This window comes from Flavobacterium sp. FlaQc-49 (assembly GCF_044005985.1).
Taxonomy (GTDB): Bacteria; Bacteroidota; Bacteroidia; order Flavobacteriales; family Flavobacteriaceae; genus Flavobacterium; species Flavobacterium cupriresistens.
In genome coordinates, this window is sequence record NZ_JBIPCS010000006.1 from 115,343 (window position 1) to 170,479 (window position 55,137).

At 35.9% G+C, this 55,137-nt stretch carries 69 protein-coding genes (2 of these 69 only partly in view); 17 read left to right on the top strand and 52 right to left on the bottom strand.

What is annotated here, in order from left to right:
* The 3 genes from ACHRV3_RS14015 to ACHRV3_RS14025 all read left to right on the top strand — a co-directional run.
* Positions 1–154, top strand: the 3' end of a protein-coding gene (locus ACHRV3_RS14015; RefSeq protein ID WP_395435175.1) for an ATP-dependent nuclease. The gene continues 1,865 nt to the left of window position 1, outside the view; the window shows 154 of its 2,019 coding nt (coding positions 1,866–2,019); the start codon falls outside the window, past its left edge; the stop codon is at positions 152–154.
* Positions 141–1,985: a UvrD-helicase domain-containing protein gene (locus tag ACHRV3_RS14020; RefSeq protein WP_395435174.1), complete on the top strand. Its 1,845-nt coding sequence runs from the start codon at positions 141–143 to the stop codon at positions 1,983–1,985. Before ACHRV3_RS14015 ends, ACHRV3_RS14020 begins: the two co-directional genes overlap by 14 nt.
* A gap of 908 nt (positions 1,986–2,893) precedes the next feature.
* Positions 2,894–4,825, top strand: coding sequence for an NACHT domain-containing protein (locus tag ACHRV3_RS14025; protein WP_395435173.1), 1,932 nt, complete (start codon positions 2,894–2,896; stop codon positions 4,823–4,825).
* Here the strand turns inward: ACHRV3_RS14025 and ACHRV3_RS14030 are convergent.
* From ACHRV3_RS14030 to ACHRV3_RS14145, 24 genes are all read right to left on the bottom strand, one after another.
* Entirely contained in the window at positions 4,777–5,355 is a 579-nt protein-coding gene (locus ACHRV3_RS14030) for a hypothetical protein (RefSeq protein ID WP_395435172.1), read from the bottom strand. The genes ACHRV3_RS14025 and ACHRV3_RS14030 overlap by 49 nt on opposite strands.
* A 65-nt stretch (positions 5,356–5,420) precedes the next feature.
* Positions 5,421–6,059 carry a thymidylate synthase gene (locus ACHRV3_RS14035; protein ID WP_395435171.1) on the bottom strand — a complete coding sequence of 213 codons (639 nt, stop codon included), beginning with the start codon at positions 6,057–6,059 and terminating at the stop codon, positions 5,421–5,423.
* Positions 6,060–6,255: 196 nt separating this feature from the next.
* Positions 6,256–6,465 (bottom strand): hypothetical protein, encoded by a 210-nt coding sequence (locus ACHRV3_RS14040; protein ID WP_395435170.1) that lies wholly within the window; start codon positions 6,463–6,465, stop codon positions 6,256–6,258.
* Positions 6,459–7,949, bottom strand: coding sequence for a hypothetical protein (locus ACHRV3_RS14045; protein ID WP_395435169.1), 1,491 nt, complete (start codon positions 7,947–7,949; stop codon positions 6,459–6,461). The genes ACHRV3_RS14040 and ACHRV3_RS14045 overlap by 7 nt, the downstream gene beginning before the upstream one ends.
* Before the next feature lie 3 nt (positions 7,950–7,952).
* A complete protein-coding gene (locus ACHRV3_RS14050; RefSeq protein WP_395435168.1) occupies positions 7,953–8,153 on the bottom strand; it encodes a hypothetical protein in 201 nt (66 codons plus the stop codon).
* A gap of 18 nt (positions 8,154–8,171) precedes the next feature.
* Entirely contained in the window at positions 8,172–8,558 is a 387-nt protein-coding gene (locus tag ACHRV3_RS14055) for a hypothetical protein (RefSeq protein ID WP_395435167.1), read from the bottom strand.
* 3 nt (positions 8,559–8,561) lie between these two features.
* Positions 8,562–9,353: a hypothetical protein gene (locus ACHRV3_RS14060; protein WP_395435166.1), complete on the bottom strand. Its 792-nt coding sequence runs from the start codon at positions 9,351–9,353 to the stop codon at positions 8,562–8,564.
* Between the two features lies 1 nt (position 9,354).
* On the bottom strand, positions 9,355–9,840 hold the full coding sequence (locus tag ACHRV3_RS14065; RefSeq protein WP_395435165.1) for a hypothetical protein: 486 nt from the start codon (positions 9,838–9,840) through the stop codon (positions 9,355–9,357).
* A complete protein-coding gene (locus ACHRV3_RS14070; RefSeq protein WP_395435164.1) occupies positions 9,830–10,693 on the bottom strand; it encodes a nucleotidyltransferase in 864 nt (287 codons plus the stop codon). The genes ACHRV3_RS14065 and ACHRV3_RS14070 overlap by 11 nt, the downstream gene beginning before the upstream one ends.
* Entirely contained in the window at positions 10,693–10,974 is a 282-nt protein-coding gene (locus ACHRV3_RS14075) for a hypothetical protein (protein ID WP_395435163.1), read from the bottom strand. The genes ACHRV3_RS14070 and ACHRV3_RS14075 overlap by 1 nt, the downstream gene beginning before the upstream one ends.
* A complete protein-coding gene (locus ACHRV3_RS14080) occupies positions 10,956–11,417 on the bottom strand; it encodes a hypothetical protein (RefSeq protein WP_395435162.1) in 462 nt (153 codons plus the stop codon). Before ACHRV3_RS14080 ends, ACHRV3_RS14075 begins: the two co-directional genes overlap by 19 nt.
* Positions 11,404–11,718, bottom strand: a complete 315-nt coding sequence (locus ACHRV3_RS14085) for a hypothetical protein (protein WP_395435161.1) — start codon at positions 11,716–11,718, stop codon at positions 11,404–11,406. The genes ACHRV3_RS14080 and ACHRV3_RS14085 overlap by 14 nt, the downstream gene beginning before the upstream one ends.
* 21 nt (positions 11,719–11,739) lie before the next feature.
* Entirely contained in the window at positions 11,740–12,069 is a 330-nt protein-coding gene (locus tag ACHRV3_RS14090) for a hypothetical protein (RefSeq protein WP_395435160.1), read from the bottom strand.
* Complete coding sequence (locus tag ACHRV3_RS14095; protein ID WP_395435159.1) at positions 12,066–12,383, bottom strand: hypothetical protein; 318 nt, start codon at positions 12,381–12,383, stop codon at positions 12,066–12,068. Before ACHRV3_RS14095 ends, ACHRV3_RS14090 begins: the two co-directional genes overlap by 4 nt.
* Positions 12,380–12,607 (bottom strand): hypothetical protein, encoded by a 228-nt coding sequence (locus ACHRV3_RS14100; RefSeq protein WP_395435158.1) that lies wholly within the window; start codon positions 12,605–12,607, stop codon positions 12,380–12,382. The genes ACHRV3_RS14095 and ACHRV3_RS14100 overlap by 4 nt, the downstream gene beginning before the upstream one ends.
* Positions 12,607–13,059, bottom strand: a complete 453-nt coding sequence (locus ACHRV3_RS14105) for a hypothetical protein (RefSeq protein ID WP_395435157.1) — start codon at positions 13,057–13,059, stop codon at positions 12,607–12,609. Before ACHRV3_RS14105 ends, ACHRV3_RS14100 begins: the two co-directional genes overlap by 1 nt.
* A gap of 17 nt (positions 13,060–13,076) precedes the next feature.
* On the bottom strand, positions 13,077–14,033 hold the full coding sequence (locus ACHRV3_RS14110) for a hypothetical protein (RefSeq protein WP_395435156.1): 957 nt from the start codon (positions 14,031–14,033) through the stop codon (positions 13,077–13,079).
* Between the two features lie 85 nt (positions 14,034–14,118).
* Positions 14,119–14,718, bottom strand: a complete 600-nt coding sequence (locus ACHRV3_RS14115; protein WP_395435155.1) for a DUF6046 domain-containing protein — start codon at positions 14,716–14,718, stop codon at positions 14,119–14,121.
* Positions 14,719–14,912: 194 nt separating this feature from the next.
* Complete coding sequence (locus ACHRV3_RS14120) at positions 14,913–15,248, bottom strand: hypothetical protein (RefSeq protein ID WP_395435154.1); 336 nt, start codon at positions 15,246–15,248, stop codon at positions 14,913–14,915.
* A 1-nt stretch (position 15,249) separates the two neighbouring features.
* Positions 15,250–15,666, bottom strand: coding sequence for a hypothetical protein (locus ACHRV3_RS14125; RefSeq protein WP_395435153.1), 417 nt, complete (start codon positions 15,664–15,666; stop codon positions 15,250–15,252).
* A complete protein-coding gene (locus ACHRV3_RS14130; RefSeq protein ID WP_395435152.1) occupies positions 15,666–16,913 on the bottom strand; it encodes a DUF2586 family protein in 1,248 nt (415 codons plus the stop codon). Before ACHRV3_RS14130 ends, ACHRV3_RS14125 begins: the two co-directional genes overlap by 1 nt.
* 1 nt (position 16,914) lies before the next feature.
* Positions 16,915–17,376, bottom strand: coding sequence for a hypothetical protein (locus tag ACHRV3_RS14135; protein WP_395435151.1), 462 nt, complete (start codon positions 17,374–17,376; stop codon positions 16,915–16,917).
* A 12-nt stretch (positions 17,377–17,388) separates the two neighbouring features.
* The gene (locus ACHRV3_RS14140; protein ID WP_395435150.1) at positions 17,389–18,270 is read right to left on the bottom strand and encodes a hypothetical protein; all 882 of its coding nucleotides are present in this window, start codon (positions 18,268–18,270) and stop codon (positions 17,389–17,391) included.
* A 25-nt stretch (positions 18,271–18,295) separates the two neighbouring features.
* Positions 18,296–19,444, bottom strand: a complete 1,149-nt coding sequence (locus tag ACHRV3_RS14145; RefSeq protein WP_395435149.1) for a Clp protease ClpP — start codon at positions 19,442–19,444, stop codon at positions 18,296–18,298.
* A gap of 112 nt (positions 19,445–19,556) precedes the next feature.
* On the opposite strand from ACHRV3_RS14145, the gene ACHRV3_RS14150 reads away from it, so the two are divergent.
* From ACHRV3_RS14150 to ACHRV3_RS14185, 8 genes are all read left to right on the top strand, one after another.
* Complete coding sequence (locus ACHRV3_RS14150; protein ID WP_395435148.1) at positions 19,557–19,994, top strand: hypothetical protein; 438 nt, start codon at positions 19,557–19,559, stop codon at positions 19,992–19,994.
* Positions 19,994–21,553 carry a hypothetical protein gene (locus ACHRV3_RS14155; protein WP_395435147.1) on the top strand — a complete coding sequence of 520 codons (1,560 nt, stop codon included), beginning with the start codon at positions 19,994–19,996 and terminating at the stop codon, positions 21,551–21,553. The genes ACHRV3_RS14150 and ACHRV3_RS14155 overlap by 1 nt, the downstream gene beginning before the upstream one ends.
* A gap of 12 nt (positions 21,554–21,565) precedes the next feature.
* The gene (locus ACHRV3_RS14160; protein ID WP_395435146.1) at positions 21,566–21,991 is read left to right on the top strand and encodes a phage protein Gp36 family protein; all 426 of its coding nucleotides are present in this window, start codon (positions 21,566–21,568) and stop codon (positions 21,989–21,991) included.
* A gap of 17 nt (positions 21,992–22,008) precedes the next feature.
* A complete protein-coding gene (locus tag ACHRV3_RS14165) occupies positions 22,009–23,259 on the top strand; it encodes a DUF935 family protein (protein ID WP_395435145.1) in 1,251 nt (416 codons plus the stop codon).
* 242 nt (positions 23,260–23,501) lie between these two features.
* A complete protein-coding gene (locus tag ACHRV3_RS14170) occupies positions 23,502–24,596 on the top strand; it encodes a phage minor head protein (RefSeq protein WP_395435144.1) in 1,095 nt (364 codons plus the stop codon).
* A gap of 88 nt (positions 24,597–24,684) precedes the next feature.
* Entirely contained in the window at positions 24,685–26,508 is a 1,824-nt protein-coding gene (locus tag ACHRV3_RS14175; RefSeq protein ID WP_395435143.1) for a phage tail tape measure protein, read from the top strand.
* An 11-nt stretch (positions 26,509–26,519) separates the two neighbouring features.
* The gene (locus tag ACHRV3_RS14180; protein WP_395435142.1) at positions 26,520–27,077 is read left to right on the top strand and encodes a phage virion morphogenesis protein; all 558 of its coding nucleotides are present in this window, start codon (positions 26,520–26,522) and stop codon (positions 27,075–27,077) included.
* A gap of 10 nt (positions 27,078–27,087) precedes the next feature.
* Positions 27,088–27,615 (top strand): hypothetical protein, encoded by a 528-nt coding sequence (locus tag ACHRV3_RS14185; RefSeq protein ID WP_395435141.1) that lies wholly within the window; start codon positions 27,088–27,090, stop codon positions 27,613–27,615.
* An 8-nt stretch (positions 27,616–27,623) separates the two neighbouring features.
* On the opposite strand, the gene ACHRV3_RS14190 is transcribed toward ACHRV3_RS14185, so the two are convergent.
* The 21 genes from ACHRV3_RS14190 to ACHRV3_RS14290 form a co-directional block, all read right to left on the bottom strand.
* Positions 27,624–27,905, bottom strand: coding sequence for a DUF6150 family protein (locus ACHRV3_RS14190; RefSeq protein ID WP_395435140.1), 282 nt, complete (start codon positions 27,903–27,905; stop codon positions 27,624–27,626).
* Positions 27,906–28,133, bottom strand: a complete 228-nt coding sequence (locus ACHRV3_RS14195) for a hypothetical protein (protein ID WP_395435139.1) — start codon at positions 28,131–28,133, stop codon at positions 27,906–27,908.
* A 94-nt stretch (positions 28,134–28,227) separates the two neighbouring features.
* A complete protein-coding gene (locus tag ACHRV3_RS14200) occupies positions 28,228–28,752 on the bottom strand; it encodes a hypothetical protein (protein ID WP_395435138.1) in 525 nt (174 codons plus the stop codon).
* Between the two features lie 235 nt (positions 28,753–28,987).
* Positions 28,988–29,248, bottom strand: coding sequence for a hypothetical protein (locus tag ACHRV3_RS14205; protein ID WP_395435137.1), 261 nt, complete (start codon positions 29,246–29,248; stop codon positions 28,988–28,990).
* Positions 29,245–29,529: a hypothetical protein gene (locus ACHRV3_RS14210; RefSeq protein WP_395435136.1), complete on the bottom strand. Its 285-nt coding sequence runs from the start codon at positions 29,527–29,529 to the stop codon at positions 29,245–29,247. The genes ACHRV3_RS14205 and ACHRV3_RS14210 overlap by 4 nt, the downstream gene beginning before the upstream one ends.
* 5 nt (positions 29,530–29,534) lie before the next feature.
* Positions 29,535–30,041: a hypothetical protein gene (locus tag ACHRV3_RS14215; protein ID WP_395435135.1), complete on the bottom strand. Its 507-nt coding sequence runs from the start codon at positions 30,039–30,041 to the stop codon at positions 29,535–29,537.
* Positions 30,041–30,361, bottom strand: coding sequence for a hypothetical protein (locus ACHRV3_RS14220; protein WP_395435134.1), 321 nt, complete (start codon positions 30,359–30,361; stop codon positions 30,041–30,043). The genes ACHRV3_RS14215 and ACHRV3_RS14220 overlap by 1 nt, the downstream gene beginning before the upstream one ends.
* Before the next feature lie 135 nt (positions 30,362–30,496).
* Positions 30,497–30,703: a hypothetical protein gene (locus tag ACHRV3_RS14225; protein WP_395435133.1), complete on the bottom strand. Its 207-nt coding sequence runs from the start codon at positions 30,701–30,703 to the stop codon at positions 30,497–30,499.
* A complete protein-coding gene (locus ACHRV3_RS14230; protein ID WP_395435132.1) occupies positions 30,704–31,039 on the bottom strand; it encodes a hypothetical protein in 336 nt (111 codons plus the stop codon).
* The gene (locus ACHRV3_RS14235) at positions 31,026–31,571 is read right to left on the bottom strand and encodes a hypothetical protein (RefSeq protein WP_395435131.1); all 546 of its coding nucleotides are present in this window, start codon (positions 31,569–31,571) and stop codon (positions 31,026–31,028) included. The genes ACHRV3_RS14230 and ACHRV3_RS14235 overlap by 14 nt, the downstream gene beginning before the upstream one ends.
* 2 nt (positions 31,572–31,573) lie before the next feature.
* Positions 31,574–31,837, bottom strand: a complete 264-nt coding sequence (locus ACHRV3_RS14240; protein ID WP_395435130.1) for a hypothetical protein — start codon at positions 31,835–31,837, stop codon at positions 31,574–31,576.
* A gap of 97 nt (positions 31,838–31,934) precedes the next feature.
* Positions 31,935–32,348: a hypothetical protein gene (locus tag ACHRV3_RS14245; protein ID WP_395435129.1), complete on the bottom strand. Its 414-nt coding sequence runs from the start codon at positions 32,346–32,348 to the stop codon at positions 31,935–31,937.
* Positions 32,349–32,354: 6 nt separating this feature from the next.
* Positions 32,355–32,759 (bottom strand): hypothetical protein, encoded by a 405-nt coding sequence (locus tag ACHRV3_RS14250; RefSeq protein WP_395435128.1) that lies wholly within the window; start codon positions 32,757–32,759, stop codon positions 32,355–32,357.
* A 19-nt stretch (positions 32,760–32,778) separates the two neighbouring features.
* On the bottom strand, positions 32,779–33,456 hold the full coding sequence (locus ACHRV3_RS14255; RefSeq protein ID WP_395435127.1) for a hypothetical protein: 678 nt from the start codon (positions 33,454–33,456) through the stop codon (positions 32,779–32,781).
* 4 nt (positions 33,457–33,460) lie between these two features.
* Complete coding sequence (locus ACHRV3_RS14260) at positions 33,461–33,745, bottom strand: hypothetical protein (RefSeq protein WP_395435126.1); 285 nt, start codon at positions 33,743–33,745, stop codon at positions 33,461–33,463.
* Between the two features lie 255 nt (positions 33,746–34,000).
* A complete protein-coding gene (locus ACHRV3_RS14265) occupies positions 34,001–34,144 on the bottom strand; it encodes a hypothetical protein (RefSeq protein WP_395435125.1) in 144 nt (47 codons plus the stop codon).
* A 1-nt stretch (position 34,145) separates the two neighbouring features.
* Positions 34,146–34,553, bottom strand: a complete 408-nt coding sequence (locus tag ACHRV3_RS14270) for a hypothetical protein (protein WP_395435124.1) — start codon at positions 34,551–34,553, stop codon at positions 34,146–34,148.
* A 5-nt stretch (positions 34,554–34,558) separates the two neighbouring features.
* Positions 34,559–35,188, bottom strand: coding sequence for a hypothetical protein (locus tag ACHRV3_RS14275; RefSeq protein ID WP_395435123.1), 630 nt, complete (start codon positions 35,186–35,188; stop codon positions 34,559–34,561).
* Positions 35,189–35,190: 2 nt separating this feature from the next.
* Positions 35,191–36,069 carry an AAA family ATPase gene (locus ACHRV3_RS14280; protein WP_395435122.1) on the bottom strand — a complete coding sequence of 293 codons (879 nt, stop codon included), beginning with the start codon at positions 36,067–36,069 and terminating at the stop codon, positions 35,191–35,193.
* An 18-nt stretch (positions 36,070–36,087) separates the two neighbouring features.
* Complete coding sequence (locus ACHRV3_RS14285) at positions 36,088–38,127, bottom strand: hypothetical protein (RefSeq protein WP_395435121.1); 2,040 nt, start codon at positions 38,125–38,127, stop codon at positions 36,088–36,090.
* 144 nt (positions 38,128–38,271) lie between these two features.
* Entirely contained in the window at positions 38,272–38,478 is a 207-nt protein-coding gene (locus ACHRV3_RS14290; RefSeq protein ID WP_395435120.1) for a hypothetical protein, read from the bottom strand.
* 90 nt (positions 38,479–38,568) lie between these two features.
* Here ACHRV3_RS14290 and ACHRV3_RS14295 point away from each other — a divergent pair, with 90 nt between their 5' ends.
* From ACHRV3_RS14295 to ACHRV3_RS14315, 5 genes are all read left to right on the top strand, one after another.
* Positions 38,569–39,231: a helix-turn-helix transcriptional regulator gene (locus ACHRV3_RS14295; RefSeq protein ID WP_395435119.1), complete on the top strand. Its 663-nt coding sequence runs from the start codon at positions 38,569–38,571 to the stop codon at positions 39,229–39,231.
* A 702-nt stretch (positions 39,232–39,933) separates the two neighbouring features.
* Positions 39,934–42,603, top strand: coding sequence for a hypothetical protein (locus ACHRV3_RS14300; protein ID WP_395435118.1), 2,670 nt, complete (start codon positions 39,934–39,936; stop codon positions 42,601–42,603).
* Between the two features lie 238 nt (positions 42,604–42,841).
* Positions 42,842–43,969 (top strand): hypothetical protein, encoded by a 1,128-nt coding sequence (locus ACHRV3_RS14305; protein ID WP_395435117.1) that lies wholly within the window; start codon positions 42,842–42,844, stop codon positions 43,967–43,969.
* 90 nt (positions 43,970–44,059) lie between these two features.
* Positions 44,060–47,332: a dsDNA nuclease domain-containing protein gene (locus tag ACHRV3_RS14310; RefSeq protein WP_395435116.1), complete on the top strand. Its 3,273-nt coding sequence runs from the start codon at positions 44,060–44,062 to the stop codon at positions 47,330–47,332.
* A gap of 973 nt (positions 47,333–48,305) precedes the next feature.
* Positions 48,306–49,025 (top strand): hypothetical protein, encoded by a 720-nt coding sequence (locus ACHRV3_RS14315; RefSeq protein WP_395435115.1) that lies wholly within the window; start codon positions 48,306–48,308, stop codon positions 49,023–49,025.
* 139 nt (positions 49,026–49,164) lie between these two features.
* On the opposite strand, the gene msrA is transcribed toward ACHRV3_RS14315, so the two are convergent.
* The 7 genes from msrA to ACHRV3_RS14350 all read right to left on the bottom strand — a co-directional run bounded on the left by msrA (position 49,165) and on the right by ACHRV3_RS14350 (position 54,045).
* Positions 49,165–49,701 (bottom strand): peptide-methionine (S)-S-oxide reductase MsrA, encoded by a 537-nt coding sequence (gene msrA / locus ACHRV3_RS14320; protein ID WP_395435114.1) that lies wholly within the window; start codon positions 49,699–49,701, stop codon positions 49,165–49,167.
* 48 nt (positions 49,702–49,749) lie between these two features.
* Positions 49,750–50,199, bottom strand: coding sequence for a peptide-methionine (R)-S-oxide reductase MsrB (msrB, locus tag ACHRV3_RS14325; RefSeq protein WP_395435113.1), 450 nt, complete (start codon positions 50,197–50,199; stop codon positions 49,750–49,752).
* A 605-nt stretch (positions 50,200–50,804) separates the two neighbouring features.
* On the bottom strand, positions 50,805–51,014 hold the full coding sequence (locus ACHRV3_RS14330; protein ID WP_395435112.1) for a hypothetical protein: 210 nt from the start codon (positions 51,012–51,014) through the stop codon (positions 50,805–50,807).
* 85 nt (positions 51,015–51,099) lie between these two features.
* Positions 51,100–51,588, bottom strand: coding sequence for a peptide-methionine (S)-S-oxide reductase (locus ACHRV3_RS14335; RefSeq protein WP_395435111.1), 489 nt, complete (start codon positions 51,586–51,588; stop codon positions 51,100–51,102).
* Between the two features lie 69 nt (positions 51,589–51,657).
* A complete protein-coding gene (locus tag ACHRV3_RS14340) occupies positions 51,658–52,149 on the bottom strand; it encodes a peroxiredoxin family protein (RefSeq protein ID WP_395435110.1) in 492 nt (163 codons plus the stop codon).
* Between the two features lie 112 nt (positions 52,150–52,261).
* The gene (locus ACHRV3_RS14345; RefSeq protein ID WP_395435109.1) at positions 52,262–53,188 is read right to left on the bottom strand and encodes an aldo/keto reductase; all 927 of its coding nucleotides are present in this window, start codon (positions 53,186–53,188) and stop codon (positions 52,262–52,264) included.
* A 23-nt stretch (positions 53,189–53,211) separates the two neighbouring features.
* The gene (locus tag ACHRV3_RS14350; protein ID WP_395435108.1) at positions 53,212–54,045 is read right to left on the bottom strand and encodes a helix-turn-helix domain-containing protein; all 834 of its coding nucleotides are present in this window, start codon (positions 54,043–54,045) and stop codon (positions 53,212–53,214) included.
* 427 nt (positions 54,046–54,472) lie between these two features.
* On the opposite strand from ACHRV3_RS14350, the gene ACHRV3_RS14355 reads away from it, so the two are divergent.
* Positions 54,473–55,137, top strand: the 5' portion of a protein-coding gene (locus ACHRV3_RS14355) for an outer membrane beta-barrel protein (protein WP_047773459.1). The gene runs 37 nt beyond the window's last position; the window shows 665 of its 702 coding nt (coding positions 1–665); its start codon is at positions 54,473–54,475; the stop codon falls past the right edge of the window.

A 55,137-nucleotide genomic window follows, 5' to 3' on the forward strand; every position in this document is an offset into this window, starting at 1 on the left:
TTTTTTAGGTCGAGGTAAACCGACAACTCATATTCAGGTTTTATCCTCTATGACAGATAAGGAAATAAAAAATAATCTACCTCAAGTCTTTACAGAAATTTTTGATTGTATTTCTTCTCTTCTAAATCCAGATGAAGCAAATGAAGCCAATTAAAACTGTAGAATGGATTCCGGTTGAAGGAATGATTCTTGAAGAAAATGCACTTAGTGTTGTAAAGAGTGTTGAAAATAATCTTGTTGTGGCTGGTCCTGGTGCTGGAAAAACAGAACTTTTAGCACAAAAAGCTTGCTTTCTTTTACAAACGAATACTTGCAAATTTCCCCATAAGATATTAGCAATAAGTTTTAAAAGAGATGCTGCATACAACCTTAAAGAACGAGTAAAGCTTAGATGTGGAGATGAATTATCTAAACGTTTTGAATCCTTAACCTTTGATTCATTCGCAAAACAGTTATTAGATAGATTCAAACAAGCACTTCCGACGGAATATAAAATCAGTTCAGAGTATGATATAATATTAAGAGATCAATCCATTTTAGATTTATATCTAGATGAAGATATTGATTATTATAATACGACAAATCGCAATAAGATCCTTGAACTTCATAATGCACAATTACCTCACTCGAATAAGAATGTTGGAGAAATTATAAGGTATAAAGTATGGATGAAAATGATTCAACAATCAAAATTATCGTTTATTATGGTAATGCGGTTGGCAGAATACATTATCAATACAAATCCAAAGATTAGAAGATATCTTCAAAAAACATATCATTTTGTTTTTTTAGACGAATTTCAAGATACTACAGAAATTCAATACGATTTCTTTAAAAGTTGTTTTTTAAGTAGTAAAACTGTATATACTGCTGTTGGTGATGATAAACAACGTATAATGATGTGGGCAGGAGCTAAAGAGACAGTATTTGAAGATTTTATTGCCGACATAGGTGCCATTCGTATTCCTTTAAATATGAACTTTCGATGTGCACCTAGATTAGTTAAACTGCTAAACCATCTTACCCAGCACTTATTAGGAAAAAGTGATTTTGCTATACCATCTCTTAAATGGAAACCTGATCAAGGTGAATGTTACGTTTGGATCTTTGAAAATCCCCAATCTGAAATGCAAATATTGCTTCAAGAAGTTCAAAAATGGATAAACACAGATGGAATTAATCCAAGAGACATATGTATTTTGGTTAAGCAACAGTTGGAGCAATATGCTGGGGAGCTGATTAACTATTTTAATAAAAACGGTATCAAAGCTAGAGATGAAAATAGGTTGCAAGATATTTTGACGCAAGAGGTCTGTCTATATATTATTGATATTTTATATGCCGTTTTTCAAAAAAAATCTGTCGATGCCAAACAATCGGCATTCATTTTTTTGAGTAATCTTCATACAGAATTAGAAGATGAACAATTATTAAAACTAGAAGGTTTACTTTTTAGTTTCATCAAGAAAGTGAAAGATAATTATAAAAACACTAATCTTACAGAAGAACAAATTAATACTCTGATTGATGAGATAATTGATTTTACAGACAAAGATCGTATCAGAGCCAGTTTTCCTTCATATAAAAACCTTAATGAACTTAATAGAATAATAACTTCACTAAAAGATGAACTCTTTGAAGATTATCTTGTAGTTAATGATATGACTTTAGCTTTAGATATGTTGATAGGTAAAGATACAATCCCTGTAATGACAATACATAAAAGTAAGGGCCTGGAATATCATACGGTGATTTTTATTGGTTTAGAAGATGGAGCTTTCTGGTCGTTTGAACGCCAACCAGATGAGGATAAATGTGCCTTTTTTGTTGCATTATCAAGAGCAAAAGAGAGAGTCGTATTCACATTTAGTAAGCAAAGAGTTGGACGTTTTGGATTACAGAATCAATCTATCACTAAAATTAAAGTAATACTTGAGGAATTGCAGAAATCAGGTGAAGTAACAATGATTGAAAGGAAAAATTAGCAAAACAATGATCAAGGATACAAATATTAACAGGTGTTAAAAAAAAAATATTAAAAACGAGCGAAATCATTATTTGCCATTAAAGAAATCGATCTCTATTCCGAGGCGAAACCACGCTATTATCAGCTAATACCTAACAAAGAAGATGGGCTGATTATTCTTCCGTTATACCAAAAATATCAAAAGCAAGAATTTACGGAAGACCAGATCATACAGATTATTAATAAAGTTTTTTCTGATCTGGGTGGTTCACAGCGGGAAGAGAACAATAGAAACAATACAATTATTCTTCGTTTACAAGAATTCTTTCTGTGGCGAGACAGGAAAAGAAAAGTGTATAGATTTAAAAATTATGGAGAAGAATTTTGTCAAAAAGTATTCAAACGTCTTTCAGAAAGCTATCATCCTGCCAAAATTGAACGTCTGTTTAACATTTATTGGATACATTAAGAATAAGCCTGGAAAAAAATCCACCAGAACTACTCATCCCCCTTAAGTTGAGTAATAGCAATTAGTTTGAAATCATTCATAGTTGGGTTTAAGTACGATTTGTAAATATATAAATAAATACAAATTTAAAAGCTTAAAAAAATTGAATTAAAATCAAGCTGCAATTACTTCTAATTAGAATAAATAGAATGTAAATAGTTCCAATCTTTTAAACTCTGTTTTTTAAAATATTATTCCATACCAGATCATACAATTCTAATCTTGTAAAAATGATCGTTTTCATAAGTAGTATATAAAACCTAAATAACTGTTTCTCTTCAATTTTAGTTATTAAATGACTCCAAAAAAAGCGCAAATAATATCTATATTTGAGTTTCTTTTACATTCATCTTTTTGTTTTGTAAATATATCATTAGAAATAGCCCTCAATTACAATTATTGAACTCTGATTACTGCATATGGATTTAATTCAATATCATACTGTATTACCTTTTGACGATCCGCAAGAAATCAAGCCTATCGCAATTGAAAATAAATCATTTCCTTATAACCAAATTTCTGATGACCGCAGGTATGAAGAATTGGTTTATAGCCTATATGATATTTTGATTAAAGAGAATAAATTCGAGTCTTTTGAAAGCATTTCACCTATGTCAGGAGTTCATGATAAAGGACGTGACTGTGCTTTATTTAATAACGGTAAAAGTACTGGAATTATTCAATGTAAAAGGTACAAGAAGAATCTCTCAAAACAACAGTTTGGAGAGGAAATTACCAAATTCGTGCTTTACAGCCTGCTGGACTCAAGATTGATTCCGGATAAAAAAAAATTCACATATTATATAGCTGTTTCAACAGGATTTGTAATGGAATGCAGCGATTTTATTGACGATTTTAATGCAAATATTGTAAAGGAAAATGATCTGGAGAAATGGGTCAATAAAAATCTACAGCATCCTACAATAAAACCCCTTTCCCTTCAGCCCTCAACTTTTGATGATGTCTTAGAAATTTTAGCTGCAATAAAAGTAAAAAAAATCTATCCTCAGGATCTTGATGCACTACTTGTTCATCCTTCTTGTCAGCATCTTCAGCCATTATTTTTTCAGGTTCGTACTGTAGTTTCAGATGTTCCTATTAAAAATCTTGAAAAAACATTGTTAGAGCAATTTAACAATGTGTTGACCGAACCTCGAATAAAACAGGAATTACATAAAGGTTCAGCTAGTCTGCATATCGAAAAGAATCATTTTGATGACATATCAGATTCACACATTCCAAGAAAAGAAACACAGGAACTTTTTGAATGGATAAACACAGCACATGATCTGGACGAGTTAGATCGCCCATTAAATATTTGTCTTCTTGCAGCGAATGCAGGTATGGGTAAAACTGTTATACTAAAAGATCTTTACGACCAGTTAACTCATAATAACATTCCTGTTTTAGGTTTGAAAGCCGACAAATTACATTCTTCTAATATACAGGAGCTGCAGTTTAAAACGGGACTTAAAGTTCCTGTTCTGGACCTGATAGAACAATGTAAAGAAAAATACAATAAAACGGTAATTATTATTGATCAGATTGATGCTTTATCTCAGTCAATGTCCAGCAATAGAAGCTATCTTGATGTTTTTAAACTTATAATTGATCAATTTACATACGACCCAAATATACGCCTTATTGTCTCTGTTCGAATCTTCGATCTTCATTATGACCCGTCCTTAAAAGTTTATAAAAACTTAAAAAAGGTCAAAGTTGGTCTGCTGAGTGAATCGGAAGTATTAGAAATAATTAAAAAAAAGAGAATTAATGAAAATGATATCTCTAAGAAGCTGCTGCAGCTGTTGAGAACGCCTAGTCATCTCAATATTTACACTCGTGTAAGTTCTTCTATTAATTCAAATTCATCAATAAGCTCCTTGCATGAACTGTATACAGAACTTTATAAATCTAAAATTAGATCAATAAATCATCAAACACCAGTAGATCCATCGAAAGTAAAAAAGCTTCTCTTTAAGATTGCCAATAAGATGTTTACAGACCAGACTATTACTGTAAATGAATTTCATTTTGATAATTACTTATACGAGTTGAATTATCTGGAAAGTGAACGTTTGATAAAAAAGGACGCAAGACAGCTCCAGTTCTTTCATCAGACATTTTACGATTATATTTTCGCTAAACGATTTGTCGAAAAAAAGAGCAGTATCATTGAATACATAAAGCAGCAGCACCAGTCGATACTGATAAGGTCCGCGATAAAGATGATCATTAATTATATAATCGAAAAATTAAAATGTGCGAAACTTGAAATTAAAATGTGCAAAAAAAACAGACATCATTTTAGTTTATTCTTGAAATTATCGACGTCAATAGCTCTCGAATAATGTGCAATAGCACCACTCTGTACATTTAAATCACTAAATGTATTTTTCATTCTTTCATATACCTCAAATGCTGATATTTCGGGATTGGAGTTCTTGATATCAATCAATAGCTCTAATTGTTGGTCTGTTATTTTTCTTGCATTCTTACTAACCCTATTGGAAGACTTTTTATATACTAAATATGATAATCCTTCATAAATTCCCTTCTGCCTTTCTTTCTTATACCATCTCATTTTTCTAATGAGAGAACGAATGTTAGCTATCTTATCGAATCCAATCCATCCATTTTCAGGACTTAAAGATAGAATAACTTCAAGCAATGTGGCTTTGTTATCGAAACCTATTAATCTGCATTCTCTAGAGCCTTTTATTTCGATATACAAATCTGCTACTGCTGCAGATTTAATTACACCATCGGCATGAGATTGACTGATTTTAAAATCATTCATCAATCTATCTCTAAATTGAAGGTTAATATATTTTTCTAGGATTTTGATTATGTTTTCTTCTTGAAAATTTCTACTATCCATGACTAAAGTTTTTGCAAATATATAAAAGCCAAACTGCAATTCGCAGTTTGGCTTTTAAATACGATTTAACCAACGTTTAAATTAAATTTAACTGATTCCCCTACTATCAATTGTTTTGTAGCTTCAATATTGTTGTCGTAAATATGAACGTTACCGAGATACAAAGTAATGCTTTTCAATTTAAGGTCAATTTTCTTGCTTATTAGATACAAATGATAAATATCTGAGGGCAAACCTAGGTTACTGTCGGAACTTCGCTGATATGCGCTTAAAATTAGTTTTTCATTTTCAATTTGAAATTGAATCAAGCTCAAGCATGGCTGTTGATTGCTTTCAGTATCGTTAGAACCAAGAAACAAAACATAATTCTTTGAGCTTCTTTTCTCCTTATTGATTTTTTCTATAAGTTTTGGCAGTTTCTCAAAATAAGTCGGGTAACTATTTACTAATATTGGCCCGCAGTAGTCCCACCACGACACACCAATTTCGCGATAAGCTTCGGTTGATCTTTCGCCGGCCATAAATAGCGTCAATTCATCCTTTAGTTTCTTTTTAGCAACTGAATGCCCTTCGAATAGTTCTAATAAATCAATTGGTTTTAATTCTAGCTTTTGATTCAAGAGATATGATATTGAACCTTTTTTATTGTCCTGGCTTTTGCCTTTAATTATGATCTTATTTAGTATTTGATGATACTTATTCATTTTATACTGTTCTTTCTTTGATTGATGATTGATGATGATTATATTTGCACCTCTCACGGAATTTATAAAACATACCAAAGCCACAGCATAGAAGACTTATGTCCTCCAACGCTGTGGCTTTATGCTTAATTAAATTACCGTGAGAAGTTTTTAATTGTTGGAGGACTTTTTTAATTCCCGCTCCTGAGAATCTTTTTTACTTTTCTTCTTTCGAAAATAATGGTGTAATACTTGGAAGTACTGCCGACAGAACCAAGCCGATTAATTTGATTCTATTGATTGTTACCAGGGAAAACCCCGCTTCTTGTAAAAGTTCGAATTTAGTATCGATCATTCCTGTTAGAACGATTAAAATACTAACGATAACTGCAATTTTTGATTTATTCATATATATTAAATTTACCATGTTGCTAAAGATGATCTTACCCACGTGTTTGTTGCTGTACAAATGTAGATATAGGTTGCTGTGATTCTGATTTCTCCCAGTGTTCCAGATGCTGTGGCAGATGCCGGCGCTGTATTTAAAGCCGATATTTTAAATTGAGTAGCTAAAATAGAACCGTCAACTTTTAGTTTATCAATAAGATTATTTACAAATGTCCCTCCATGTTGAATAACTACAGCCCCATTACTGGCAAAAACTCTAAAGTTTTCAGTCAATCCCGTTCCCGTATTTGTGGGATTAGTAGCTATCACCGCATCTGATGTAGTGCCTTGGGTTGCAAAGCTTGCAGTTCTTACTCCGTCCCTCCCTAAATACAAACCAGCTGCTGCATTATTACCAACCACATTAAGTCTTGCAGCGCTATTACTTAGAGGGTTTTTAAATGTAAACTGATTAGGAGTAGCAATTCCAAAGGGATCAATAACATCGGTTCCTACAGATACAGCTCCTTTAAAAGGATTTATATTGATAGAATCATCAGTATTAAAATCTATCAGCGACGAATTGGTTAAGAATTGTGAGCCGGTGTAATCGCCAGCTATTCTCATTTTCATTCTGTTGCCCCCTAACGCTCCTCGATTGGGACCAATATTTATTGTATTGTTTACATTTTCCAAAAAAACATTGAAACCTGTGTATTGTGTGTAATTAACTGAATAATCCATATTGAACATTTCAAACTTACTAGTTGTTCCAACTGGTGTCAAATCTGTTGTGCCGTTCGGCATTATATAGAAGCGTGAAGGCGTATCATTAATACTTGGTCTAAAAGAGTAATACCCATAATCCGAAGCGAAGAAAGGCGAATTGTAAAAACCTCCTAAATTATTTCTTATTGGTGACAGATATTGTTTGTAGTTATAAGTATTGTCAGTTAATGCGATTCTATTTGATGTAAAACCTCCCTTTAGGTAACCTTGACCACCTTGAGTAATTGAAAATGTTTTATTCCAAGTTAAACCATCGTCCTGACTTGCGCTCAGTCCAAAAACATCACTGTCTATTGTAGAATCGGCATCTGCGTACAATAGACATTGTCTTGAATGCCCCTCATCATTAAGCCAAAAGAAACTATCAGCCCCTAATGTCGTTATATTAAAATCATATTGATTTACTTGAGTATTATTGTATTTAATTGAAGAGCTAGCAGGTAATTTCAATAATTCTTGTGGCGAGCCACTTTGTTCACCTAATATTAATTGATCTGATAATGTAAGTTTTCCGGTTTTAGTTTCATCCCCGCTTTTTTTCATGACATCTGTTAATAATTGCGTTTTTGGAACAGTTTTTAAAATTTTATCAGTTCCACGCACTAAAACGCTGTCTGCTTTTGAAGTACTCACCGGTACTTTATCTAATTCTAATGGCTTGCTAAACCATGTTGTTGCTTGTGCTGATACATTAATTGTAACTATCAGGACTAAAAATAAGAGTAACTTTTTCATATATTATTGATTGTCTTTTAGGATTATTTCAGGGGTTGATGTTGTGGTTATTTTTTGAATCGTAAATGCGCCATCATTTAAACTGATAACTGCTTTTAAATTCGGATTACAGCCATAAGTGATTGTAATACTGCTGTTTTGAACTTGTTTTTTAAGCTCGGAGATTTCGGTCTCTAAAACTTTTATTCTTTTTTTTAGTTTCATATAATTAGTTGATTAGTATTATTCGTAAGAAGATTTCAATTGATCGTTTGCGCCATTCCAATTGCCATTTACAAAACGATCTTCAACAATTCCCATGCAATAATCACCTGGCTGTTTTTCGGCTTCATTCTCGTTTGGTGCGACTTTAAAAACCAGTAATCCTCCAATTGGAATTATCCTGGCTTTTAAAATTAAGTTGGGGTGTGCATTTGGATCGGTTTTATGAGCATCGAACTGGCTTTTTTCTGCTTTCGCATTTAAAACAGTGGTAAGGTTAGAAATTGCACTTTGAGGTATTATCTCGTCTTTATGCCAAAAACTTGACCACGAAGCCCAAAATTGCGCTTGAGTTGGCTTTAAACCGGTTTTAAACCAGCTTAAAATTGTATTTATATTTGTTGCCATAGATTATCCGATATATTCAATAAAATATACTACTCGATATGGGTTCAAAATAGAAAAAGACTGTCCGCCCCCAAAAGGTTTAATTAGCTGTCCGGGCGCAAAATCTCCTGTAGCCGTATCACCTACAGTTAATCCGGTAGAACCTCCAAATGTGCCGCCTTTTTGAAATCCGGTTCCATTTATTGGCGATATCACCGGAAGCTCAGATTCAGACAAGGTTTTATTTTTACTTCCGGAAGCAAAGCCTAATGGCTTAAATTCTACCTGCGAATCATCAAAACCTACTGGCATTTTTCCACGCCAGTTTACAACTTCCTGCCAGCCTGCAGGAATATCTGCTGCAGGTTTATTCCACAACACCATACCGCCTCCGGCTTGAAATACTGCAGCCTTTTTTTCTAAAATTGCCATTCTGGTCATTATTACTGCAATAGGGTCAAGTCTTGTAAAATCTGACCACAGCCATGAAGTTTCTGCAGTTCCAATGGATGCGTAACGAATTGCATAAATGTCTTTAACCGTTCCATTTTTAAAAGGTTTAGAAACAATTTCTTCATAAATAATCACAGTTGAATCAGGAGAAAATGCAGCCTCACGAAATTCTAATAATTCACCATTAATCATAACAGAACCATTTTCAATTGTTGTTCCTTCAATTTTGCAACCTGAAACAATTGTCAAATCACCAGCAAGGCTTCCAAATGAGTTAAAGATTTGAAAAGTAGTCTGCAGTTCCTGCAGCCTATCAGCTGTTAGCGGGTATCCTTCTGTTTTTACAAATTTTGAGTTGTTCATTTTATGGAATTATTAGTATGGTGTAGTGTTTGCCACCTGTTTTATAAAAATCTATGTGAGCCATAAGGCCAAATATTTGAGTGTTGTATAGTTCCTCGGGCACCCAGACGATAAAATCGAAACCGCTGTCCGATGTTTCAGCGTCAGTATAAAGCCAGATGATCTCTTCTTCCGCTTCTGTATGAAGCCAAACTTCCTGATTCTCTGCTTCAGTAAAAATATAGAAGGGTTCACGCTCCAAGCCGTTACCTATGTAAATCCTGCGAAGCTGTGGGTCGAACTTATCGTTTAAAGAACCTCTGAGTGAACAAACCTGCCCAGTATGCTCCACTTTATAAATGTTTTCAATACGCCAGTTGTACCAGAAATAGTATAAAGAATCAATAGGTTTAATTAAAGCCTGCAGCAAAGCGACTAAGTCTTCTTTCCTTAAGAATGTCGACAGGTAGAGCGCAACCAGTTTATTGTAATCTATTTTATACCACATAGCTGATATCATTAAATCCCTGAACTTCAAAATAACCGCTCACCGGAATGGTTTTAATATTGATTGGCTGCGGTGGTCCATAACCTCCCAAATCTGCATCAATCCACGAACTCTGGGCACTTACTATTGTCGGTATTTTAACGCCTGATACCTTTTGGAGTTTATCGGTCAAGTGAGCAAGAGCAAGCTGACCGTCAAACGGTAATTCTTTCATATATTCCTGAATGGCGTCATTGACAGGATAATTTCCGTTTAAAATACTCATGCCGTTTTCATCCAGTACCAGGGCATCACGTTCAATTTGAATAACCAAGTACAGACGGTCAGGCAAAAAGTTGATCACATCAACATCAACACCGCCCCACTTAATTTCCTCAACATACTCTATGAAAGAAACCAGACCTGCAGCAGGAATGGGAGATAGTGCATTGTTACTTTCACCGGCAATCTTAATAACAAGCCTGCCCGGAGGCTGGGTAACAGCAGCATATTTTACAATCTTTGAAGTTTCGATCTGTTCTTCTGTGGCATTGGTATTATCGAAATAGTCTTTATCCGGCACCAGGGAAAAGCCATATTGAAACTGAAGAGCCATGTACCTGTACCAGCTTGGTCTGCCGGATTTCTGATTTGTGAGTTTATCATCAATTTCCGCCTTATGAATATCAAAAAGCGTTTCATGAGTGTAAACACAAAAAGCCATGATGTCAAATATTATACTCTCAACTGCGGTATTCGAAAAAGTTTCTTCAAAAGATGCCCCGATCTGAAAGCCGTATAAGAAACTCAGAACCCCATTATTCATAAATGCGGTTGTAATCTCTCTTTTTATTTCTGCTGTTGTTCTTGCCATTATCGTACAATAAATGTGTTTTCAATGCTCATGGCGCCGATACCATCATCAGGTGTTATGATTGATGTATCTGAATCGCTTAATGCGGTAGCCGGTTCAATTTTGTTTCTCTGGTAGTAGTTAGAAATTTGTGCGTTTTCAATCGCTACATTATAATTACTACCGATTACAGGTTCATCTGTAATACTGATATTGGGATTTATCTTGAGTATATTTTCGAGCGAACCGCCCTGAATTGCAATATCAAGATAACTTTGACCTTCTAGCGCAATAATTTCCATCTCGACAATAGTTTTACTATGATAACTAAAAGAATTAAACAGATAAAAAGCTTCCCGGCGCCAATCCAAAACTTCTGCATAAATGTGAGTTCTACGGTCTCTTTTCTATTGCTAGCTTTAAGCAATTCTGTTAACCGATAAATATCCCGATCTTTGCTGATTACGAGTTTTTCAATGCTATCACAACTAGCCGTAACAATGTACCCGTTTCCTTTTGGTTCTGCTTTTACGTTTGCTCTGCCCTGGGCAGAGCTCTGCGGTTTTAATTCATCGCAGGGAAGTTCAATTTGCACTTTTTCTCCAGGGATTCTTAGTGTATCGATTTTAACTCGTTCAACGTAGCTTATGCTGTCTTTACGCTTTTCCTGTGATTGTTCAACCGTCTTAACGGTTTTGCATCCCAAAAAGAGGATTACTAATAGAAGTAGGCTAATTTTTTTCATTGTTGATTTCTTTATTTATTTGCTCAGCGAGCTCAGTGTCGAACTTCTGCAATGCTTTAGTGAATTTGGCTACGGCAACATGCAAGCGCCTGTTTTCGTTTCTCATTTTCATTACATCCTCGCGTAATTCTCTTGTTTCAGCCTGCAGATCAGTGGCCGTTTTCTGCCAGATTTCAATTGCCTTTTGAACTGAGTCTAACTCGCTTTTTTGATTTTCAATTTTATTTTTTTTCCATCCTGTGATATAAGCAACTATTGCAATTATAACCGTAGGTACTATTTGGCGTAGAATGTCTCCCATTTATTTACTGTTTTAGCAACGTTATTTCATTTCGAAGTGGTTTGCATCCCAGCCCCAGTCATAACCTGCAGCATTATCCGGATGAAGGGATTTCCATTTAACAGCTAAAGGCTTGTAAGGCTCTCTGGTTGTCTGGTATACTCCTTTTACGAATAGATTCAAATCGCCTGCAAGCCTGTCCTGGTGCTTGCTTCTTACGGCCTTTGTTAATCCCTTTTTTTTATTTAATGCGTGTTGTTCTTCTGTTCTGAACAATTCGCCTGCAGTTACCTCATAGCCGTTTTCATTAGCCCAAATGATTAGTAATGCAAAATTTTTAAGGAATATTACTTGTTTGTCTTTTAAACTCATTTTTGATTGATTTTAAATTCCGTACCGTCTGCAGAAACTATTACTTCTGCATTGATACCATCAGCTTTTAACTCTTTTTGAAGTTCTGTTTTAAACTTCTGATTATTATCTATTACAACTCCCCGCATATAGTTCTCTATACCAAAACCAAGAGTTGGTGCGCCTTTTATATCGCCTTTTTGGGCAATCGTAATCATGTGGCATCTTTGATAATCAATGTTGTCCAGGACAAACCCGCTTGTAATTCTGCCGGCACTGTCTCTTACAACATCGAGCACTAAATTGAATTCCTGATCTAATTTTATTCCGATCATATAATAATACCTTTAGTTGTTGTCTGTCCGGTTTGAGCAGCTGCGGTTCCGGTAGTGCTTACACTCTGTCCCACTTCCACCTCTGCAGTTTTTACAAAATCAAAAATTACTGTAGACAACCTGTCTGCCAGTACTTCTATTGAGTTTTCCTGACTATTGTTTGTACTCATTTGCTGAAAAAGAGTTTGAAGATTGTTTTTTAAAGTTTCTTTATTGAGTGCCATTATTTGAATATTTTTTTAAAATCTTCTTCAACTGCAGTGAGTTTTTGAACTGTCACCGGACTTATAGTTCCGGCTCCTGCAGGTGTGTTGATAATTGCATTTTTAACTTCTGTAATTAAGCTGCTCAAAACATCGATAAATGAGACACCGCCGCATTTAATTCGCATAATTTCAACCTCCGAACATCTGAGTACTACCGCTTCAGTTTTCAGGCCATCCATTATCCCAACTACAACATGACTGTTATCTTTTGGATAAATCGTAACCTGATTTTCAATTGTATCATCGATAGCATCTAACCTCACTCCGGTGAGATCGGGTGAACCTTCTCGTTTAACAGTGCAGGTTGTTTCTGTCACATCAGTTGCGATTCCTGAAACAATCTGAATAAAACGCGTGGCCTGTATCTGCCTTTTCATCACCCGGCTGAATAATTCTTCAACTTCTGCCATCTTTGATTATTTAAGGATTAGTAAACTTTGTAACTCAGGGTGTTTTTCCTTGAAAAGCCGTTATCATCATACGATATCTCGACTGTCTCAATCATATAAGTTCCTTCACGTTCCGGGTTTTGCTGATCAATAAGCTTCAGACAGTCCCCGCACCTGGTTAAAGGCGTTCCTAATCCTGTAACAGAGCCGGTATAACCATCAAAAACAGCTTTAGCCAGCACAGCTTCCGCCTTTTCTTTTAATTCTGCCTCAGTGAAATTGCCAGCAAAGTTCAATGTCTTTTCACTTGCGTTAGGTAATTTGGAGCCTACCATCACGGTTTTCTTTTTGCCGTTGGGCAGGTTGGCCACTGCTTTAAAACGCACCTGCATGTCTTCTTTACGTTTATACTTGAGATCATTGGCTTTCACATCTTTTCGGATATCGTAAGTATGAACTTGACTCAGGTCGGCAAAATCGTATGCTAAACCAACCTTTAAAGTGTTTCCGGTAATGCGAGAATAAAGACCGTGATCGCTTTGTAAATCTTGAATGACTTTATACGAGCTCGCATTGTCTATTTCGAATTTTCCTAAATTGACCTGAGGGCAGTCTATAATAAGTCCCGGAAACAGTTCCTGCAGTACCGGTTTTAATTCAGCCTTGCCGTAATTTTTCACCCAGTTGTTCTGCTTATACGGCCACATCTTATCATCGCAATTGATTACCAAGGGCGCGTCGGCTTCAATCTCGCTTATATACCCTTCGAACTCCTGATGGTACACTCCATTATATCCAAGATCTATTTTAACAGGGTCACCGACTTTCATTAAATCCAAAATTGGTTTCTGGCCAATTTTGCCGTAAGCTTTCGGTACCACTAACTTTGCTGTAGAACTTAGTTCCTGTACCGTCTGGGTAATGTTGAAACTAGTAATATTGTTTAACTGAATGTTGCCTAATACGGCTTTTGAATTCATGTTCAAATACAGCATAGTATTTTCTTTTAAGGGTTCAGCCTGGACTGAAAAAAGGCATAAAGCTGAGACCAGGCAAATCGAAATCAATTTTTTCATTTCTTTATTTTTGGGTTAGTAATTGGTATTCTAAATCTTTTATTGCTCGCATCTTGAAACTGTAAGCAATGGTATCCTCGAAGCCTTCAACAAAATCGATCTGCACTTCCTGAATGTAAATCGCGGTAATTTCCAATGCGTCAAAGATTTCACTTGAGACATTCCAGATTCCGTTGAACTTGAATATTTCATTTAGCTTCTTGAGTTTATCTGCAGGAAACGTATGGTTATCCATATCGATCAAAAGACCTTTCCAGTCGATATCATAAGGCGATGTGTTGTAGCGCTCCACCACCTCGATATCATCAACATTGTCAATACTGGTAACAATCAGTTTTTTCTGCCTGCTGAAACTCAGCATAGGCGGTGTCGCAAAAACAGTATCGTATTCTTCGGCAATCTCTCGGAAGGCAAAATCAAATTCTATCTTGTCCCGGTAAAGTTTTACTTCGTCAAATTTGGTTTTATCATCCCAAAGAAGTACCTGCGAATTTTTAGGTTGTTCTACCTCGGCTTCAAAACCTTTCGCCGTTAGTTGAGTGCTCATTTTAGCTGCTACAAAACCAAATGCCATTTTAAATCGATCTCCTAAGTTTCCTTTCATCTATAGTGATTTTAGTAAGCCCTGCTCAGATAAAAATTTCAATTCTTTGATTCTCCTGGCAAATTCGTCATCACTAAGATCGTCGGGGTTTTCTTTGAAGTAGAGTCGAATCATGGCATCATACTGAAAACAGAGCTGGTCAATATCAAGTGAATCGTCTGATGACGCAATTAGAGGTATATCCTCTAATTGCGTTAGACATTTTTTATGATACCCTTTCTAATAACAATGAGTTCAGAAATAGTAGACATCACTCCAGAGAAAAGATTATCATCTGCCAGCACTTCTGCTTTATGTGACAACAAGCAAGCTTTTACCAAAAGATCATCTGCCTTTTTAGGGTCTGAATCCATAAATCTTCTGAACTGTCCTAAAACTGTTCTTGTGGGTACACATACTAAAAAGTCACGGGTGTTACCCTCATCGTCGATAGGCACCTCTGCAAGTCTTACATCTAAACCTTTTGCTCTAGCTGCATCGATCATTTCTTGCGTAATACCTTCCGGTAATTGTTTTTTTTGTTCTTTCATTTTAAACGTTGAATTTTATTTCCGTTGGAAATAGTTCGTATTCTTTTTCGATTTCGCCGTCATTAGTTACTGCTCGGCCATTACCTTTGAATTTTGCGGTAACGATGTCTTTTATCATTTCATTTTCAGAATTCAAAAATGTAATGATGATTGGAAAAGGCCTAATTAAGGCGATATCTCCATTTGGTGCGGTTCTCTCAATCCAGGCGACTGCATCAAGAGGCAGTGTGATTTTGGCATCCATTTCTTTGGCTCCCATTCTCCAGCCTCTCGCATCTCGTCTTAAGCCTCTTTGGTATTCGTGCGCATAATTAGAGTTGTATTCAATTGCCGATGGGTTAATATCATAGTTCCCAGCAAGGGTTACCGTCACATCACCGGATGAATACACCTCATGCATTCTTTTTACTTTTGCCATTAGATACTGGTTTTAAGATTTATAGTTCCTACAAGCTCGTTTATAGTTCCAGTTGGAACTACTGTAAACTGTACGTCTAATATTTTGTTACCAATCAAATCACTGTTAGGATCAACAATGGTTTTACCCTCGCTGATAAGTCCTGCGGATGCCATTCTATTAAAAACATCATTACCAATAGCATTGTAGTATTCTACCATATCTACTGGAAGCAGACCACTTTCAAGCGGTACCGGCTTTTTGATTTCCGGCAAATAAATCAAACGAAGTGCTCTTACACACTGGTCAATAGTATGCGAAAAGTAAATCGTGTGCTGATTCATATTTCCCTGAGCATCGATAACAATCGGCGCCATAGTGGGACCATCATTAAACCAGTATCCTGCCAATCCCTGATATTTAACAGGAACTATGTATCCTTTATCGTTTAAGGTCTCCAGGGATTCGAATACGTCTTTGTATCTTTTGTGATTAGACAGTCCTCCGATCATCCAAGAGTTTAAAGGCACATTTTGAATGTTTTTGGTTTCAACTTCGCCAGGGTTTCTGTTCCAGGCATGAGAGGCTATTACTCCTAAAAATGTTCCAACATCAGCAAACTTTTTTGCATTGCCGGTGAAAGATTCTGCGTGGTTCCAGTCCTGAGCGATAACCATACTTACCTTTGTTGCAGATATTTTTACAGCTTCCTCAGCGACAATAATTTCAAAATCTCGAAGATCAGCAAGCGTGCTTAAAGTGTCTGAAATACCGTAACCCTCAACTATGGTATGCAAAGGCATATCGTTTTGCCCTGCCCAGGCTGCCAAATTCTGCAGTTCTGGAATTGATTCATTAACCGTTGTTGGAAGACCATTAATTAATGTGATCACGGCATCTGAATTTACAAAAAAGGCTAAATCTGAGATCATACCCTCAGCACTTACAATAAGTGTTTTTGCAGGCGAAATCATATTTTTTAATGCTACAGTGTCAGCAAGCAGCATAATATTAAGAATTCTTCCTGGTCCATTCATACGATAGAATTCGGAGATATGACGATATACATGCATATTATTCTCCAGATCGTAAGCCGCTGTAATTCCCAGCGCTTCGGCATCTTCGATACGGCGTAGAACGTACGCCGTATCGAGTGCTAATTTTCCAACTACTGCAGCACCGTTTCCAATAAGTCCAAACTGACGGTTGTCGCCGGCTTGGTTGGCTCCGATGTTGCCTTCGCTAATTGATACACCTCTTAAACTCATTTTAAAGCTTGTTTAAAGTTTCTTTAAACTGAGTTAGGGCGACGATCAAAGTATCTGCAGAGTTATTTTCGGTTTTGATATCGAAAAATTTAACCAGGGCTTTCATTGTCTGATAGTTCTCTTTTTTAAGTTCCGTATCTGTTAAAAGCTTTAAGTTTTTTTCTTTAAGTTCTGCATCATCAGTACCTCCAGTTTGAGTGTTTGTATCAGATCTTCCTGCATCTGGTTTCTGATCTGTTTTTGGCTTCTGGTCGACTTTTGGCTTCTGGTCTACTTTTGGTTTCTGATCTGCTTTTTGCTTCTGATCAGGTTTTTGCTTTTTTATAAACTCGGCTTCTTCGTCACTTGCTTTTGCAAGACCTTCGTCAAAAAACAATTCTCCTTCAGAATTTACCCAGATTCCTTTGATTACTTTATCTGCCAAATACTCCTGAGCAATGGCTTTTTCTTTCTCTGTTATCATACTTTTTTAGTATTAAGCTACATCAGACATAATTGCCCCCATACCTTTAGTTTTCTTAGGCATAGCAATGTATCGGTGATTGAAGTTGATTTTGTTTCTTTGATATTCTGTATCATTCTCAGCAGGCGACCAGTACATCTTAGTGCTTCCAGTACATTTGAACACAAATGGCTTGTAGTATGACACAGATGCATTGAAGTTTGTTGAAGTAGGAAGCGAACCCAAAGAACCTTTCGCACCTGCACTTGTAAATACAGGACATGAAATATGCTCATAGATTGCAAAACCATACATATTTGCAAGCGCACCTGTCGTATAGTTGTAATACTGATCTTTGAATTTTTGGTCTGCTGCCAAAAGATCATTTACGTGATCTGTACATAAAACCAATACTAGGTCTCCAGCAATTCCCATGTCATTGTATGCTTTTTTAAGCCTTACAACATCTGCAGGGATAAGCGTTTTTCTTCCATTTACAACCGGTCCTGTAGTTTTAATTACAGGTGTTTCTGCAGTATTTCCTGCAGGCGCAATTGAGTGAAGCGCTTTTGCAAATTTCGATTTTGAGATAGCTGATGCGTGTTTATCTTTTACCGTTGCTACTTTATCATAAGACAATGCATACAACTCATCGTCTGATATCGGGGTAGTTTTAGTTGTGAACTTATCGAGTTTAATCGCGATATCGTCATCATCTAAACTTTGAATTGGAATAGGATAAGTCGTATTATTGATAATAACGTCCGGTTCCACACCAACATCAACCAAGTGAATTACATCATTTTCCGCATACTGCGAACTGTCCGGGATTGTTTCTAAAAACGTTCCTGATTCTGCTGAACTGACTGTTTTTACTAATTCGCCAGTCCAGACTTCTTTATACACATCTGCCATTTTTTAGGTATTTGTTTTTAATTAATTATACTTTTGGTTCTACACCGTATTTAGCCTTGTAAAGGGCTTGGAATACTTCGGGTCTACTGTTTTTTACTGCCTCGAGCTCACCTGATTTTTTAGCAAGTGCATCCCATGTTTCGGCTGAAATTGTCAAGGCGCTCTCTGCTGTAATGTTTAAAGTTCCTGCAGCTGCAGCAACTCCGGTTGGTGCAGTTTTAATAAGTGTGGCCAATGGAACAGGTGTTTGTGCAGGTTTTTTCAATGCTGGAAGCATAGCCTTCATCTTGTCAGCTCCAAGTGCTTTACCTACTTCTTTGTAAGTGGCTTGCTGCTCTTTTGTGATAGCCTCTCCGGTCACATATTCCTCCAACAGATCATCGATGTTTTTCTCTTTGTCTGCCTCTGCTTTTAGCTGCAATTCTTTAATTGTAGCATCCTGCTCAACTCGTTGTTTTTTAATTGCTTCAATGATCTCAACATCACTCGAAGCTTCTGTTACACCTTCTAATTTTAAAGATGCGATAAGGTCTTTTTTCATACTTGTTTCGTTTAAATTGTTAGGTTGCGAGACGGCCAGACGTGCAGTGAATTTTTCAAATACATTTTTAGTGTTGGCCAGTACTTCCGTTTTAGATATCGGTGCTCTGCCTGTGACTATAATTTCATGGATAAGTCCGGCTTCCAAAGCTTCGGCAGCATCCATCCAGTTATCTTTACCATTGAGCCAAAGCGCATTTACTTCGTCAATGGTTTTCCCTGAAATTTCAGAATAGCGTTTAGCCATTGTACCTCTCATTGAGGTCAAGATTTTAGCCGTTTCGAGCATAGCATCTTCGTCGCCTTCGACGTAAGAGGTTGGACGGTGCAGCATTATAAAGCTGTCATCGTTCATTCTTATTTTGTCTACAGCAAGCATTATGATCGTGGCCATACTTGCAGCGATTCCGGTAATGTCAAGCAGTCTTTTGACTCTGGCATTCGAAAGTGTGTTGTAGATTAAATTGCCTTCTATTACGGAACCTCCGAAAGAGTGGAGATCAATAAAAAGACTGCACTTTTTTTCGGTTGCCATTGCCACAGCTCTTGTGAAGTCTGAATTCGAAATATCAAAGGGATTTATGTCACCGTGTGCCCGTACTTCGACTTGTTTGTTAATGAATTGAAATTGCATGTTTGTCTCATTTGAACGGCAAACCTACAAGCGTAAACTCGGAATCAAAAAACACTGAGACAGAGTGTCCTAACTAATTTTTAAAGGGTCTTTTTAGTGACACATTTGCATCATGAAAAAGACAGAATTAGTAGAAAAGAGCGCGGAAATAAGCGTTGCGGAAATGCTTTATATCGAGAAAAACTTTACGATAAAAGCTATCGCGGAGAAACTCGGGAAGCATCCTAAAACGATTGCTGCCTGGCGTGATAAATACAATTGGGATGAAGCTAAAGAACTACTGCAGGGAAGCCCTTTAGAGCTAAATAAGTTACTTCTTAAAGAAGCAATTAACATAAGTAAAGGAGGACAAGCCTCATTTGATTCGGTTGCACTTGGAAGAGTAATGAAAGCCTTTGACTACATGGCCAAAAAATCAAATCCAACTGTCATTATGGAGGTGCTGATGGAACTTGACACATTTCATTCGCAGATTGACCCAAAAGAAGCGGCCAAACAAACTGCCATTCATAAGCAGTTCCTGCTGCATAAAATTCAAATGCAGGGATAATGGCAGCACCTATAAATTATGACAAGTTAACCAGGTTCTACGATGCGCATGTCAAGCGCATCGAAAAAGCATGTACCATAAACATACATGAGACACCTGAGGAAAAATTGAAGCGAATCAAAGACTTGGAAGCAGATTATATTCCATGGTTTGAATACTACTTCAAAGATTATGCAACCTGCAGATCAGCACCGTTTCATAAAACGATATCAAACATCATTATCAAAAATCAGGTTTGCAAACTTCTGAATGATGCTTTTAGGGGTTCTGCAAAGTCGGTTCATACTATGTTAGGGGTGCCTTTATATCTGGGATTTGTAAAAAAGGAAATGAACTTCATGCTTCTGATCGGAGAGAACGAAGAAAAAGCCAAACGTTTGATTTCTGACGTACAGGCGCACCTTAAACACAATACCCGATTTATAAACGACTATGGCGAGCAGTTTAACCAGGGCGATTGGGCAGAAGGAAATTTCACTACTAAAAGCGGCATTCACTTCCATGCTTTAGGATTTGGACAAGACCCAAGGGGATTAAGGTTTGGAGAATTCAGACCCGACTATATTGGGTGCGACGATATCGACACGCTGAAACGATGCAACAATGACAGACTTATTCGTGAGGCAATCGACTATATCACCGGTACACTATGGGGTTGTTTTGATAAGGGAAAAGAGCGCTTTGTTTTTAATAACAACCTGATTCACAAAAATTCAATCATGGCCAAACTTATTGAGCTTTCCAAAGTAGCCAATAAAGAGAGTAAAAAACAGGGATTCAAAAACCCGTATCACCATATCAAAACCAAGGCGGTTCTGGACGATCAGTTTACACCAAGCTGGCCGGCTAAATATACCGCTCAGTATTGGCTTGAAAAACGACTGGCTACACCATATCGAAGCTGGATGCGTGAGTACATGTGTACTCCGCTTATGGATGGCGCCATTTTTAAACCCGAATGGATGCAGCACTGTAAGATGGCGAAGCTCGACCAATATGATGCTTTAGAGTTTTACGGGGATTTGAGTTACAAAGACAAGGGAGATTACAAGGCCATGTTCCTGATGGGTAAAAAAGGACGTGACTTTCATATCATTTTTTCATTCTGCAGACAGACATCAAGAAGTGTCTGCGCATCCTGGCTTTATGATCTGTACGAAAAAAAGAAACTCGAACGCTACCCGATTGTCTATAAAATCGAAGGGCTTTTTGCAATGGACGAGTTTGTAAGTGATTTTGATGTCGAAGGGGATTACAGAGGATATCACATACCGGTTATAGCGGACAAAAGGCCAAAAGACGGGAAATATGAACGTATAGAGGCTAATTCAGGCCATTTCGAGCGCCTTCGTGTGTTTTGGAATGAAGAAGAAAAGGAAACTTTAGATCAAACTACAGCCATAGACCAACATCTGGCATTTGAAAAAGGATCAGGAGCCAATGATGATGCACCCGATGCTGTCCAGGGAAACATGGCCGATCTGAACAAAGCCACATTTGTGAGCAGCTTCGATGTACATACCACATCGAGAGCAAGCATGAAAACCAGACATTATTAATACGCTATCAGCATGAGATATATACTAGAAGAAGACTACGAAATGCAGATTAAACAGGAGATTGTAAGGCTCCTGACTGCTCAGGATTTTTATAATTCCACCAAATTGGTAAGAGCCGAAAAAACGGCCACTGACCAGCTGCGACAATACGTTGGTAAACGTTACGATCTGCCGGCTTTTTATAATCTGCCGGTCCGTGATGAGTTTATAGTCACCCTGCTGATTGATGTGGCCCTTTATCATCTGTATTCACAAACAGGGATGAAAGATATTCCTAAACACAGGGATGACCGATATCAGGACGCACTGGACTGGATGCGTGGTGTGGGTAAAGGAGAAATTCCCGCTGATCTACCGGAGATAACTGACGATTCCGGGGAAACCTATTCAGAGGTTAAAATATGGAGCGCCCGACCTCCGCAAGATCACAAGTATTAAGATAAAAGCATTTCAAAATGACTATAAAAAGAAGAAAATACACTTCAGCACCGGCATTTCAGGCAAAGGCACCTGCAGCAAAAAAAAGTGATGAAGCAATCATAAAAGCGATAGTGGCCGAGTTTCAGGACATGACCCGAAAAGACATACAGAAATGGCGTAAGGCAATGACTGCAGCTTCAAACCCGAATGAACCCCGTTGGGCTGCCATGCAGGATTTAATTGACGAAATGATCATAGACGGTCATGTGGAAAGTGTTTTGGTTATCCGCAACGCTGCAACGATGAATCACCGATTTTATGTTAAAGATTCATCCACCGGAAAGCCATTAGAGGAACAAACTAAATTCCTGAAAAAACAATGGTTTTATCAGTTTTTAGAAGCCTGCTGCGATGCTCTTGTACATAAGTACAATGTAGTGCAGATAATTTCTGCAGAGGAAAAATTGAAAGTGGTTCCAGTGCCATTCCGTAATATTTCCATAACCGAGCAGCGCATGTATCTGGAAGCTTTTGGGACGAAGTATGTTGATTACATGGAGGTACCCGGAATTATTGAAATAAACCACAGATCGAAGTATGGAATTATAAATAGTATAATTCCAAATATTATCTGGAAACGTAACGCTATGCAGGCATGGGCAGAATTTTCAGAAAAGTTTGGAATGCCCCTGATTACCGCTACTACTACCAATCGAAATGATATTAAACGTATCGAAACGATGTTGCGAGCACTTGGTGAAGCTTCACAGGCTGTTATGCCTCACGGAACCGATGTAAAAATACATGATCTTGCAAATGCCGGCAATCCTGTTAACACCTACGAAAAGCAGATCAGACTGCATGACGAGCAGATCAGTAAGCCGATTGTAGGAAGCGCAACGATGACCGACACTGCTGGGAACCGAAGCCAGACCGAAGTGCATGAGAGAACACTTGACGATAAGATTGCCACTAATGACAAACGTTTCTTTGGTTTTATTGTAAACGATCAGCTTTTCCCAGTACTGCAGCAAATGGGTTTCCCTTTTGACAATACTAAAATGGAATTTGTTTTCGATGAAACAGAAACTATGAGTATGTCTGAGCATTGGAAAATGGTGTGGGAAGCGATAAGCGAATTTGAGATTGATACCGAATGGATAGCAACCACTTTTAATATTCCGATCACCGGGGTGAAAACCACTGCTGCGGTTCCTCCTGAAAAAGACGATAAAAAGAAGACACCAAAAGCAAAAGGAAAAGGGCTTTTTGAAAATTTTCAGTAGGCCCCTTAGACGGTGAGGGGCATAAGCCAAAACTTTATGATGCCGGGTGTCCAAAATGTGCAGGTACATTATTTACTGCAGAAGCAGAGAACGAACCGTCAGAAGCCTATAAAAAGGCAGTTGAAGAAGCCGTAAATCGTGTTTTAAAGGATGCTTACAATTCAGATTACAATGCAGAGCTCGCAAGTATAACCGCTCAGGAACTGGCAAGAATAACAGCAAAACAATACAACAGTATTAACGTGGATTGGAATGCTCCGGACACGGAAATGATGCAGCGCTTAACCCGTGATGTATGGCAGTTTTCAAGTGCTAAAAATTATCAGGAAATGAGGGATTTAACCAATCTTCTCAAAGATGAAAATGGAGAACTGCGCTCATTTTCTGATTTTAAAAATGAAGCTTCAAAAGTAACGGACCGTTACAATGAAAACTGGATGGAAACCGAATATAACACAGCGGTGTCCAGTAGCCAAAATGCAGCAAGATGGACAGAGTTTCAAAAAGATAAGGATGTAATCCCAAATCTCGAATACCAGACTGTTGGAGACTCAGCAGTGCGTGCTGAGCACCAGGTACTCGATGGTATTGTAAAACATATAGATGATGTGTTCTGGGCTTCGCACTATCCTCCTAATGGTTGGGGCTGTAGATGTGAAGCTGTACAGACTTTAGAAACAAGTACAACCCCGGCAAACAAAACCCCGGATATTGTAATTCCAAAAATGTTCAGAACAAATTTAGCTTCGGACAGTTTGGTATTTCCAAAAGGGCATCCGTATTACGTTGAAATTCCAGAGCATGTTTTGGTGAAAACCTTAAAGCTGATTCCTGTCGAAAGTGCTTTTCGTGTCGATTATTACAAAGACAAGCCATTGCTTACACATATCAATCACCACGCGCATGAGCTGCACAATAACAGCATTATCAGCAGGACATTGATTGATAAGTATAAATCTATAAGTAAAGTGGAACTGCTGCCAGATATCAGCGGTAAGGAAATGGAACTAAAAAAGAGGTTTTATCCTAAGCGCTGGTACGAACACCTTGATGCTAAAAATGCAGATGCCCTGATACAGATCAAAGGGAAAGATACCATTGTCGAGTTTAAATATTTGACCGGAAACGGAAAACATATTAAACGTCATTTGGAAAATGCTGCAGGCAAAAGTGAGTATGCTGTCATAATGCTTACTGAGGAAAGTACACTAAAAAAAGAGTGGCTAAAACAAAAACTGGACACTTGGTTTTTAAACACCGATAAAACACACTTTAAAGGGGTTTTAATCCTGGATGCAGAAGGAAAAGAACTGTATAAAAAAAGCAGCCTATTGTAAAACAGGCTGCTTAATATCAGGAACCGCGGTCCGCAAACCTCGATGTTCAAGCCTGATAGTGCAAATATAACAAATTATTTATATATAAATGGCAACAGCAAGAATGGAACTGCACATATCCCTGAGAGATAAACTCAACATGGGATTAAATAGTGCAAAAAACAAAGTTAACAAGGCCGTTAACCAAATGCAGGGGAAACTTAATTCCCTACGATCAAGCGGTTCTAAAATGCTTAGTTCTTTAGGAGGTGAAATACCACAGCTGGGACAAGCGTTATCCTTATTGGCCAATCCGCTTGCCTTAACGGTAGCCGGCATTGGTGCAGTAGGCGCTGCAATAGGTTACGCAACAAAACAGGCCAATGCCTGGTGGGAAAGCATGGCCCAAATTAACGTCACGGCAGAGCTCTCGCGGGATAAACTCAAAAAGTTATCAGATAAGCTGCTCGAGATCGGAAGCCGGAACGTTGCACCTCTCGAGGAAATCCCGAAGGCTTTTAACAGAATTATTTCTGCAGGTTTATCGGTCAATAAGTCAATGGAAGCTTTAGAGCCAACACTTAGAGCAGCAAAAGCTGGATTCACAGATATTGAAACTGTAGCCGGTTCTGCAGTTGCAGTAATGTCATCCAGTGGGGAGAATGTGAACAGGGTATATGATATCTTATTTGCTACTGTAAAGTCAGGTAATGCTGAATTTAAAGACATTGCCAACTATCTGCCAAAAATCATTCCCCTGGCAAAGAATGTGGGTTTTGCACTTGATGAAACTGCAGGGGCTTACGCTGCACTTACAACCAAACTTTCCACTGAGCAATCCTCTACGGCTTTAGAAGGTATTATGAGATCACTATCAAATACCAAAATCGTAGGGCAGTTTAAGAAAATAGGTATCGACGTTTTTGATGTTAAAACCGGAAAAGTGAAACCTATACTGGATATCATGAAACAGCTGGATAAACAAATGGCAGGTTTGACTGATAACCAGAGAATGAAAAAAATGGCTTCTTTAGGACTAGACCAGAGTTCATCAGTGGGTTTTGGAACACTTATTCAGGATATTAAGGGACTGGAAAGTGCTATTGATGCATCGATAAATAGTCAGGGCGCATTAAGCAAAGCTTATCAAGACTCTTTGACCCCAATGGAATCATGGAAAATTGTTTGGAATCAAATACAGGTTTACATAATCAAATTTGGTGAATTGTTCCTGCCGATTATGTCTGCTGCCGGTAATAAAGTTTTGGATATGATCAACTATTTCAAAAATCTCTGGAATGAGTCCGTAATTTTTAGAGATGTCATTGCAGCTTTAGGAATTTACTTTGAATGGGCTTTCAAAATTGCAACGTTCGGTATCAGAACCGTATGGAACTATGTAAAAATTCTAATTGGTGTATTCGTCACTGTATTTACAACAATATGGAACGGTATTAAAGCAATAACGGGTTTTAAAGGGTCTTTTACTGACTTATATCTAAAAGTCAAACCCATATTAATATGGATGAAAGAACTCCTAGGGCAAATTGCTGATATCATGTACGACATTTTTACACTGAATTTCACCGGAGCAATTGATAAGGTTAAGAACTTCAAATTTCCGAACCTGGAAGAAATCACTGCAAAAGTAATGCTTGATGCTAAAAATCCATCCGATACTGATTTGGTAGATGAACCGGACGACGCACCAGGGGGAGGAATGCCACCAGTAGCACCTGCGAGCCCGGTTGATGATGCCAATAAGATTTCAGGGGGAGGACAGGCGAAGAACCTGACTATTAATATAGGTAGTCTGGTTGAGAATCTATCCACTAAATCTGAGGAATTCAACAAAATGAACCCGCAGCAATTTGAAAAAGCGATGATAGAAATATTAATGCGTGTAATTCGAAGCGGAGAGCTTGCATTTTAAAACTCACAGCAATGAACGAGTTTATAAAAATGGTAGATAACCTGATAAAAGCTAGGAAAGCACTACCAAATGAAGTGGCTGTATTGGCTGTAAGGTTTAGTAAAGACCGCTTTAGAGATCAGGCGTGGTATGACGAAAATAAAGAAGCCTGGAAAGCAAGAAAGCAAAGACGTCAGGGAGGTAAACGAAAAAGCCAGACAATACTAGTAAACACCGGAAGGTTAAAGCGAAGTATCCGAAAAATAAAGGCAGATCAAAATGAGGTGAAGATCGGAACCGATGTTCCCTACGCAGAAATACATAACAACGGCGGTAAAATTACCGCCTCTGCCAATGTAAAGTCGTACACCAAAAAAGCGCACACCAGAAAAGCGCACACCAGATCGAGAAAAGGGAATGTAGAAGCTGTGCCGGCTCAAAACGTATCATCACATCGAATCAAAGCACATCGCAGGAAAATGAATACTACAATTCCACAGCGCCAATTTATAGGTAATAGTGCTAAACTGGCCAGAGACATAGAAAAACTAATTGTTGACCGCTTTGAAAAAGCGATGAGAACCACTTAAAAACAAAAAAATGAAAATTCCTTTTTTAAATCTGTATAGTATTATTGAAGCTGAAAAACAAAAGTTTGAAGACCGGGGATTGAATGGAAACTTCTTTATTGACATATACCGAGGTCAGCCCGAGGACCCGGAACAATACGAATTTTTTTCGCTTCCGGCTCTTTTTATCGACTATACCGTAACCGGTCAGGGAAAAGATAGGCCAAGGCTGATTCAGATCACCCTACATCTGCTAATTGATGAAGAAAACGACATGAGTAATGTAGCTCCAAATAATCTAGTCGGGATGAATCGTTTTGTTTATTGCGGCATACTGCAGGAGATTTTGGAAGGTAGAAAACTTGTTATGAATTCTGCTTTGAAGTTTATTTCAGAAGTACCAATCGATAACGCGGTGGCGGATTACCATAGTCTGATTTTTGAATTTGAATCTTTTCCAAAAGACCTTATTTCAAATCCTGTTTTTGAAACTGGGGAATTCGATAAACCCAATGTTGATGGACAGATCAAAGAACAAAAAAAGAAGGAGGCTATTTAGCCTCCTTTTTAATTTTCTAATTGTTCTTTTGTCCGAACCCTGTAAATTTTGACATCTGCCTGTTGTGGAAAACTTACATATCTGATCGGTTTGCTTGTTGGTGTTTTTCGATCAACATACCAGCATCCTTTTTTTGTGATCTGATTTTTGTTGTTGACAAAATAAACCAAAATATCTGCCTGCTCCCTGGCGTTTACTTCATACACTTTTAAGGCATTTATATCCTTATTGTCGATATGATATTCCTGAGAAAAACAAACCATGCTGAAAAGTAAGAAGATGTATTTCATTTAAAATAATGTTAGTTGATTTGCTGTTTTTTCTGTGTGTTTTTTTGCAATTTTAAGGTATCGCTGCAAAGTTCTGTATGACATTGGGTAAACCTTACTTATCTTAGTTCTCAAAATCCCTGCCATCATTTTAGATTGGTTCCCTGCCTCGTAATGCTCATCCAGCATCTGTTTTACCAGCAATGCTTTCTTTATGGTATTGGTATGAGATTGTTGGGAGGCTGACATGTGACAAAAATATATAGTATTTTAATACGTGTCAACCCAACTTTAGAGCAAAAAAAAACCATGCCCGGAAGCATGGTTTTGAATTAATAAATACTTATAATTTTAAAAAATCTTCCTTAGTCATTGAGCCTATTAATTCATTTTTAAAGAAGTCATCAACAAATGAATAATTGGTTTGTTTTACAGTTAGATAATCGGTGTATCTTAAATTTTGTCCCTCAGGCAAATAAACTCTGATTTCTTGTGATTTATTATTTTTAAAAAACACTACTATTACAGTACTTGGATTACCATACCCTGCCACGCCAGGCACATCGTTTTTATCATGTCTGTGATCACCAACGTAGATATTAAAAAATTGATAGTTATTGCCTTCGTCTAAGCATTTTTTTATTTCGGTTTTCAAAATATTAGCTGCGTTCGCACTGCCATAACCATTATAATGAGATTTCAACCAATTTTCGGTTTTTACTAATGTATTTGGAGCTGTATTATCAACTATAACAGGAACTTCTTTTATAACCTCTACTGGAACTTCTTTTACAACTTCTTTTATTGTTTCGTCATTACTGCAGGCAGTTAAAATTGTTAGGGCTAAAAATAAGGTAATTTTTCTCATTGTATTTGTATTGAATAGTTAATAAATTTTATGTTTAATAAAAGAGATAAAAAAAGCAAATTAAGACAAATATTACAAAACCAGCAATATAAACTAGCAGTAATTTTCGTTTTAAATCTCTGCTTAACTCATAAATTCTGTTATCTCTTTCCAGATAGTACTTGTTTCTTATTTCGTCGTCTGTCAATCTTATTTCGTTCTGATTTTCCATGAGCACAAATCTAAATCATTCTTTTTAATTCATTTTACGGAAATCCGTACTTATCGTTTCATCAAGCCAAAAAATTGCAAGTTGATCATCAATATCATTAAAAACAGCGTCGCAGTTTTCTTCTTCCATATCTCCAATTTCAACAAACATTTTCCACATCTGCGCTACACCGGCATAAAAAGCCCTTTTTGTTTCCTGCAGTTGTATTTCAGACATGTTTTCTTTCTTAAGGTTAACCTTGTCCAAATAAAATTCAAACTGTTTTTCTAAATGAAATTTTTTCATGATAGGTCATTTTCTACGTTATAAATTGAAATATGGATAACACCATCGATGTAATAGGAACTTCCGCTTTTGCTATTCTTATGGCTATCCAATTTTGGAACTGCAGCTTTCCCTTTGTAACTCTGTAAGGCTTCGCTGTAACGCCTTTTTACATCTTGATCTGCTTTTTCCTTGTTTGTAAATAAGCAGTGATCAATGCTTTCAAAATAATCTATAATTGCAGTACAAAGCCTGTTTTTTGCTGCATAAGTTTGCGTAATTTTTACAAATTGTTTTGCCATAATTTTTAATATTCGTCGTTAAATCTTTCTTGATAAAGCCAGGTACTTAAGAGCGCCTGTGCTATAGTTCCTTTTGCAAGCTTCTTTTTGTATTTTGGAACTTGAATAAAGCATTTGATTTTTTGTTCTTCCGTTAATCTCTTAAATAAACCTTCTGCTTTTTTCTTGCTCTCTTTGTAATCATACAAAAGCCACAACGCTTCAAAACTTAAATCTGCAGGCGAAACTTCGATCTCAAAAACCTTAAGATATTTTTTAAGTTTCATCCAAACTGTTTTCATAGTCTTTTCTTCATATGGGAATCTTGGTTCTAGCTGTGCTAGCAGTTCCTTCCCGTTCTCAAATTTGGCATTTTCCGGAAGATATCCGGTTAAAAGCCATTGGCGCTGGTCGTGGTTCAGAACGCCCTCACATACTTCAAATAGTCTAAAATTCCCCATTAAATCGTATTTAAACAGAAATACCAAGCCTATTTCTTTTCCTTTCGCTCGATAGGTTGTAAGCGGTTCCATTACACTATTTTTTGATTAATTATGGCAAGTATTTCACGTGTTACTCTTTTTTGTTCTCTTGTAGTCCCCTGGTCGATAAAAATTAAAAGAAACTGATGAACAGCTACTGCTTCATAGAATTTTAAAGTCAGTTTAAAAGCTTTTTTAACACCTCTTTTTTCGATTGCTTTTTTAAGCAATTTATTTGCAATGTCAAACATTAGATAAATGAAACTCTTATTCTCTTTCGATGTAGCCTGAACCGGATCGACTAAATGATATGCAATCGCTTCATTTAAAAATGACAGTTGATTGTTTGTTATTTCAAATTCTATTTTCATTTTAACATTCAGTTTTAGGTTTAGATAATTGTTTTTTACATTCTGTGCAGAACTCTGCTGTTGTTTCGCAAGTTGCTGTGCTGTCGATAACTCTTAAAAGTGTTTGATCGTGTGGACAATCTATTGTGTTTTCCATCACTCAACTTTAAAATCAGGGTCAATTTGTGAAAGTGCTGTATGAACATCATTTAGTTCAGTTTCAAGTTGCGTTTTTTTATCCTCGAAAGATTTCCATGAAACCATTTCTGGATTGCTAAATTCTTCCAGGACATTCATGGGATTAGCTAGTATCTGTTTTAGTCTAAATACTTCGTCTTTTAGTAATTTTATAGGTACTTTCATTTATTTGCTCCATTTATGATTAACGACTCCGCTCATTGCTATGATAATTTTTGATACCTCCTGTGGTGTCATGTCCATTAAAGGTTTTTTCACCGGTGAACGTTCAGATTTTAAGAATTCACTAAAGGCTCCATCCATGTCTGCGACTTCTCCTGATGGGTGTTTATCATCTGGCTTTACCCATTGCCGGTTTCTGCAGAGGGCCATGATAGTAAGATGCTGTTTGTTGTTTTTATCAAATGCTCCCCAGCTTTCATTTTTTACAGGTTTTGGGGCATTGTAATTGTCTATTGCGCTTCCTGAGCCCGAATAAACAAATGGTTTATTTTTGATCATTTTGCAATTTTTTTAAGTGTTTTTCTAGTCTTTTTTTAGTCATATCTGCATTCCATATTCTCCAGCCTAGTACCATTTTTTCAAATAGTGTAAAATCATAATCTATTAAATCTTCTTCGTTTGAAAAAAAGGTTTCTCCCGTATTTATCGCATTACAAATCCAGTAACCAATCTTACCAAATCCAGCTACAAAAACAACCTTTGGTTCTTGGTTTTTGTTTCCTTTTCTAATCTTGATACTTCCTTTAATAGGATGAGTTTCGATTGACGGAATGATCATAAAGTGAGTTGGTGAACTTTCAGTATCTTCTATATAGCAATCCTGATGATCTACGTACCGTGCAGATGTCCATCCTAAATCTCCATTAATAAAGCATTCCCTAGTTCCATCAGGGTTAAAATCAGGATGAATCCAGTCCTCTGAGTGACCCAAAACTTTTAAAAAATCTTGTTGCTGCAGAGGAAACTTTTCTAGTTCGTACCACACACCTGATTTAAATTGACTTCTATAATTATCATTGCTTCGTGCCATATTTATATTAAGATTGGAATTTTAGATGATTTAATAATTGTCTTAATGTCTTCAAACATCAAATCCGATGTTATTTCATCAAATGTTAGGTCTCTAGCATTTTCATTTGGGAACTCTATATCATAACTGAATTCTAAATGATCGTATCCAGGTGTATAACCGTAAACACTAACCTTGATACAATCATTTTCCTTTTCGTTGACAGTCTTTAAAAGGACTGCTTGTACTAAATCTGTAAACTGAAATAATTTGACTCTGTTTTTCATATTGCTATTTTTAAAATTTGCTCCGGAGGCGGGATTCGAACCTGCAAAAACCGTATTCTCCGGATACCGAATTAACTAACCTATCAGGAAGTTTTTTTTAATATCTAAATCGTGGTTTCGGAAATCCACGAGGTTGGTCAACATGATTACTTTCCTTTCCAAAACCTTCTATCATTTTGTGTATATGTTCGACCGTATGATTTTCAAATTTGAAAGATTTTACTATTTCCTGGCTTCCTCTATAGAAAATCAATACAACTGTAGGTTCATATTTACCGAATCCAATATCTGACGCAACAAAAAAATGTGAATTAATGAACTTTATGTGTCTAAGAATAACCCTATTGTCTTGTGTTACTTCAGAGGCCATTCTAAAAAGCTCGTCATGCTTATCAATAACTTTTTCAAGTCTTTTTTCAAGCCTCAAAACTTTAATTTCTAGTTCAGAAATCCCTAGAATCCTTTTTAAATAGTCTTTTACTTTTTTTAATATTAATATCCTTTTCCCCATTGATTATTATTTTATTTTTGAATTAAATTTTGGAAGCTTTTGCTTTACTTTCTCGTACAGCTCATTAACTGGTACTATGTCTCTGCCCGAATAATCTTGTCTGCTGCAAGCATCTTTTAACAATGACTCAGCAAACAATCCCATTTGTGTAGCCCTTAAAACAGCAATCATTTTCACTATGTCTTTATCACAGATATCGCTGTACAAAACATATATATCGGTTCCGTAAATCTGCCACGTATCTAAAGTCAGTATTACTCCAAGTCCTCCAAAGTAATTATCAGGGTCAACATGATCAGATGCTAACAATTTCATTAGAGCATCTACTGCTCCAAAATTCCCATCAGACATTTTTGCTAATACATCTGGCATCGTATCTTTGGACTGAATTCTATTTTTACTCGTATTCATTGCTTTTATGTTTAAATTGTTATACTGAAAAGTTAAAAGTTAGTTTTTTACGTTGGCCGTTTTCATCGGTGATGTAACTCCATCCACGTACATACTGCGTAGTTCTGGTGAAAATCTGCGCTTTTTCGATTATTTCGATACCATCGTCAAAGCCTTCATCGTCGTATTCGTCTCTTAGTGCTTTAAGCTGCAGAACAACATTGGGTTTTAGCATTCCCGTTTTACCATTAGGTTTTAGAAGTAAATTAAGACTTGCTGCAAGCTTTCTGGCATTGTTGTTATCTCCCCCGGATAGCGTTGCCAGGTACTGCTTAATTTTTGTTATACCTGCAGGTTCTGTTCCATCGAAACTGATCGCCACATTAAAGCCAATTGTGATACTTTTAGAACCGTCCGGGAGTGTCGTTGTATAGCTGTCCTGGTTGCTTTCTCCATAGAGCTCTTTTCTAATAGCCAGTGTCGGTTCAAAATCTCTAAACACTTTTAAAATGGCTGCTTCGTTAACACCTCTCAGATTAGCTAGTGAATTGATGTTTCTCTCTAAAAATTCAGCACCTAGTTCTTTAAATGCTTTATAGTTTTCCTGCTTTTTCTTTCGTTCAGCCTTTGCACTTTCTTTTGCCTCGATTGTCAATTCTTTAATCTGTTCAGGTGACAAATCCGAAAGTTTTATTATAGGCTTGTTTTGATTTTCCATATTTTCAATTATTTACTATTGTTGGTTCTATTACTTCTATTTTGTTGGTGTCAAACATTTCTGATTGAATGTTGTAATGAAATTTCGTCTGCAGTTCGATGATGAACTTATTTGAAATCTCAGCTGCGTAATGCACAATGATGGTGCGCTGTTTTGATTGGAGCTCGCAGATATCTTTTACTTTTTGATGCAGTTTGTACCTGCGGTTATCAAAAGAAGATCTCTTTTTCCTGATCACCGGAACTGGCTCCGATCTGGCTATTGGTTGTATGTCAAAAAACTTTTCCATATTCTATTGGTTTAAGAGGTTTCCAGTTATTCTTATCGATCTCCAGTAGAATCTGATATATCTTAGTTTCTAGTGAAGTTTCCTGCCTGTAAGAATCATCTTTTGCCATAATTCGGGCACGTTCGCGGTTAATAAGTAATCTGTCATTCCATGTTAAGAAGCTTTCTTCTTTTAGTTCACATTTAAAGACTTCCTTGTCGTACTGCAGTACTAAACCGAGGTTGACAAGACGGGGCGGGGGTGAATAAAATTTCATCATTTATATTCTGCTAGTTCTTGTTTTGCTTTTCTTAATTTTTCTTCCATCAGGCCACGGGCTTCATGCTCTTTTGCATTATCGAACATCCATTGCTCAATCTCTTCGATAACATTTTCAAGACGTTGTTTGGTTCGTTTCATCTTAGTTCAATCTTAAGGTTATACTGTCAAGTTTTACACCTCTTACGGCTACACACAGTACACTTACATTTAGTTCCCTGTTTGCCGCCTGTGAGCTGATTGCTGCGTTTATTAATGGAATGGGGCGGCACGTTTGGTGTACTATCTCTGTGCATCGCTCATAAAGCCTTTTTCGGTCTTTTACAGTGACTGTTTCACTGTGTTGGTAGTTCTTGATCCTTAAGCGAAATTCTTCTTCGCATTTATCGATCTCAGCGTTGTAATACCTGCTTAAAGGGGGATAGGCTAGTATTTTTTGTGTGTCTCTGACATTAGCAGTTAATTTTTCGCACCATTTCCAATAAGCATTGAAACGATCTAGTTCAAATTCTTCTGCAGTTATTCCCAATATTTCGTTTATTGTATTCATAGCTTCTAATTATTAATTTGACTTCCGTGACACAGCTGGGCTGAATGTTCATCTATTACTATCGTTCCTCCTGGACAGCTTCCAGATACAAAAGCCGCCATTCCTTTAACTCTCAATATGTACCTTGCTAATCTTTTACAGAGCTTGGCAGTTGCGGTATAGGGTTCGCCTCGTTCTTCGTGGGCAATAAAAACCATCGTTGTTTTAGGGTACTTCATTATAAATTTTTTAAACCTTCCATAGGCCAGTTCATCATTGTAAACTGTCATATTATCAAAAAATAGAACTTTTGGAGGCTTGCGTCTGGACAGGATTTTTTCAACTTCGTCAAGTTCCGTGTACTCCAGAAACTTGATATTTGTTTTTTTTACATCCATTTTAGCCCTGTTTTTTGCGTTCTGTTGAAACGACTTTCCTGTGCCTTCCTCTGCTGATATATAATAAACAGGGTCAAATTGACTGAGATATTCAGCTAGCTTTAATGCAAACAAGGTTTTACCATTTTTTTCATTGCCATAAATCAGCCATACTTTACCTTTTTCAGGTTGACCTAGAACATCCAGCCAAACACCCGTAAATTCGTATTCATCGAAGCTCTTTCCGTATAATGTCTTTAAGGATATTGCTCTTGCCATATTTATGCTCCTATTTTGATTAATGTCTCCAGGTATCTAAGGGTTGATTCTTTTTGCAGACACTTATTAATTAATGGTTTTACCTTGCTTTTATCTTGCAGGTTAGCTGAGGCTACGTCTCCAATCAGTTGACTATAAAAGGCCTGTCTGTCAACTTTTCCACTTGGTGTAAGCTTGATAAATTCGTCTGAAAAACGGCTGAATATCTCAGCATATCCCACTTTTTGGTTTTTAATTCCTCTGTTTATTTTATCTCTCAGACCGTCAGCGCCCATCATATACCATCCGCATACCCCATCGGTTCCATTCCAGATGCCTTTTAGTTCTAAGAATGCAGTATATTCTAAATCCCCAGCCTCGTCACAGATAATAAGAGGTTTCTCAAGGGTTGTGATGTAATATTTCAAATTTGCCAAAACATCATAATATTTACCCTTGTTATCTATACCGATTGTTTTAGCCAGCAGACGGATAAAAAGCTGTTTGGATTTTGCCTGAGAACAGTCTACATAAAAAGTATTTTTCATTCTTTTGATGATGTGTTTCGTGCAGAAGGTTTTACCGATACCACAATCATCAACAAGTACCATCGAGCGGCTTAATTCTTTGCAGAAATTAAGGTTATCCTCAATTTCAGTGTAAACTGATGTTCGGGCAACCTTCCAGTTATCTTCAAACACCTTTACTTGCAATTCACGCCCGATTGTAATCCAAACAGTGTCACTAATTATTCTTTCGATCTCACCATTCTTTAGACGGCTGTATATGGAGTGTTTTAATCCTAAACTTTTAGAAAAATCAGCATCTGAGCCTCCGTAATTTTCTCTTTTGTCAAGTATTGCTTGTCTTACTTTTGTTCTGAATTCGTTAGTTAAGTTCATTTCTTTATATTTTTTGGGTTACATAAAATTTCTTTTCCAGCTTGGTACCGCATTTTGTTGCGGTATGTATGGGAGTTGATCGTCGTTTTCATCATCGTCAGCAAATACTTCTGCAGGTTCCTCGCGCGCTTCGTAACGCTTGACATTTTTAAATTTGAAATTCGAATTAACTGTTTTAGGCGTGTTATCGATTATTTGTACGTTTTCGATCTTGTTTCTCTGCCTTTTTTCGAAAAGATCAACTGAGGCAACATAACTGCTTTGTAACTGCAGAGCTGCATTGTCTTTCTCTGTTCTTTCAATAGTTGCTCTGTTGTACTTTGGCATTTCCATGATCTCACATACAAATCTTTCGTTGTAATAAACCATGGCTTTTAAAACCTGTCCTTCGTTCCCGTCAATCCAGTAAACATCAAACTCTTTTCCTTCTATAACTCGCATCTGCTGAATTAAAGCCTCACCGGTTAATATTTTCCCATTCTCTGCAATCGCTCTTTTCTTTCCCTGTAACATTATATATCCGGCATTGCATGATGTTTTTGTAGTGAAGCCTAAATGTGGCAGTATTAGTTGCCAATTAGTGGGCTTTAAATCTGCGTGCTGGTTCTGTTCGAAGTAATCCCAGCGGCTTATTGATGCATTTTCCGGATGCGCACTATTGTTAAACTGTTCTATCTCCAGCATTCTTTCATTAATCAAAATATCAAAAGGAATGATCTGTTTTTTAGCACTACTTAATTGGTTCGCTTCGCTTTTTGCCTTTGGTCTGGCAATCCAGCCCATTGCAGTTTTCTCTATTTCATATCGCAGCTTACCGTTAATCCTTTCAATGTATTTTCCACGGGCGTTGTTCGCTTCGATTTTAACTTTTTGAAACATCGTTCCTGGTCTTAGTAGTGTATCTTTATAACTACTATTCAATGAGCTTTCACATTCTAACTCGTTAGGCAAACAGTAACCCCATTCGGTATAATTTCGAACCATCTGGCGGTAAAAATCTAAAAGAATCGATTCTTTACTTTTTCCGTAAACTACTGTTGTAATCGCTTGTGAGGCTATATCGACACCTAGATAGAACCAAGCTCTGTCACCTTGTTTGTTATAAACAAACGGGGGCTGTCTATCGTCAATTGAAATTATTGAGCCAGCCATTGTCGGCATTTCCATTTGATGGTGTGGTTTAAATTTGCCCATGTAAACCTGACGATCTCCGCTTCTTGCTTTGTACGTTGCAAGAGTGTTTTCCCATTTATTGATGTAATTTATGATCGTAGCCTGGGAGAGTGTTTTAAATTCTTTAGGATTATACATCTCGCCTGTATCTTCGTTGTATACCTCTGCATACCCGTTTAAAAAAGCGTCATAATTACGTGCGATATCGGTAGGTGTAGGCTTGTGTAGTTGATTTTTGAATAGACCGTTTAAGATCATTTCTGTTTTTTCGTCTACTTTACGAGCGTTCTGCTTTCCAGTTCCGGCAGGATCCTTTATCAAAGAGAGAAACTTGTTTTCTTTAAAGTCTTTTAAAAGCTCTTTAAATCGTATTGAAACCGGAAGTGTGTGCTCAACCTCATGTTTCGATCTTAAGTAACTTTGAAAACTTTCAACATCATATCTTAAAGTTTCCACCAGGCCCACTAAAGTGAGTTTCATTTTTAATCTTTCCTGTATGCGTGCCTGCTCTAATTTTACAACTGCCTGCATTACGCTAGCATTTATAATATATCTTTCCTGTTCTTCACTTTTTAAAATCGTAGTGCCACCCCTTTTAAATTTTGAATAGTATTCCGGGGCCTCAGAGTCCCATTCGAAAAACGGCTGTAATGGATGCTCAGCTTTTCGAGGGTCACCCAGGGCATCTTGAATTTCACTTGAAAGGCTGTCAAAATCTACTAAAAGCTTTCTTCCGTTGCCTCCTACTAGTAATCGCTTAATACCGAATCGTTTTCCCTCATATCTTTTTAACTCCTTTTGCAAGGTTCCTAACTTGTTCCAAAATCTTGGTACAAGTTCTATGGCTTCAACAGCTACGGTTTTATTTGAATATATATAAGGCATGATTTTTATTTTGGAAATTCAACAAATTTTAGATTGGCACTATTGAGCTGCAAACGGTAGAAACAATTTTACCACAGCACAAAAACTGAGTTTCGACATACATGTGAGTGAACAGATCATTTACATGATAAATAGTTTTAGTTTTCATAACTCGTTGATTTGTTTTCTGATCGCTTGAGTTGAAGCAGACAAAAGTGTCTTATACTCTTCCTGAATTTTTATAGGAATTGTTCCTGAGCGTTCGCCTCTAATAGATTTTAAAATATAATCTCTTCCGAAACCATATTTATTTTGCAGCTCAGTAAGGATTTCCGTATTGTAGAGTGATTTCTTTTTTCTAGATTTGTCCATTGTCTTAAGTGTATTTATATAAATACAAATATATAGACTTATTTCAATATCAAACAATATAATGTAGAAATTTTTCAATATTTTTTCTTTATGGGTAAATCAACGACCGAGAGACTGGCTGAATACATGGCTTACAAGGGTATAAACAACAACGCACTAACGGTGGCTGCTGATCTATCTGTAGGGCAAATCGGAAAAGCTATAACTAAGAATTCTGGCATCAATAGTAGTTCTATTGAAAAAATTCTACATGCTTACCCAGAAATAAGTGCTGAATGGCTATTAACCGGTATAGGACAAATGATAAAAGAAAGTACTGAACATGTCACTAGTAAAACAGAAGAAAGAAAAGGTTTTCCATTGATACCAATTGAAGCTATGGCTGGCTATGGCCAAGGAGATAGTCAAGTTATGCAATATGATATTAGTAGCGGGTACAAGATACCCGAACTTGAAGGTAAAGGAGTTGAGTACTTAATCCGGGTTTCAGGGTCATCAATGTATCCAAAATACAGTAATGGTGATTTGTTAGCTTGCAAACCACTAAAAGATTTGTCTTTTTTTCAATGGGGAAAGCCGTATGTGTTAGATACTGAGCAAGGAGCAATTGTTAAACGTTTGTTTCAGTGCGATGACAACAACGAATACCTAGAATGTGTTTCAGACAACAAAACGCACTATCCACCTTTTAAGATTCCTAAAACTTCAGTGCGGGCGGTTGCGATTGTAGTAGGAGTTATACGATTAGAATAATACTGTTGTGTATTTGGAATGTGTGTACCTTTATGCAACACACATAACTTTTTTCAAATCAAAATCTTATACATTCTTTTAATTAATTAATAAACAACGCTTTAACTATTTGTTTGTATTTTGCTATATGTTTTTATCTATGACGAATATGCTTAAAAATACGCATTTATATGTATTTTTATACACATATACCCCCTTAGTAGGGTACTAAAAAAACATACAACTGTCCATCCAACTGTCCACCCAACTGTCCACCCAACTTTTTTATGGTGAAAAAATCAATTTTATTTGGCGTTCAAAAGATGGCATAAAAAAAGACTAAATTAATAGTCTTTGTCATAGTGTAGTTTTTAGATTATAATCGCTTACATCTTGTTTTTATAGGCTTTACGGCTAAAAGTTATAGTTAAGTAGTATTAATTAACTGCTTATGTCAATAACTGGAACTAAAATTTTTTGAAAGGCACATGTAGAGCTAGTAAAAAGTGGTATAAATGCACATTTTAATTTATGGCATTTTTGGACATTTTTCGGTGTTAAGCCCTTGTTTTATTGGGTTTTTTGGACATTTTTGGGATGTAGTGTATTGTTACATTTTAATTTATTATTTATAATTACCTGCGTGAATACAATCCGAAAATATATTTTACTCAAATAGAAAATATTTTTAAAGACGATGAAATTTTTTTTCATATCAAGCACATGTGCTATTGCTGGATCTTATTCCAAGATTCTCCTTTTGACCAAGAAATAGAACTGTTATCAGATCTGGCTTATAGTAGTATCGAATATAGAATATTATATTTTGAGAATGCTCAGGACAATGCATGGTTTCACTCAGCCAATAAAAAGGGCTTACTAACTAAAACCTGTCTTGAAACTCCAGACCCGAAGATTAAGGATGATGCAGAAGATTTTGGCAAATATCAAATCAATAGCATCGTAAGTTTTTTACATAGGTATATAAATAAAAATACAAAAGGTGCATGGGATTTACTATTGAAATTAAATGACACGGATGTAAAGCAGTCACTTCTATTTTATTTAAACGATTGTCCTGCAGATAAATACTTAAAACTTTTCGAGCAATGCCCTAACCTTTTAGATGATGATCCTCATACTTATTACGCAGCCCTATATAAAATAGCACAGACAAATCCTGATTATTGTTTCAATCTACTTGAAAACAAACTGCTCAACAATACATTACAAGAGACCGTAAGAAATACAGTTTATCAGGAAAATAAGCTGCTTACCACTTTGTCCACTGTAATTCCGTGGAAATTAGCGCAGCCTTTGCTTAAGAATCTAATCGAAGAATTAAAATCAAATGATCATAACTATTTGAATTTTTATGACGATCATATTTATACAGGTGTAAATCTAAAGACTAAAAAACCTTCCGATAAAGACGGATATTATTATTGGCTTTTAGCTACTTGTCTACGTGAAATGACATTATTAGAAAGTCCAGAGTTTAAACAATTTCTTGATAATTATCTTACTTCAAGATATGAGGCAGTTCTGAGGCTTATTGTTCATGCCATAAGCGGTTCTCTTAACACTTATCCAGACTACACTTACAAACTGTTCATGCATTTTTACAATAGTAAATGTTTTTTAACTGCAAGTGACCTTGGAGTGGAGTTCCGTGATTTATTTCAAAACAGTTTTACGTTTTTCAATCTCAAACAGCAAAACAAAATTGTACAACTCGTCTTAAGTCTTAGAATTCCCACTGAAACGGTAGTTCGTAAATACAATGAAAAAAGTTACTTACACTTGAAATGGGGTTTTACACAGCATGTCCTTTTAAGGAGGTTCCCCGAAAATACATTTAAAGAAAATATCGAATTAAAAAAACGAAGAGATGAATTAGATCGAAAATTTGAAAATTTTAAAGAGACTTACAGCTCAGGCAATCCCCTTGCAGGTATAGTGCGAAAACCGCTGAATGACCAGGCATACAATAAAATGACCACAGCTCAGTGGCTGAGTTCATTTCGTATCTATAACGTTGAAAGAGATGGTTTTGCAGAGGACTTCCTTAAAGGAGGGCTAAGGGAACACTCGTGGGCTTTTAAAGAACACATAAGAAACTATCCTGAAAGATCTGTTGAAATTATAGAGCAAGCAATAGAAGACATTACAATCAACCATAACTACCCCTTATTAGGAATGTTGGGATTGATTGAAATAAAGTATGATCCGGAAATAATTTACAAGCTGTTTAAAAAACTTAAACCTTCTGTAAATAGCATTGAACATGATGATATTAACTTCTTTGTCAGAATTGCCGGATACATTATTGCATCTAATATTGAAGATAATGGAGTCTTAAACTATATTATTGACTCCGCTCTTAATTGGAGTAAAGCAAAAAAAACAGATTTTTTAGTTAATTCTGAAACTTCTGAAGATGATTTAGTGAGAGCTGCTATTGGTACTGATTATGGAATCGCGGCTAAAGCTTTACTGGAGATAACTAACAAAAAATTTAAAGGGGTCACTTTTGATACAATTGAAAAAATCTTAAAGGACGGTCCTGCTGAGGCAAAAGCCATTGTGCTGAATCGCTTTGTATATCTAAACAATTTAGATCGCGAAAAATCCTTTGAAATTTTTAGTAATTACCTTCTCCATGAAAACAATATTTATATTACCGTATCAGCTCTTTGGTCACTTCAATATATGGTTAATATTAATTTTGAAAAATTTATCCCGGTTTTTACTAAAATGATTGAAAGCAAGAAGTTAGGAAAAGATGATACTAATGCTTTGTTTTTAATTTTATATAGTTCTTATCTTTATGGAGAAGATGCTGCCGAAAAACTTCTTAAGGATCTCATATTAAGAAATCATTACACAAGATCATGGACATTGCAAGTTATTTTTAAGAACTATTATCATAACGAACAAAGTCATTTAAAAGCAAATACCGTCTTAGACTATTTACTGGAGGCTGAAAATATAAATCCGTCGAAAGAACTGGTTTTTCAATATATGGATCTTGATCACATTGAATTAATTGATATAGAAAAATTCCTGATACTTTTTATTGGCTCTTCTCATTTTTATCTTTCTGGACAGTTAATTAGATATTTAACTCAGCAATGCAGTAAGTATGTCCATACTTCAATCAATATATTTAATCAGGCAGTTTTGCTTGACAATAAGAGAAAAAACAAAGAACAAGGATTTGGCAGGGATCAGGAAACTATAAAATTTATCGTTGGTGCATTCAATGCTTTAAAATCAAATGATGAGCAAAGTATTTTGCAGAGAAAAAATCTTTTAAAATCTTTCGATTCTATTTTGAAAGATTATCGATATCAGAGAATTACTGAGAAAATTTTGGAGGAATTAGTGTAAAGCACAACTCCTACATTTAAAATTATCAAATAATGTAATTAAGGGCTTAATCATTTAATATAAAATCAATAAAATAGAGACTTAAAAAATGCATATATGGCTCAATATCTTCTTTTAATTAAGGCAAAATATTGGCTAAATAACTAAAAAAATTTCATATTACATTCCTCTTAATATGTTTATAATTAGTAGTTTTAATCAAGCACTCCGAATAACTTATAATACGTAAAATTTTCATATGAATGTTTTAATACTAACAAGGCTGGAACTATATGAAAAAATATGGTCAACACCAATGGTTGTTTTAGCCAAAGAATTCAATTTATCGGATAATGGCCTAAGGAAAATATGTAAAAAGCACAATATACCTACACCATTGATGGGACACTGGCAGAAAATTCAATACGGGAAAAAAACTACCGTAATTAAACTGCCAAATAAAAATAAAGAAGAGCAAATCAAAATTAATATTGATGAATCAAAGTCAAGCCATTATCAGCAGGATCCAAAAATTGATTTGATTTCTGAAAGTATAAAAAGCAACAAGCATCTTATACTAATAGTTTCAGACAGGCTAAGCAAACCCGATATTATAATACTTAATACTCAGAAGTATTTAAAAGAGATAAAACCAGATGCATACAGTCGAATTAAAGGGACTGTAGAGACCGGCAGAGGAATGCCAAGCATTATTGTTACTCCCAAAAATATTTCACGATCTTTAAGAATACTCGATAATCTTATTAAAAACTTCCGAGCGTTAAACTATAAAGTAGTTTTAAAAGAAGAAGGGTTAACTATCATCGCCTATGAAGACGACGAGATGAAAATTTCTATTAGAGAAATCTGTAATTCTGTACAGGTAGAAACTGATTTTAGATGGAAAACCAGGGAGCTGATCCCTAACGGAAAACTTGCGCTGAAAGCGGGACGATTTGGAACTTATGAATTTGTCGATTCTAACAAAAGCCTCATTGAGGATCAAATTGCAAAAATTCTTATCAAAATTGAAAGTGATTTTTTGGCAATGCATGAACTGAGAGCGCAAAGAAAACTTGAAGAAATAAAAAGAAAAGAATTAGAAAAAATAGAACTTGAAAAACAACTTGAAAAAGAGAATGAATTAAATAAGTTCAAACAGTTCTATAACGATGCACACCGGTGGAAAAATTATAATGTCTTAAAAGAGTATTTTGATTTTATAAACACTCAGCCGGAGAAATCATTACCAACTGAGCAATGGCTTGACTGGGCATCAAAGAAATTAGATTGGTATAATCCATTGACTAATGCAAAAGAAGAGTTCCTAGATGATGTGGATAAAGATACCTTAAGTTTTAAAAAGAAAGCATGGTATTTACCATAATTTGAATAACTCAAAAGAAATATTAATTTTCAAAGTTTGCCAATAGATAATATTAGCTCATTTTCAATTATAAAAAAAAGCTACGTTCGTATGAGTTTAACCAAGCTTCATTTATTTACAAAAGATACCGATGCCACCGCTACAGAGCAGGGCTTTTACTTTCAAAAACTTATAACCCTGCGAACATGGCTTCAGAACAGGCTTGAGCAGAACGATACTGACATCTATTGTGACTACGAAGAGGATATTTTCGAACGCAGTGTAGACGCTGGAACTTCCACTTTTAGGCAGGTAAAATTATATTCTGAGAATTTTTCTTTTTCTAAGGAAGAAATAGTAAAAAGCATAGCTCATTTTTTTATGCTCTATTGTAAAGGTGATTATATATTGGATGATGTGATCTTTATTTTTGAAACTAATTCTCGGCCAGCACGACAGTATAAAACCGAGGACCCAAAACTTTTGAAGGAGTGGTGGCAGAATCAGGATGAACTCTCACCGCAAATGCTCGAAAGATGCAGGATAAAAGTAAAATCTATAATTGATGAATATATAACCAGTGTTATGAGCGCAAAGCTTTCTCCAGAAATGGATAAAGCAATGAAAGAAGCCAAGGAAATATATGACCGACTGCCTGATGATGTCTGGAATGATTTCGTAAGATCTATCAGATGGAAATTTGATGCAGTACCTCAAGAAAATGCCATCACGCAGCTTGTTAAGGAACTAGAGGAATTAGTAATACAGCTTCCTTTTTCTTTAAATCCAGATCAGGCTACTACTTATATATCGGTTCTTTTGTCTGAAATAGCTGCTCGGACCGCGGAAAAAGATACACAGAAAAAAATTCTCACAAATCTGTCGCTTGATATCCTGCTTCTTAATATGGGATCAGAAAAAGACAGATGGTATGCCGCCTTTTACGAAAAATGGAAAGAAGAAGAAATGATTAATGATTTCAGAGTCGGAGAATTTTATGAAATCATTGCTGCGACAAGGCACTGCAGATGGGAGCTCATCGAAACCGATCATGATGACCTTTGGTGTAGCCTTTTAAAACAGTACATAGAACTGGAGGAAACATTAACATCCTGCCGTCGAAAAGCAATCTATGAGTATATTTTTATTCTTTTATCTCCCGATTCAAAAACCTTCACAATAAAAAATACAATTGAAGGTACAGAACACTTAATCAGATATTATTTTGAAAATCTTGACGATAGAAATTCCTTTTCTGATATAGAAGATGATATAATACTGCTGGAAATAGCGGCTAAGTATTCTGAGAGTTTTCCAGAACTTATTACGTTCCAAGAGATAGAAAATTGGCGAAATTCAATACACATAACCATTGATAATAAAATATCAAATCATAACAATGTCGATGAGCTTTGCCTGGCTTTACAGCTAATGGGAAACTTTCATTTTCATAACGATCCATCCATCTCTATTCTGGATAAGACGATTCAGTCAGTAGAATTCTACAGTAAAATCCCTGAAATTCTCCCGCAGGCTCGTACCTACAGTATAACGACGCTTAATAATCAAACCTCCGCCATATTAGATCTGCTTATAAGACTCGATGCAGAGATTGCCGCCATACAAGTATTGGAAGAATATTTGGATAGCATCGAAGTTTTGGCAATGAAAACAGGACAAAACCTTGAAACGGCAAAAACGCTGGTTCAAAGAAGTTCGAGTTATCTTAGCAGACCTTCAGTTGCAAACTATCTTAAAGCCCTAGGCTGCCTGCATAAAGCTAAAGATTACTGTAATAATGATGATGCCCGCCCCCAATTAATAATGGTACTTAACAACATTGCAAAAGTATATTGGGCTTTGGGAATGAATATTGCCTCTAAATACTATGGTCTGACTGCTCTCTGGGGGTCTGTCCATTTTGGCGATCATACTATATTGAAGCTTATTGGTGACAGCTATGCTTCCGTTTTTCACGCCGACTACCAGCAGGGCAGCTGGGTCAGTGCATTAGATGATTTTCAAAATTACATCCACGCAAGAATTGAATTTAATGCTGATGATCTTGATTTAGAAAGAGATCATGTTTTGGCAAATGTTTTAGTGGAACTTGGCTTTATTCTAAGTACTGCGGCTATAATTCATCCAGAATTGCAGGCATTTATTCAACATCAGAAGCAAAAAATCGGTTGGATCTATACCGAATTTCTACAGGAAATTGGTCAGCATACTGAAGCAAAATTTCGAGATCAAAACAAATTAAAAGAATTACTCAAAAGAAAACTTACCATGATTCCTTTCAGCGATATAGGACCGTCAAGGAAAATAGAATTTGACACCCATGGAATAAAATGGAATATTGTATTCTCAAATGAAGTAAAGATGAATGCAATTGCAGAAGAATTTACTGCCCTTTTTCAAATTATACTCTGTGAGATTGGTTTAATGAGTGTCGATCTGCATCTTCTAAAAATGCCGGTAACAATTCACTTAAGCCAAGACAATGAATACACCCACGATTTCAAACAGCGAATTTCTCATGATGAAGCAGTCTGGGATTTAGCAATCCCTGCCTTAGAGGTAACAGATCAGCTAAAGATTCAATACCACTATGTTTTTTTAACGAGTCGTATTAGAACTCTTTTAAGTAATTTAAGCCTGCTGCCGAGTAAAGAATTCTACGAAGCTTTTGATTCACTTTACAGAAAACAAAATTTAGGACATAAGGGATTAATTATAAATACCTATCAGAAAGTATATTTCAATCATTTAACAGAGGAACAGTTTAGTGAATCGCATCGTTCAGCTTTTAACCCTGTCAGCTTTGATGATTTTAATTCCGAAGGATCCAGACTTGATATAGATTTTAAAGGAGTCAGCGCGAAATATGATCAGGCTGCGTCATTAGAAAAAATTGCCGGCAGATATAAACGTAATTATAAAAGTTTATCCGTCAGTCTTGAAATCTGGAAACGGGATCCCAATTTTAAAATACTTATAAATTCATTGCGTAGTACAGGTTTTCTTGACTGGCAGATCCTTTCAGCTCTGAGAAACTTTGTGATTGCAAAAAAAGTCAATATCCTATTACAGAGAAATCCTCCTTCAACTGATCAAGAGGCTGCAGCTTTAGCAGCAAAACTATCGACAGAAATGAGAAGACAGCTCGAAGATCAAAATTATATTCCAATACCACTGGAGTGGCTGACATCCCCTGAATTTTCATTTTACATGAATAAAGTGCCCGTTGATGTCCTTGATTCTTACGGGTTACAAAATGGCATGAAATATCCAAACTTCAGTGCTGTGCACAGCTATCTCTCTATACGTTTTGGATTTTCCTCGGATGATAATTCCGAAGAAAGCCCTTTAAAAGATTTATAATTTTTTCAAGATAATACAGAGCTGTCAAAACGTTTTTCGCTTTGCGCTTTATGTCAATCTTAAGTCTGGTTTCCTAAAGAAATGTTGTTATTTTCTCAGTACTTAGGAAATGAAAAAATCTTGGAAGAATGAAAAATATAGCTTTAGCTATTTAAATGTAGCTTTAAAAGCTGAAAGATTTCTTTAAAATATATTTTCCTCATAATCACAGTAAATATCTCATCAGCATCTTTATTTTTATTGGACAGTCAGGTCTTAAGAGTTTTCAATTCCTGAAGCTTGAAGCCCTTACAGTTTCAATAGCATCAGTTTCTTTAGATAAATACATAATCGATTTTATTGAGACTAAATTTGATTTCCTTAATTTGGTAAAACAAAATGCTTTTCTTTTCAAACCTCTGTTAGCTCGCTTAAAATCTGGAAATCTTCCAATAAAAGGTTCGAATTTTGTACCAAGGAGTTCACCAAAAGCCACTCCATCGAGTGGCTTTTTTGTTTTTTATACGTTTCGGTAGAACTGGAATTTTCGTATTGAATTAAAGGATCAAAAGTTTTGGAAAAACAAAAATCTCGCAAAGTCGCGAAGCCGTAAAGTTTAAAAAGGGTAGATGCTCCGTTTGTTCTTTTAACGGAGGAGATCTGATTGAAAGCGAATAGATGAAGTAAATCACACAAAAAGTTTCGTATTGAATTAAAGCTGACAGGTTTTTGAAACCTGTCAGCTTTGGGTTTTTGGGTATTTAATTTTGTTTTAAAGTTTTATCCTTTTTAGGTCTTCAAAAAAGCGAGAAACAGGTGTTTGTACTGGTGAGTAGGAGCGATTGAATAACTAACTTTATAAGGAATAATATTAGTTAAGATTTTTGTTTTTAAAGTGTTAAAGTGGCGGTTGTATAGTAAGTTAGTATGCGGTCTACTTGAAATTTAAGACTAATTATTCACTTGTTGAACGTGTAATTTTAATTTTTAAAATATGAAAAAGTATTCTCTTTTTGCTTTATGTTTCAGCACATTCGTAAGTTGGACTTCAGCGCAGACCACAGCAGTTGACACCACGCATATTTTTCGAACTAAGACTCTGGCTCTTAATTTAGATGGTGCCAGGCATGCTTATCATCCAAATAATGAAGGATTATTGTATAATTTAAATGGAGGGATCACACGAGAAGAAGCAACTCAAAATAAGTTTAAAAAAGACAGGGGTTATGGCATCGCTAAAAAACGTATCGGTCAAAGTGATGATTATGAGGGTTACCTCCAGGCTGATGGTTATTTTGTGTCACAAACTACTCCTTATAATAGAAATGAACCGGAGAGCAGTGCTGCCAGATATGCCGATGCTGAAACAATTCCGTATATCACCTTAAGTCCCAAGTGGAAAGCGCGGGGAATTAAAAATTGTGATATCGCATTTGTTGTTAATCTTGATAATGGCAAAAAAAGTGCTGCTATATTTACGGATTACAGAAAAAATGACGAAAGTTTAGAAATTTCTCTAGCGCTTGCTCAAGGACTTGGAATACCAGTAGCTACAAAGAAAGGTAGTTCATACGATAATAAAAAAACAGTTACCAAATACAGGGGAATAGCGAGTCGAAACCTTAAAATTTACTATTTTATAGGTAGTGGCGATGGTAATGGTAAAACGGTTGAAGAGATTAAAAAGGCAGCTCGAAAATTAATGGGATTGTAGTAAGTATTATTCGGTTAAAACTAGGTTGTTTTGGGAAGCATTATAGTGCTCTATAAATTAACAGCGAAATAATAATTTTACACAAAGAAAAGAAATCAAAAAAAGCGAATTTCTTTTTAGGGAAATTCGCTTTAGATAATTAATTAACTTTTTTAATCTGTTGGTATAACATTCTAAACTTGGCAAGTTTGGGTGCAATTACCGCCTGGCAATAACCTGCATTGGGATTGTTTTTGTAATATTCCTGATGTGAAACTTCTGCGATGTAAAACTCTTCGATTGGTTTTACTTCTGTAACAATCAGATCATCAAAAGCTTCCTGTACTTCTTTTATGGCATTTTCGGCGATTTGTTTTTCGGCATCATTTTCGTAAAAAATAATACTGCGGTATTGTGTTCCGTGATCAGCACCTTGTTTGTTTAGCGTGGTTGGGTTATGTGTTGTCAGGTGAATAACCAATAATAGAGCTAACGGAACTTTTTGGGCATCATAAGTAATTTCAACAACTTCTGCGTGTCCGGTTCTGCCATCGCATACTTCACGGTAGGTAGGGTTTATTGTTGCTCCTCCGCTATAACCACTTTTAACGGCAATGACACCTTCAACCTCAGAGAAAATGGCTTCTGTACACCAAAAACATCCTCCACCAAATACTATTTTTTTTATATCACTCATAGCTGTTTTTTTAAAATTGATAAGTACTCAAGATTTTCCTGAGTAGTATTAAATGTTTTCTGTTTTTACTAGTGAAACTACATTCGTGCAATATCTAAGTCCACTAGGTGCGGGACCATCGGGGAAAACATGACCCAAATGAGAGTCGCAAATGTTGCAGGTAATTTCTACGCGTACCATTCCAAATGTTACGTCTTTGATATAAGCGACATTTTCTATAGCAACAGGTTGTGTAAAAGAAGGCCAACCCGTTCCGCTTTCGAATTTTTCACTCGAATCAAAAAGAGGCGTGTTGCAACATTTGCAAGCGTATTTTCCAGGTTCAAAAAAACTGCACATGTCAGAGCTGTGGGCTCTTTCTGTACCTTTTAGTCGTGTAATACGGAATTCTTCTTCTGTTAGTAATTTACTCCATTCCTCAGGTGTTTTTTCTACTCTTTTTGGAGGAGTTGGATTTCCGTGATTGGCGTATTTTATAATATCGTTCCAGTTTAGCATGATGTTTTTTTTAAGTTATAACTTGTTGGTTGTAATTCTTTTTAACACACAGAAACATAGTTTTGAAAGTGATGCTTTATTTAAAGTGTTTTAATAAAATTGTAATTTTGCACATAGCTTATTCAATTTATTTTATCTGAAACGCCCTTTTTATGTTTTATTAATGCTGTTCTTTTGTATTAATAAATTGTACCCAACGATTGGTTGTTAAGTTTTTATTAAATAATTCAAGTTGCTAGTTAATAATTGGTTGATCCAGTTTGGCCAAAGTGCAAAAGGATTGATTTGCCTCCTGCTTCAGCTGGAGGTAAATGATCGAGATGTGTATCATTGGCTTTAGCCGAAAGAACCGGGGTATAATTCGGCTAAAGCCATTAGATCTTGAACTTCTTGTAATCCTCCAGCTGAAGCAGGAGGCTATTCAAAATGATACTTTTGCAACTATTTTAATTTTTACTAGAAATTTACATTATTATAATTCAGAAATGAGGTATAGGCGGTCTAATTTCAAACATAAAACAACTAGCAACTTAAATTAAATAATTGAAATTGTAATGAACTACTCCTTTCTAATGGTTCTTTTTTACTGTTTTTTGTAGTATAATTTAATATTCGTTTTTAACTTGATTTACTAAATTCAAGAATACTGATTTTGTAAATCGAACAAAGGTTTTGGTTTCGTGATCGTAACCAACCCATTTGTAGTGATTGCCGTATGGACATAAAGGTGCTCCCTCAGTGGTTCCTTTTACCAGAGAATACCGTGATTGGTCCTTGACGAATTGTTCTTTGTCTATTTTTACTAAATGGGCCATATCTCTGATTTAGAGTGCAAAGTTAGGGCGAAAGAAAGCGTTACTTGTAGACCCGATTTCCTGCAAATTTGTTTATTTTTCCTTTTTAGTCTTTAAGGGTGTATTTGCTGTATTTTTGGAACAATAAATTTAGTTTCGGACGGATGTAAGTTTTACAAAATGGTGCTTCTTTTCGAGTTTTATAGTAGTTCAAAAATTCGTTTTTGTTTATTTTAAATTGTACAAAAGGCAAAATTTGTGTAATGTACTTTTCTGTGTTTTCGATTTGTAATTCAGAAACGAATTTTAAGCTTTCTTCTTTTTGTTGCTCATTAAAATGGTAAATAGCACTTCTGTATTTGCTTCGCATACTGTGATTTGAAGTGCTGGCATGTGTAAGAAGATGGATCTCGATTAATGTTTTAAGTGAAATTAAATCAGTATCAAAATGAACGATCACGGCTTCTGACCAATAATTCTGAGGCTCGACAGATTCAATCCAGCCTTGCTCGACCAATTCTACACCAATTAAAGTTTGAAAGACAGCTTCCGTACACCAATGACATCCGCCTCCAAATCCTATTTTAAGTTTCATTACGCGTTAATTTAATCGTGTTGGTATTCGTTTTTTTAATGCTGTTTTTATTTAGCTGTTCTGACTTTACTATTTTTTTCTTGATTTTAGAAAAGCAATTGCGCCTTCTACGTTGATGTGAAAATCTGAAAAAACAACTGTATCTTCTTCATCAATCAATAAAAACCAAGGTGTTCCTCCGGTTTGGAAATCCGTCATAATTGTCGCTCTTTTTTCTCCATAATCAGAACCGTCATCGTGTCCAAATGGGATTTTTAGATCGTATTTTAGTTGGTTTTCAAGAAGTTTGTCGGCTGTGTTTTCATCAAAACCTTCAAAAACAGTCTGGACAGCAAAAAAGACAACATTTTTATCTTCTTGCAAAGCATCGACCATTTTTTTTAAAGAAGGCAATCCAATAGAATGACAACCCGGACACCAGTTTTGGAATCCGTAGATTATTTTAAATTTTCCTTTGTGATCCTTTAACCGAATCGGAGCTGTTTTGTTTCCGTCTCCGTCAATCCAATAGTTTACTCGTAATTCAGCTGCTTTTGGGCTTGTTTTTTCTGTATTGCTCATATCTATTTGTTTTTTAGAGTGCAAAGTTCGTTCAAAACAAGACCTAATTAGTAGACTGGTTATCCTTATCAATTGGCAATTTTTCCCTCTTTGTTTTTGTGGAAAGCAAACTTTATTGCCAACTCAGTTTTTTTCGATCTTCCCAATAGTCTTCAGGCGTTTGTTTTACGGTTTTTAGAAGTTCGATTTCATGATCTTCTAAAGAAAAAGAGTTTGCTTTAAGATTTTCGTTCAATTGATCCGGTTGCGTTACACCGCTAAGTACAGAGTATGGATTGAGTGTAGCGATTACAAATTGAAGGGCGATCGCATCAATACCTACATTATACTTAGTTGCTAGGTTTTGGTAAATTTGGAGGCCGTCATTTTTTTCTAAAAAGATACGGCCATTAGCCATTGCTTCTTTTATAATTACCTTTTTGAGCTTTAGTTCTTCTTTTAAGTTTAAAAGATTTTGCTCTAAGAGGTTGTAAGTAACCTGAAAAACATCAAATAGAGCTTCGTTATTGCATTTTATTTGAAGGGCTTTTTTAATGATTTCATTTTGATTAGCACCACTAGTAGATAGGCCAATTTCGATGTTTCGCTCTTTTTTAATTTGGTATAATTTTTCTAATACTTCTTGGTTTTCCAAAACACCGCTTTCTAATGTGGCTGAGTGAATTTGGTAAATTTGAATGTTTTTTAATCTTTCGAAAGTAGTTTTTGACTGTCTTTCCAGCGTTTCAAGTGTATGACTTTTTACTTCGTGTACTATTGCATTTTTGTCAAAATTGGCAACATAAGTGTAGCCCCATTTACTTGAAATGATGATGTCTTTTGGCTGGAATTCAGCAATCCATTCTGATAGTATTTCTTCTGCAACTCCGTAACTGGGTGCGGTATCAAAATGTCTGATTCCGGCTTGGTAAGCTTCGGTTAAAAAATGTTTTCCTTGCATTTTAAAAACTGCCAAATCAAAATTCTTATCTGAAATGGAATTGTTTTTAATATTGATATAGTGAGGCCTGCCAATGGCTGCCATTCCTAGTCCGATCATAGTTTTATTATTTTTAAACAAATTCAAAGCGTATTTTTTTTGCGATATTGTATGGGGGCTATTTTTTCGTTCTTTTTGAAAAAACGACTAAAGGTCTGAATGTCATTAAAACCTAATTCATAAGCAATTTCAGAAATGTCTTTATCCGTATAAGAGATTAAACGTCGTGCTTCGAGCATGATGCGTTCCTGAATAAATTTGAGAGGTGATTTTGTTCCTAGTTTCTTAAATGTATTGGAGATTGTTTTCGGGGATTTGTAAATAAGGGAAGCATAATCCGCAACAGTATGTTTGCTTCTGAAATTAGTCTCTACCAGGAAATTAAAATTCCGTATCAAATCATTTTGTTCTGTACCCGTAATGCTGCTCAGGGATTGCATTTTGTAAACTCTGGTGCAGGTAATCAATATTCGTTTAAGCATCATTTGCAACATTTCGAGCTGAAGACTGTCTTTCATTTCAAATTCCAAAGTAGCCATTTTCCATGCCGTTTGCATTATATCTAATGGTATTTCATTAATTTTTATGATGGGCAATTTTGCCGCTGCTCCATAATATAAGATTCCTTTACAGCCAATTTCGCTGTCATGATCTAAAACGCAGTAGAATGATTTGTTGAATCTCAGTAAATTAATGGTCTTGACATTATCATACTCAAGTCTGTGAAATTCCGTTAGAAAGACTATTTCATTTTTTTCAAAAGTATAAGGTATTCCATCTATTGTAAGTTTGTTTTGATCAGAGGTAAACCAAATAAGAAGCAGGGTTTGTGTTTTTGTGCTTTTTAAAAAATTGCTGTTGTGACTATCGATTTTTTGTAGTTCAAAGTACTCTCCGTTTTTTCCATCATATACCATCGCTCTGAGTTAAGTTTATTATTTGATTCTAAAAAGTTACTAAATAACTAAGTTACTTATTTAATTCTGATTATTTTGGATCATCAACGCTAATAATGTTTTGCAGGTCTAAGTGTTCTGATTGAATGCTTCTAATAATGTAAAATCTTCTAAAATGAGTATGTTTAAGGAAACTATTTTACATGTCTGCTAAATTGAAAATTTGCACGCTCTTAATACTGTTAAATGTGAAAATTTTCGACGGTATTTTTTTTGAAAGTTTTTTATTACGTTATCTTTTCTAGCCTTTTATTTACGGATCTCTATTGTACCAGTTTTTGGTTGTTTGACGGGAAAAAGACTCCTTTTGACAGATTAATTTGTTGTTTGTCGATTATTTTGATCGGGTATTCTATTATTAATACATATATTCGCAAAAATTTTTTGCATGAAAGTAATACAATACGTATCAATTTTTTTTTGTTTTTTTACTACAGCCCTTTACAGTCAAAATGAGTCCAATATAACCTACGGTTTGAAATTTGGCGCACTACATTCTAAAATCAGTAATCTGCCGGAAAGCATAAAAGGCAGAGACAATACATTTGACAATAGCGTTATGCAAAGTAAAGGCACTTACGGTTTAGAAGGTGGCTTTTTCTTAAATTTCAAACTTCACGATACCCGTGTTGCCATACAACCGGAGATTCTGTTCAGACAATCCGGTGAGAAAGTTTCTTATCGCGATGCAGTAGGAAAAGAATTTGAATTAGGACTCAATTACTCTTATTTAGAAATTGGTGCTTTGTATAAAGTTTATCCTTACGAAGGATTAAATCTGGGTTTCGGTGCTTTTTATGGCATTAGTTTATCTCCTAATAATGTTACTTATACTTCGAATGAAGCCGGAGGAATGTACGATGTTGCGACAAGACAGTTTTATCAGGACGGTCTTAACGGAGCGGATGACTTTTCACTGTGTTTTGCGGTTGGGTATGAATTGCATAAAAGTATACATTTTGATATGCGCTATTATTTAGGTGTAAAAGATGTAGTAAACAGTAATGCTTCCTCTTTTCAGTTTATCGAAAATCAAAACAAGAGCAGTGTCTT

Excerpts from the sequence above, each read along its gene's own strand:
- ACHRV3_RS14080 (WP_395435162.1), bottom strand. The coding sequence starts at position 11,417 with ATGAAAAAAATTAGCCTACTTCTATTAGTAATCCTCTTTTTGGGATGC.
- ACHRV3_RS14055 (WP_395435167.1), bottom strand. The coding sequence starts at position 8,558 with ATGGCAACAAATATAAATACAATTTTAAGCTGGTTTAAAACCGGTTTA.
- ACHRV3_RS14095 (WP_395435159.1), bottom strand. The coding sequence starts at position 12,383 with ATGATCGGAATAAAATTAGATCAGGAATTCAATTTAGTGCTCGATGTT.
- ACHRV3_RS14275 (WP_395435123.1), bottom strand. The coding sequence starts at position 35,188 with ATGGCAAGAGCAATATCCTTAAAGACATTATACGGAAAGAGCTTCGAT.
- ACHRV3_RS14145 (WP_395435149.1), bottom strand. The coding sequence starts at position 19,444 with ATGCAATTTCAATTCATTAACAAACAAGTCGAAGTACGGGCACACGGT.
- ACHRV3_RS14335 (WP_395435111.1), bottom strand. The coding sequence starts at position 51,588 with ATGAAACTTAAAATAGGATTTGGAGGCGGATGTCATTGGTGTACGGAA.
- ACHRV3_RS14050 (WP_395435168.1), bottom strand. The coding sequence starts at position 8,153 with ATGAAACTAAAAAAAAGAATAAAAGTTTTAGAGACCGAAATCTCCGAG.
- ACHRV3_RS14065 (WP_395435165.1), bottom strand. The coding sequence starts at position 9,840 with ATGTGGTATAAAATAGATTACAATAAACTGGTTGCGCTCTACCTGTCG.
- ACHRV3_RS14150 (WP_395435148.1), top strand. The coding sequence starts at position 19,557 with ATGAAAAAGACAGAATTAGTAGAAAAGAGCGCGGAAATAAGCGTTGCG.
- ACHRV3_RS14280 (WP_395435122.1), bottom strand. The coding sequence starts at position 36,069 with ATGAACTTAACTAACGAATTCAGAACAAAAGTAAGACAAGCAATACTT.
- ACHRV3_RS14265 (WP_395435125.1), bottom strand. The coding sequence starts at position 34,144 with ATGAAACGAACCAAACAACGTCTTGAAAATGTTATCGAAGAGATTGAG.
- ACHRV3_RS14200 (WP_395435138.1), bottom strand. The coding sequence starts at position 28,752 with ATGAGAAAAATTACCTTATTTTTAGCCCTAACAATTTTAACTGCCTGC.
- ACHRV3_RS14040 (WP_395435170.1), bottom strand. The coding sequence starts at position 6,465 with ATGGTAAATTTAATATATATGAATAAATCAAAAATTGCAGTTATCGTT.
- ACHRV3_RS14035 (WP_395435171.1), bottom strand. The coding sequence starts at position 6,059 with ATGAATAAGTATCATCAAATACTAAATAAGATCATAATTAAAGGCAAA.
- ACHRV3_RS14105 (WP_395435157.1), bottom strand. The coding sequence starts at position 13,059 with ATGGCAGAAGTTGAAGAATTATTCAGCCGGGTGATGAAAAGGCAGATA.
- ACHRV3_RS14300 (WP_395435118.1), top strand. The coding sequence starts at position 39,934 with ATGTGCTATTGCTGGATCTTATTCCAAGATTCTCCTTTTGACCAAGAA.
- ACHRV3_RS14025 (WP_395435173.1), top strand. The coding sequence starts at position 2,894 with ATGGATTTAATTCAATATCATACTGTATTACCTTTTGACGATCCGCAA.
- ACHRV3_RS14130 (WP_395435152.1), bottom strand. The coding sequence starts at position 16,913 with ATGAGTTTAAGAGGTGTATCAATTAGCGAAGGCAACATCGGAGCCAAC.
- ACHRV3_RS14190 (WP_395435140.1), bottom strand. The coding sequence starts at position 27,905 with ATGAAATACATCTTCTTACTTTTCAGCATGGTTTGTTTTTCTCAGGAA.
- ACHRV3_RS14295 (WP_395435119.1), top strand. The coding sequence starts at position 38,569 with ATGGGTAAATCAACGACCGAGAGACTGGCTGAATACATGGCTTACAAG.
- ACHRV3_RS14020 (WP_395435174.1), top strand. The coding sequence starts at position 141 with ATGAAGCCAATTAAAACTGTAGAATGGATTCCGGTTGAAGGAATGATT.
- msrA (WP_395435114.1), bottom strand. The coding sequence starts at position 49,701 with ATGAGTGATATAAAAAAAATAGTATTTGGTGGAGGATGTTTTTGGTGT.
- ACHRV3_RS14345 (WP_395435109.1), bottom strand. The coding sequence starts at position 53,188 with ATGATCGGACTAGGAATGGCAGCCATTGGCAGGCCTCACTATATCAAT.
- ACHRV3_RS14285 (WP_395435121.1), bottom strand. The coding sequence starts at position 38,127 with ATGCCTTATATATATTCAAATAAAACCGTAGCTGTTGAAGCCATAGAA.
- ACHRV3_RS14185 (WP_395435141.1), top strand. The coding sequence starts at position 27,088 with ATGAAAATTCCTTTTTTAAATCTGTATAGTATTATTGAAGCTGAAAAA.
- ACHRV3_RS14090 (WP_395435160.1), bottom strand. The coding sequence starts at position 12,069 with ATGAGTTTAAAAGACAAACAAGTAATATTCCTTAAAAATTTTGCATTA.
- ACHRV3_RS14220 (WP_395435134.1), bottom strand. The coding sequence starts at position 30,361 with ATGAAAATAGAATTTGAAATAACAAACAATCAACTGTCATTTTTAAAT.
- ACHRV3_RS14165 (WP_395435145.1), top strand. The coding sequence starts at position 22,009 with ATGACTATAAAAAGAAGAAAATACACTTCAGCACCGGCATTTCAGGCA.
- ACHRV3_RS14230 (WP_395435132.1), bottom strand. The coding sequence starts at position 31,039 with ATGATCAAAAATAAACCATTTGTTTATTCGGGCTCAGGAAGCGCAATA.
- ACHRV3_RS14045 (WP_395435169.1), bottom strand. The coding sequence starts at position 7,949 with ATGAAAAAGTTACTCTTATTTTTAGTCCTGATAGTTACAATTAATGTA.
- ACHRV3_RS14255 (WP_395435127.1), bottom strand. The coding sequence starts at position 33,456 with ATGGAAAATCAAAACAAGCCTATAATAAAACTTTCGGATTTGTCACCT.
- ACHRV3_RS14060 (WP_395435166.1), bottom strand. The coding sequence starts at position 9,353 with ATGAACAACTCAAAATTTGTAAAAACAGAAGGATACCCGCTAACAGCT.
- ACHRV3_RS14210 (WP_395435136.1), bottom strand. The coding sequence starts at position 29,529 with ATGGCAAAACAATTTGTAAAAATTACGCAAACTTATGCAGCAAAAAAC.
- ACHRV3_RS14100 (WP_395435158.1), bottom strand. The coding sequence starts at position 12,607 with ATGGCACTCAATAAAGAAACTTTAAAAAACAATCTTCAAACTCTTTTT.
- ACHRV3_RS14180 (WP_395435142.1), top strand. The coding sequence starts at position 26,520 with ATGAACGAGTTTATAAAAATGGTAGATAACCTGATAAAAGCTAGGAAA.
- ACHRV3_RS14260 (WP_395435126.1), bottom strand. The coding sequence starts at position 33,745 with ATGGAAAAGTTTTTTGACATACAACCAATAGCCAGATCGGAGCCAGTT.
- ACHRV3_RS14310 (WP_395435116.1), top strand. The coding sequence starts at position 44,060 with ATGAGTTTAACCAAGCTTCATTTATTTACAAAAGATACCGATGCCACC.
- ACHRV3_RS14240 (WP_395435130.1), bottom strand. The coding sequence starts at position 31,837 with ATGAAAAACAGAGTCAAATTATTTCAGTTTACAGATTTAGTACAAGCA.
- ACHRV3_RS14085 (WP_395435161.1), bottom strand. The coding sequence starts at position 11,718 with ATGGGAGACATTCTACGCCAAATAGTACCTACGGTTATAATTGCAATA.
- ACHRV3_RS14115 (WP_395435155.1), bottom strand. The coding sequence starts at position 14,718 with ATGAAAGGAAACTTAGGAGATCGATTTAAAATGGCATTTGGTTTTGTA.
- ACHRV3_RS14235 (WP_395435131.1), bottom strand. The coding sequence starts at position 31,571 with ATGGCACGAAGCAATGATAATTATAGAAGTCAATTTAAATCAGGTGTG.
- ACHRV3_RS14205 (WP_395435137.1), bottom strand. The coding sequence starts at position 29,248 with ATGAAAAAATTTCATTTAGAAAAACAGTTTGAATTTTATTTGGACAAG.
- ACHRV3_RS14250 (WP_395435128.1), bottom strand. The coding sequence starts at position 32,759 with ATGAATACGAGTAAAAATAGAATTCAGTCCAAAGATACGATGCCAGAT.
- ACHRV3_RS14140 (WP_395435150.1), bottom strand. The coding sequence starts at position 18,270 with ATGGCAGATGTGTATAAAGAAGTCTGGACTGGCGAATTAGTAAAAACA.
- ACHRV3_RS14225 (WP_395435133.1), bottom strand. The coding sequence starts at position 30,703 with ATGAAAGTACCTATAAAATTACTAAAAGACGAAGTATTTAGACTAAAA.
- ACHRV3_RS14245 (WP_395435129.1), bottom strand. The coding sequence starts at position 32,348 with ATGGGGAAAAGGATATTAATATTAAAAAAAGTAAAAGACTATTTAAAA.
- ACHRV3_RS14330 (WP_395435112.1), bottom strand. The coding sequence starts at position 51,014 with ATGGCCCATTTAGTAAAAATAGACAAAGAACAATTCGTCAAGGACCAA.
- ACHRV3_RS14125 (WP_395435153.1), bottom strand. The coding sequence starts at position 15,666 with ATGGCAAAAGTAAAAAGAATGCATGAGGTGTATTCATCCGGTGATGTG.
- ACHRV3_RS14135 (WP_395435151.1), bottom strand. The coding sequence starts at position 17,376 with ATGATAACAGAGAAAGAAAAAGCCATTGCTCAGGAGTATTTGGCAGAT.
- ACHRV3_RS14070 (WP_395435164.1), bottom strand. The coding sequence starts at position 10,693 with ATGGCAAGAACAACAGCAGAAATAAAAAGAGAGATTACAACCGCATTT.
- ACHRV3_RS14175 (WP_395435143.1), top strand. The coding sequence starts at position 24,685 with ATGGCAACAGCAAGAATGGAACTGCACATATCCCTGAGAGATAAACTC.
- ACHRV3_RS14075 (WP_395435163.1), bottom strand. The coding sequence starts at position 10,974 with ATGGAAATTATTGCGCTAGAAGGTCAAAGTTATCTTGATATTGCAATT.
- ACHRV3_RS14270 (WP_395435124.1), bottom strand. The coding sequence starts at position 34,553 with ATGAATACAATAAACGAAATATTGGGAATAACTGCAGAAGAATTTGAA.
- ACHRV3_RS14215 (WP_395435135.1), bottom strand. The coding sequence starts at position 30,041 with ATGGAACCGCTTACAACCTATCGAGCGAAAGGAAAAGAAATAGGCTTG.
- ACHRV3_RS14350 (WP_395435108.1), bottom strand. The coding sequence starts at position 54,045 with ATGGTATATGATGGAAAAAACGGAGAGTACTTTGAACTACAAAAAATC.
- ACHRV3_RS14110 (WP_395435156.1), bottom strand. The coding sequence starts at position 14,033 with ATGCTGTATTTGAACATGAATTCAAAAGCCGTATTAGGCAACATTCAG.
- ACHRV3_RS14195 (WP_395435139.1), bottom strand. The coding sequence starts at position 28,133 with ATGTCAGCCTCCCAACAATCTCATACCAATACCATAAAGAAAGCATTG.
- ACHRV3_RS14290 (WP_395435120.1), bottom strand. The coding sequence starts at position 38,478 with ATGGACAAATCTAGAAAAAAGAAATCACTCTACAATACGGAAATCCTT.
- msrB (WP_395435113.1), bottom strand. The coding sequence starts at position 50,199 with ATGCTAAACTGGAACGATATTATAAAATACGCCAATCACGGAAATCCA.
- ACHRV3_RS14030 (WP_395435172.1), bottom strand. The coding sequence starts at position 5,355 with ATGGATAGTAGAAATTTTCAAGAAGAAAACATAATCAAAATCCTAGAA.
- ACHRV3_RS14315 (WP_395435115.1), top strand. The coding sequence starts at position 48,306 with ATGAAAAAGTATTCTCTTTTTGCTTTATGTTTCAGCACATTCGTAAGT.
- ACHRV3_RS14305 (WP_395435117.1), top strand. The coding sequence starts at position 42,842 with ATGAATGTTTTAATACTAACAAGGCTGGAACTATATGAAAAAATATGG.
- ACHRV3_RS14155 (WP_395435147.1), top strand. The coding sequence starts at position 19,994 with ATGGCAGCACCTATAAATTATGACAAGTTAACCAGGTTCTACGATGCG.
- ACHRV3_RS14120 (WP_395435154.1), bottom strand. The coding sequence starts at position 15,248 with ATGAAAGAACAAAAAAAACAATTACCGGAAGGTATTACGCAAGAAATG.
- ACHRV3_RS14340 (WP_395435110.1), bottom strand. The coding sequence starts at position 52,149 with ATGAGCAATACAGAAAAAACAAGCCCAAAAGCAGCTGAATTACGAGTA.
- ACHRV3_RS14160 (WP_395435146.1), top strand. The coding sequence starts at position 21,566 with ATGAGATATATACTAGAAGAAGACTACGAAATGCAGATTAAACAGGAG.